Here is a 57671-nt window from a genome sequence, read left to right on the forward strand (position 1 = left end):
GAGACGGATATTTACCTCAGGCGCAAGGCCGAGTGCAAATACCGTCCAGCACCATCATGCCGCAGAACTCACTGAATCAGCTTCCAGTTTTTGTAGAAAACTCGACGCAGGGTAAAGACCATCCCGGCAAACCCTGCGATCACGGCATTAAGCACCAAAGGCAGGGCGGTCGGTCGCACGATGTCGATAAACAGGCAGTAACGCTTTGCGTCATTCTTGTTGAAAGACGCATGCATCAAGGTGTCATCGAAGATAAACAGCGGGTCGTCGTGCCAGTAATGCTTGTGCGTGCCGACCTGGATGTAGACGCCTTCGTGATGGGGCGCCGGGGCCATGTTGTAGAGCACGCGGAACATCATGCGCAGGGGGCCGAAGTGAAACGAGGTCGAACGGTTTTCGTTGAATACCGACACGCCGATCGTCTTCACGAACGGCAGCTTTTCGCGCAATTTGGGAATGTCCAGAGCGGTTTCGATGGGCCTGCCATACCACTGGAAAAACAACATGCCGCGCTTTTTCTCGGCCATGCGCTCATCCAGGTAGCCGATGATCTCGTCCTTGTGGGCCATGGCCTCATCGATCACCCGTTGCAGTTCTTCACGCCAGGCCACCGGCAGGTCGGGCATTGTGTAGACGTGGCGGTTACGCGAACTCAGCAGGTCGAACAGGGTATTGAACGGTGCCAGCAGCCACGTGTTGCGGCCACTGCCGATAAAGTATTTCTTGATGGTAGGCGCGTCATACAGGCCATTGCGCAGGAAGTCGTAGATCCCGCAGACCACGACCAGGCCGAGAAACACCAGGGTGGTCTCGGGGAATACATCAATGATCAGCAGCACGCCAAAGACCCAGGCGACCGATACCGCTTTTTTACGCAAGGCAGGCCTGTTCATGCAACTCACTCCAGCAGGACGCCATTCGACAGGTCCGGATCCGTGGCCGCGAGTGGTGGGTTTTGAAACATATTGAAACAACTACGTCATGGTAAGGCGTAAGCCGCTGGAAAGGCGTTTTAAATAGCGTGAAATTGTGAAGACGCTGCACAGGTTCCAACGCCGGTTGCACAGCGTGGATCGGATTTTGTAATCGGAAGATTTGCGACTATCGTGACGCTTCGGTTTTTTGGACGTCATAGACCGGTACGATTGAAGTTGAATGGCCACCACTGGCCTTCGGCACCTTGGAAGAGGCAGAAATTTTATGATCATCAAACCGCGGGTTCGTGGCTTTATCTGTGTGACCGCTCACCCTGTTGGCTGTGAAGCGAATGTCAAGCAACAGATCGACTACGTGACTGAGCACGGCGCCATCGAAGGCGGCCCAAAAAAGGTGCTGGTCCTCGGCGCTTCCACTGGCTACGGCCTGGCCGCGCGCATCAGTGCTGCCTTTGGCTGCGGCGCCGACACCCTGGGCGTGTTTTTTGAGAAAGAAGGCGAAGAAGGCAAGCTGAGCTCCGCCGGCTGGTACAACAGCGCCGCGTTCGAGAAGTTTGCCGTCGAAAAAGGTCTGTACGCCAAGAGCATCAACGGCGACGCGTTCTCCGACGAGATCAAGCGCCTGACCATCGACACCATCAGGAAAGACCTGGGCAAGATCGACCTGGTCGTCTACAGCCTGGCCGCGCCGCGCCGTACCGACCCGCAAGGCGTAGTGCATACCTCCACCCTCAAGCCGATCGGCAAGGCCGTGACCTTGCGCGGTATCAACACCGACAAAGGCGTTGTCGTCGATACCACGCTTGAGCCCGCGACCCAGGAAGAAATCGACGGCACCGTGAAAGTCATGGGTGGCGAAGACTGGCAGCTGTGGATCGACGCCCTGCGTGACGCCGACGTGCTGGCCGAAGGCGCCAAGACCACCGCGTTCACCTACCTCGGTGAAAAGCTGACCCAGGATATCTACTGGAACGGCTCCATCGGCGAAGCCAAGAAAGACCTCGACAAAAAAGTCCTGACCCTGCGCGACAACCTGGCCGCACTCAAGGGCGACGCCCGTGTGTCGGTGCTCAAGGCGGTGGTGACCCAAGCCAGTTCGGCCATCCCGATCATGCCGTTGTACCTCTCGCTGTTGTTCAAAGTGATGAAAGAGCAGGGCACTCACGAAGGTTGCATCGAACAGGTCTACGGCCTGTTCAAGGACAGCCTGTACGGCGCCCAGCCGAAACTCGACGCCGACGGCCGCCTGCGTGCCGACCTGGCCGAGCTGGAACCCAAGGTCCAGGACGCCGTCGCTGCCCTGTGGAACCAGGTCACTGATGACAACGTCAACGAGATCAGCGATTTCGCCGGCTACAAGGCTGAATTCCTGCGTTTGTTCGGCTTTGAGGTCGATGGCGTGGACTACGAGGCTGATGTGAACCCGACCGTCAAGATCAACGGTCTGGTCCAGGCGTAATTGGCGTAATTGGTATGACGGACAGCGACCTCGGTACAGGGTTACCAGGCCGCTGTCTGTTTTTACGCTGATTTAAGCAAAACGATTTCTTGCCCGGATGAAGTCTGACCGCCTGACTTCGACCACTTCTTTCTCCCAGAGTGGATTCAACGGCACGTGATAGCCGCTATCCTTGGCGGTCTTGATCAATTCCATCATTTCCCTGCTGTTGTTGATAATGCTGATTTCATCGAATCTGCCTAGTTTTGTCGGCAGGAAAAAAGTTGTCGGGTAGTTAGCGGCCACATCCGTCACAGGGTTGCCTGAGTCCGCACTGTGATGGACCACCCGCTCTCCGTCGCGGACCAGCTTTTGATTGATGATGCCGATCATCTGCTTCAGGCGTGGGCTTATATTGCCGAGGTGGGGATCTTCCTTGCTGTAGAAGCGAGCGGCGCTCGCAAAGTCGGCGCTGAGTTCTTCCGGAACCTGCTTGTAGCGCTCCATTCGTTGCTTGAACACGCTGTGGGCGACATCGGGTACAGGGAGGTTATCCTGTGAGCCAAAGTCACTCAGGTGAGGGGCGATCATGTGCAGGTCATAATCGGCGGTCAAGGCTTTGCCCTCTGGCTGCTTCGCCAGCACTTCAAGCGGTTTGCCTTGATGGGTGATGAGATAGCTATCGCTGCCGGGCGAGATGGGGTGGGCTTCGAATGTGTAAGACTGTTGGCTGGGCCCGCGCGCGTTTAATCGCAGGGTGCCGTCGCGGCCTGCCTGTTGGGTGATGTGGCCGAGCGCCGTCAGTTCGTCAATGCGACTCTTGGAGAGTTTCAGGGGAATCGGGACCGCATGGCCGCCCTGGAGGCAACCCACGATCTGCGCGTTGGCGTTAGCGATTTTTTCCGGTGTTTTCTGCACAAACTGTTCAAGTTTGCTGAAGGCCTGATCTGTACAGATCAGGCCGGCCTGCGGTCCCCAGTTGGCACTTTTGCCTTTGATATGAAAGTCCTTGGTGGGGTGCCCGGCCGCTATCAGCCCCGTGGCCACGGATTCGACCGGGCGTATGCCAATGATGGAATTAGTGGCTGCCGCTATGCCCTGCAAAGGGGCTAGGTGGCTCGCGACTATTCCGGTTTTGCCTCTGACCTGATCGAGCAGAGCGTGCGGGAGCCTGTCGGTGTCTTGCGCGACGCCAGTCTGTTGGAGGGGCTGATTAGGTTGCAACGCCTCCAGGCTGGGTACGAAGGGTAATGTAACGGGGGACGTCATGTCTTTCATTGGAATGCCTCTACGTCAGGTTTGTGGCCGCGATGGCTGATTCCCTTCAGTACAGATCTCCTTGTGGTGCAAAGCTGACACTAAAGGATGTCGCCCTCCGATGTAGCTGGGGAGGGCAATTTTCAGAACGGTCCTACCCCCCGCTGCCTACTGCTATCGGCCGCAGGCATGCCAGACTGCCTTCGCCATGTTGCGCAAACGGAGGAACCCATGACAATCCATGCAGTTGTTTTTGATTTCGGCGGTGTCCTGTTCGACTGGAGCCCGCACCACCTTTACCGCAAGCTGATTGCCGATGATCACGAACGGCAATGGTTTCTCGATAACATCTGTACCCAGGCCTGGAACACCGAGCAGGATGCCGGTCGCTCCCTGGCTGAAGGCACGCGCAGTCTCATCGAGCAGCATCCGCAGCATGCGCATTTGATCCAGGCCTATTACGACCGCTGGCATGAGATGCTGCCTGGCCCGCTGTCGGACGGCGTGGCGATTCTCGAGGCGTTGCATCAGGCCGACGTGCCGTTGTTCGGGCTTACCAACTGGTCGGCTGAGACGTTCCCCTATGCGCGGGCCAATTACCCGTTCCTGCAGTGCTTTCGCGATATCGTGGTGTCGGGTGAGTTGAAGCTCATCAAACCTGATGCGGCTATTTATCACGCGAGCCTGCGCCAGGTGCGTGCCCATCTGCCGGATATCCAGCCCGAAGAAGTGGTGTTTATCGATGATGTCGCCAGCAATATCGAAGCGGCCATGGCGCTCGGTTGGCAGGGCATACACCATGTGTCGGCGCAGCGCACGGCGGCGCGCTTGCGTGAGCTGGGCGTAGGTTTCTAGCGGGCCCATTTTTCCATGGCGAAATTCACGAACGCGCGCAGCTTGGGCAGGCGATAACGGTCCTGGCCGTAGAGCAGGTGCATGGGGCGGCTGGGCAGTCGATACTGGGTCAACAAGGCCACCAGCTTGCCGCTCTCCAGGTCCGGTTGCACCAGGGCGTCGGCCAGCATGATGATGCCCATGCCGTTCACCGCCGCCTGGCGCAAGCCTTGCGAGCTGTTGATGGTCAATGAGCCGCAGACCTGCACCTCCCGCTCGCCGTCATCACTGGTCATGCGCCACAGTTTTTCAGTGTCGCGCCAATTGTCATTCGCCGGGTAGGCGAACGCCAGGCAGTCGTGTTGCTGCAGGTCATCGGGCGTTGAAGGCGTGCCGCGTCGCGCCAGGTAGGCAGGTGAGGCGCAGAGGGTGAGGGTGTAGTCCTGCATCGGCCTGGCGATCAGGCTGGACGTTTCCAGTTCGCCAAGCCGGATCGCCACGTCGAAGCCGCTGTCGACCAAGTCCATGCGCTCGTTGCTCAACACCACGTACAGGTTGATCAGCGGGTAGCGCCGGGAAAATTCGCTCAAGGCCGGGGTAAGGCGTTCGGTGCCGAACACCGGGGGTGCGGTGATGCGCAGGGTGCCTTTGGGCACGTCACTCTTGGCCTGTTCGGCCAATTGCTCGGAGTCGGCCACCAGCCCCAGCACTTCCAGGCAGCGCTGGTAATACTGGCCGCCAAATTCCGTGAGGCTTTGCTTGCGCGTGGTGCGCTTGAGCAGGCTGACGCCCAGGCGCTGCTCCAGGGCGCGCAGGTGGTTGCCGACCATAGTGGTCGACATGCCGCACGCGTGTGACGCCGCCGTCATGCTGCCGGTCTCGACCACCTTTACGTACACCGACATCGCCTGGAACAGATCCATTATCAAGCCTTGATTTAAAGTCATCGCAGGAATGCCGAGTTTATCCAGCTTGGGTGGTTAACGATACTGCAGCCATCACAACGAAGCACTGGAGCCTCTGCCATGACCGCCGCCTGCCTGATGACCACTTATCAACCTTTGGCCCTGAGTTTTACCCGCGGCCTGGGCACACGCCTGTGGGACCAGCAAGGCCGTGAATACCTGGATGCGGTGGCCGGCGTGGCGGTGACCAATGTCGGTCACTCCCACCCCCGGCTGGTGGCGGCGATCAGCGAACAGGCCGGGCTGTTGCTGCACACCTCCAACCTCTACAGCATCGACTGGCAACAACGGCTGGCCCAGCGCCTTGCCCGGCTGTCTGGCCTGGATCGCGCCTTCTTCAATAATTCCGGCGCCGAAGCCAACGAAACCGCGCTGAAACTGGCGCGGTTGCATGGCTGGAAAAAAGGCATCGAGGCGCCGCTGGTGGTGGTGATGGAAAACGCCTTCCATGGCCGCACGCTCGGTACCATGGCCGCGAGCGATGGGCCATCGGTGCGCTTGGGCTTCCAGCGCTTACCGGGGGATTTTCTCAAGGTCGCCTTTGGTGATATGGCGGCGATAGAGGCAATGACCAAGGCGTTCGGCACGCGCATCGCGGCGGTTCTGCTGGAGCCGATCCAGGGTGAAAGCGGCGTGTTGCCGGCACCGCAGGGCTACCTGAAAGCGTTGCGTGATCACTGCACGCGGCATGGCTGGCTGATGATGCTCGATGAAATCCAGACTGGCATCGGTCGCACCGGCAGCTGGTTTGCCTTCCAGCACGAAGGCATCGTGCCGGACGTGATGACCCTGGCCAAGGGCCTCGGCAATGGTGTACCGATCGGCGCCTGCCTGGCGCGGTCCGCGGTGGCCCAGTTGTTCACGCCGGGCAGTCACGGCAGCACCTTTGGCGGTAACCCACTGGCCTGCCGAGTCGGTTGCACGGTGCTGGACATTATTGAAGAACAAGGCTTGCTGCAGAACGCCGCGCAACAGGGTGAGCGTTTGCTCGCGCGGTTGCGGGTGGAGCTGAGCGAGCATCCTCAGGTACTGGCGATTCGGGGGCAGGGGTTGATGATCGGGATCGAGCTGGCCAGCCCTTACCGCGACCTGGCCCAGCGCGCCGCGCAGGAGCACGCCCTGCTGATCAACGTGACGCGGGGCAAGGTCATTCGGCTGCTGCCACCGTTGACCCTGGATGCCAATGAAGTCGAGATGATCGTGCGGGGTATTACCCGCCTGCTGAATTGAAATGCCATCAACCATGTAGGAGCGGGCTTGCTCGCGAATGCGGTGTGTCAGTCACCAGATATTTCGACTGATACACCGCATTCGCGAGCAAGCCCCACATTCGATCTATGTGATTTTTAGAGATCTGGTCCATTCAACCACTCCTGATTCATGGTTTCGGTATCCCCCAGGTACTCCAGCAACCACGCCATGGCCGGCGACAGCTTGCTCTGCGCCCAAGCCACGCACGACGGGCTGGCCGGGAAGGGGCGCGACAGTTGCAGCGCCACCAGCTCACCGCGCTCGATCCACGGCAACACCTGGTGCGCCGGCGCCATGCCGACACACAGTCCGTCACGCAGGCAGTCAAGCGCGGACGCCCAATTCGGCACCACCAGCCGCCGCTGGTTATCCAGGGTCCAGGTGTCGCGCTTGGGCAAGTTGCGCGAGGTATCCGTCATGCACAGCGAGGCGAAGGGGCGCAATTGGTCGTCACTCAGCAACCCGTCGATACTGGCTAGCGGATGCCGCGCACTGACCACGCACAGCCAGTTCAGCAAGCCCATGTCGCGGAAGGTAAAGCGGCTGGCGACCGGCACCGCGCTGGTGGCGCCGATCACGATGTCGGTGCGTTCATCGGCCAAGGCATCCCACACACCGTTGTACACCTCGTACTCCAGCAGCAGCTCGACTTCGGGAAACTGCCGATAGAAATCCAGCACCAGCTGCCGGCAACGTTGAGGTTTGACGATAGAATCCACCGCGACCTTCAACTGGCCACTCCAGCCATTGGCCACCTGCTGGCACAAGCGCCGGGTGCCGAGCATCTTTTTCATCACGCCGCGGGCTTCGTCGATAAACAGACGGCCGGCAGGCGTCAGCTCCACGTCACGATGCCGTCGTACGAACAGCGGCACCGCCAGCCATTCTTCAAGCTGACGCACGGTGTAGCTGATGGCCGACGGCACGCGATGCAGCTCCTGGGCAGCGGCGCTGAAGCTGCCGTGGCGCGCCACGGCGTCGACCACATCCAGGGAATATTCGGACCACATGAGGCATGCCTTCAAATTTCTTGATAGAAGTGTCCAATTATTATCGCTTCACAGCAAAACTGTCAGCTTCATAATGGCCGCCAGTCAGCAAATAGTTTGATGGCAGGATTAACAAGGCTTCAATGAAAAATTCTTTTGGTTTCACTTGGTATCTGGCGGGGCTGAGCATGCTCGGTTATCTCGCCATGGATATGTACTTGCCGGCGTTCGGCGCCATGGGCGAAAAGTTGCAGGTTGGCGCCGGCGCGGTGGGCGCCAGCTTGAGTATTTTCCTTGCCGGTTTTGCGCTCGGGCAATTGTTGTGGGGGCCGTTGTCCGACCGCCTGGGACGCAAGCCGATCCTGCTCGCCGGCCTTGGCCTGTTTGTGCTGGGTTGCGCGGGGATGTTCTGGGTCGAGACCGCGCCGCAACTGCTGGCATTGCGTTTTGTCCAGGCGATTGGTGTGTGTTCCGCCGCCGTGAGTTGGCAGGCCTTGGTGATCGACCGCTACCCGGCCGACAAGGCACACCGCGTGTTCGCCAGCATCATGCCGCTGATGTCGCTGTCGCCGGCCCTGGCGCCGCTGTTGGGGGCCATGGTGCTGAATCACTTTGGCTGGCAGGCGATCTTCGGCGTCTTGCTCGGGGTATCGCTGCTGTTGCTGCTGCCGACAGCCTTCCTGCGCACCCCGCCGAAACGCCGGGCAGAGGAAGGCGAACCTTCGCGCCTGGGTTATGGACAATTGCTGACGTCTCGCGTGTTCACCGGCAACGTGATGATCTTCGCCGCGTGCTCGGCCAGTTTCTTCGCCTGGCTGACCGCTTCGCCCTTCATCCTGGGCGACATGGGCTACAGCCCGAATGACATCGGCCTGAGCTATGTGCTGCCGACCCTGGCGTTCCTGGTGGGCGGCTACAGTTGCCGAAGCGCCCTGCAGCACTGCCAGGGCAAGACGCTGCTGCCGTGGTTGCTGCTGGCGTACTGCATCAGCATGCTGGCGTTGTACCTGGTCGCGACCTTGACCGTGCCGACGCTGACCACCCTGCTGATTCCGTTCTGCCTGATGGCGCTGGTCAACGGTGCCAGTTACCCCATCGTCGTGGCGAATGCACTGATGCCATTTGCCGAAAATTCCGGCAAGGCGGCGGCGCTGCAGAACACGTTGCAACTGGGGCTGTGCTTTCTCAGCAGCTTGTTGGTGTCGTCGATGATCGAGCAGCCGCTGCTGATCACTGTGATCGTGATGCTGGCGACCGCGCCCGTGGCGGTGTTCGGCTATTGGCTGGCGCGGCCAAAAACCGGTCGTTCGGAGCTGGTGCGCACTTGAAGTGATAATCGCAAAATGTGGGAGCGGGCTTGCTCGCGAATGCGGTGTGTCAGTCACCAGATATTTCGACTGATACACCGCATTCGCGAGCAAGTCGAATCGTCGCACCGCCGCTCCCACAGTTAAGACGGTTCCGTCAGCTACTACTAAAAGGTGATTTCCATATTCACCGTCGGTGTGGATGTACGGCTGCCCCGGCCGCCGTCCACGCCGAACTTGTTGTGCCAGTACTCATAACCCACGCCCAGGTACAGGTTCGGCTTCACGCTTTTACCCGGCCGTACCGCCACCATCAGCGCCGTGCGCATCAGCGCTTCCGGCGCGGTATCGCGGCCGTGGTAGTCATCGCCTTTGTCCCCGACGTAGTTGATGAACCCCTGGAATTTCGCCGCATGGTTGGCGACTTCGAACGGGCGCATCCAGGTCAGGTTGAGCATGTAAGTGTCGTCGAAGGTGTGGTTCGTCTCCTGCGCGCCAGGGATACCGGTGTGGTTCCTTTCCTTGTAGTACATCAGGCTCAGGTCCAGCACGCCGACGGTGTTGAACTTCAAGGTCGGGCCGATCACCAGCGCGCGCTTTTTCGCTGAAGCGAAGTTGTTGTTGCGGTTGGCGTCAAACCCCAGGGTGAGCGCGTAATCCTTGACCAGGCCGCTGCCCGGCGGCACATCGAACACCCGCGATGCATACAACTGGTGGCGATACACCGCGTAGACCTCGCTCCCGCCCCGGTCAGTGCCTTTGCGCGGGTCGCGGCTGTCGGACAGGAACACATCGAGGTTGAGGAAATTGCTGCCATACCGGTAGCCGCTGGCGTGGGTAAAACTGTAGATGCGCTTGCTGAATGCGTCGGGGTTATTCGGATTGGTGAACTGCTGTCCGTAGCGAAAACCTACGCTGTTGTTCATCCACTCCACCGCGACGGCCTCCCCACCGCCGAGCAAGGTGAGTGCAACGGTGGCTCCCTGTAGTGCCTTTTTCATTGTTCTGGTCCTTTGGCGTTCTGGCTCATTACGGCCGAATTGTTTTTGTAACGCCGATGGAGGGTATCTTGTTCGATAGATTGTATACAACTCTATGGACATCCAGTCCTAACATTGCATACAGTGGCCGCACAACAAAAACAGAGAACCCCTCACCATGACTAACCCGAAGGCGTCACCGCAGCGGCCAGAAGATGAGAATCTCGGCGTCGCCGCCAACATGGCTTACGGCCTGCAACATGTACTCACCATGTACGGCGGCATCGTCGCGGTACCGTTGATCGTCGGTCAGGCGGCCGGGTTGTCGCCGGCGGACATCGGCCTGTTGATCGCCGCGTCGTTGTTTGCCGGTGGCCTGGCCACGCTGTTGCAGACCCTCGGCCTGCCGTTCTTTGGCTGTCAGTTGCCGTTGGTGCAGGGCGTGTCGTTTGCCGGTGTGGCAACCATGGTGGCGATTGTCGGCAGTGATGGCGCCGGCGGCGTGCCGGCGATTCTCGGGGCGGTGATGGCCGCGTCGTTCATCGGGTTGCTGATAACCCCGGTATTTTCACGAATTACTAAGTTCTTCCCACCGCTGGTGACGGGTATCGTGATCACCACCATCGGCCTGACCCTGATGCCGGTCGCGGCGCGCTGGGCCATGGGCGGCAACAGCCGCGCCGCGGATTTCGGCAGTATGTCCAATATCGGCCTGGCGGCGTTGACCCTGGTGCTGGTGCTGCTGCTGAGCAAGATCGGCAGCGCGACCATCTCGCGCCTGTCGATCCTGCTGGCGATGGTGATCGGCACGCTGATTGCGGTGTTCCTCGGCATGGCGGACTTCTCCGGCGTGACCCAAGGGCCGATGTTCGGTTTCCCGACCCCGTTCCATTTCGGCATGCCCACATTTCATCTGGCCGCGATCATTTCCATGTGCATCGTGGTGATGGTGACCTTGGTCGAGACCTCGGCCGATATTCTGGCGGTGGGTGAAATCATCGACACCAAGGTCGATTCCAAACGCCTGGGGAATGGCCTGCGCGCCGACATGCTGTCGAGCATGTTTGCGCCGATCTTCGGTTCGTTCACCCAGAGCGCGTTTGCGCAGAACGTCGGCCTGGTGGCGGTCACCGGGGTGAAGAGCCGCTTTGTGGTGGCCACGGGCGGGCTGTTCCTGGTGATCCTCGGCTTGTTGCCGTTCATGGGGCGAGTGATCGCGGCCGTGCCCACCTCGGTACTGGGCGGCGCCGGGATCGTACTGTTCGGCACCGTGGCGGCCAGCGGTATCCGCACGCTGTCGAAGGTGGATTACCGTAACAACATGAACCTGATCATTGTCGCCACTTCCATCGGTTTCGGCATGATCCCGATCGCCGCGCCGAGCTTCTACGATCAATTCCCGAGCTGGTTCGCGACCATCTTCCACTCGGGGATCAGTTCGTCGGCGATCATGGCGATCCTGCTGAACCTGGCGTTCAACCACTTCACCGCCGGCAACTCGGACCAGCAGTCGGTGTTCGTGGCCGGGACGGAGCGCAGTTTGTGCTTCCACGACGTGGCGGCGCTGCGTGATGGCGATTACTTCAGGGGCGGCAAGTTGTTTGATGCCGAAGGCAAGGAGATTCCGGTGTTGGCGGATGTAGCCAAGAAGACGACTAGGCCTGAAACCAACGCGGTTTAAAAATGTGGGAGCGGGCTTGCTCGCGAATGCGGTGGTTCAGTTAAAAAGTCTGTGACTGACACACCGCATTCGCGAGCAAGCCCGCTCCCACATTTAGATCTCAGCCGGCCTTTAGGGCGGTGTACGAAGCTGAACACACCTCATCCAGAAACTTCACCACCGTCCCCATGCACGCCTGGCGTTCTTCCACATGGGGCATGTGGCTGGAGTCTTCAAACAGCGCCCAGCGCACATCGGCGATTTCATCCAGGAACGGCTTGACCACCAACGGCGTGGCCTCGTCGTGCCGGCCGGAAATGACCAGGGTCGGCACCTTGATCGCCGACAACCGGCCCGTCGATTTCCAGTCCTTCAAGCTGCCGATCACGTGGAACTCGGTGGGCCCGCTCATGGCGTGGTACACCGTCGGGTCCGAATCGACCTGGGCGAATGTGCGCGCGACCTCTTCCGGCCACGGGTTGACCCGGCACACGTGATGGTCATAGAACACCCGCGAGGCGGCGAGGTAGTCCGGATCTTGGTATGTGCCGGCGGCTTCGTGCTTGAGCAGGGTTTCATGCACACCCTGGGGCAACAATTTGCGCAGACGCTCAGCTTCACTGACCCAGGTGCGCATGCAGGTCGGCGAATTGGCCGGGATGAAGGCACGCAGGCCTTTGGGCTGCAGCATGGCGTGCTCACTGCCGAGCATGCCGCCCCAGGACTGGCCGAGGATCGCGTAGTTGTCGCTGATCTGCAGGTGGTCCAGCAGGTTGTCCAATTCGGCGAGGAACAGCCCCACGGTCCAGAAGGATGGGTCTTTTTCCGGCAAGTGGGTCGAGCGGCCGTTGCCGATCTGGTCGTAATGGATCACGGCGTGGCCGCTGGCGGCGACATCCTTGAACGCATCAACATAATCATGGGTGCAGCCGGGGCCGCCGTGGATAACCACCAGGGGCGTGCGACCGCTGCAGAGGTCGCCGGTGACGCGGTACCAGGTTTGGTAGGCGCCAAACGCCGCATACCCTTCGCGGATTTTTTCGATGAATTCCATTTCGTGCCCTGCTCTGAAAAAAGGATCAGGCACACGATAATGCGTGGCAGACATTCAGGTAACTAGCAAAACAGCTAGGTTTTGCCGCCGGGTCAGTCTTCAAGCAGGCGGTAATGCGTGGCGCGCACCACGGCCTGCACGCGATTCCTGGCCCCCAGCTTGTGCATCGCCGAGGCCAGGTGCAGGGTGACCACCGCCAGTGAGCGGCTCAATTGCGTGGCGATTTCAGCGGCGGTCAGGCCGTCGGCGGCCCATTTGAGGCACTCGCGCTCGCGTTTGGTCAGGTGGATATGCGGGTAGGTGCGCAGCTCTTTGCTGAACAGCGGGTAGGCCGCTTCCTGCAAGGCATGGGAAATCAGGCTGAAATCCGACAGGGTGTGCTGCGCATCCTGCAATACGTTGCCGGCCTTGCCGGTACGCAGGCCGGTCAGCGAGGCGAAGCCGCCACGGGGCAGGTGGATCGGCACGCTGACGCCGCAGGTCAATTGCTGGTCGTGCAGGTAGGAAGAGACCGGCGCGTGGCAGGGGTCGATGATCCGCTGCAAAGGCGTGTCGACCTTGACGTCATAGGACCACACAAACGGCGACACCGAACTCAGGGCCAGATGTTGCACCGGATCGATCTGGTAGAACCCCTTGCTGCACCACAAGGCGTGCCAGTCTGGCGGGGTGTTGCGCAGTTCGAGCACCGAAGGGGTGATCAACGCACCATCCTGGTCAATGGGCACCGGGCTGTAGTCATACACCAGTGCATCGAAGCCCAACTGCTGGGCGAGGATAAACGTATTGTCCATCTGCTCGTCCAGGCTCCTGCCCGGCATCAGACGGTGGTTTAAGGCAGTCAGCTTGGCCAGCATCCGTTCTGCTCCCGAATTCATTTGAATCTCGACTTGCTGCAAGTAGAATGCCACGCCCCGGCGAAGGACTGCCAGGCCAAACCTATAAGAAATGCTAGGTTATGGACGCGCGGCATCCTCGGTAGTGTTGGCCTGATAAACGGCCGCTACCTGCCAGGCCGACACTACACAAGGAATGTATGCATGTGGCGTGAAATTGCCCCCGACCAGCAGTACAGCGTGCAAGTCGATGGCCATGAGCTCGTGGTCTACAGCTTTGGCCAGGGCGATGAGGTGCTGCTGTGCCTCAACGGCGGGCCTGGCCTGCCGTGTGACTACTTGCGCGACGCCCATGGCTGGCTCAAAGACCATAACCTGCGAGTGGTTGCATTCGACCAGCTTGGCACGGGCGCTTCAGCCAGACCCACCGACGTTTCGTTGTGGGAAATCGGCCGTTATGTCGAAGAAGTCGAAACCGTGCGCCAGGCGCTCGGCCTGGGGCGTGTGCATTTGCTCGGGCATTCCTGGGGCGGCTGGCTCGGGATCGAATACGCCATCCACTACCCCGATGCGCTGAAAAGCCTGATCCTGGCAAACACCGTCGGCGATATTCCGCACCTGTCCCGGGAACTGGAGCGCCTGCGCGGCGCCCTCGGCAGCGAAACCGTGGCGATGATGCAGCGCCACGAAGCCATGGGCACCCTCGACCATCCGCAATACCAGGCCGCAATCACCTTGCTCAACTATCGCCACGTGTGCCGCCTCGACGAATGGCCCGAGCCGGTCAAGCGTTCCCTGGGCGACTGGAACATGGGCCCCTACGAAACCATGCAGGGGCCCAACGAATTTCTCTACATCGGCAACCTCAAGGATTGGAACCGCCTCGACGAGATGGCAGCGTTCAAGATGCCGATCCTGATCACCACCGGCCAGCACGACGAACTCACCCCGGCCTGCGCCCTGCGCATGAAGCTTTCGGCCACACATGCTGAACTGCATGTATTTCCCAACAGCAGCCATATGCCTTTTTACGAGGAACCCCAGGCGTATTTCCCGGTGTTGTTGGACTTCCTCGCGCGTCATCGAGGCTGACGAATGAACCTGGCGCGCTATCGTTTTGTGCTGTCCCGGCCGCTGCAATTGCTGCCGGTGCTGCTTGGCATCAGCCTGATCACCTTTGTGCTGGTGCGCTCGATTCCCGGCGACCCGGCCCGGGCGCTGCTCGGCTCGCGCAGCACGCCGGATGCCTTGCTGAAGATCCGCGCCCAGTACGGCCTCGACCAGCCGTTGTGGCTGCAATATTTTTACTTCCTGAAAAACCTGCTCAAGGGCGACCTGGGCCAATCGCTGCTATACAAGGTCGACGCCCTCAAGCTGATCGTCACCCGCATCGAGCCCACCCTGGTACTGGTGCTGGGCAGCGGGGTGCTGGCGCTGCTGATCGCGGTGCCGCTGGCGACCGTGGCCGCGCGCAACAAGGGCGGTTGGGCGGATAACCTGATCCGCGTGTTCACCACGGTCGGTCTGGGCATGCCGGCGTTCTGGCTGGGCCTGATGCTGATCCTGTTGCTGAGCGTGCAGTGGGGGCTGTTTCCGGTTTCCGGTTACGGCCGCACCTGGCTGGACAAGGCGCACCATATGGTGCTGCCGTGCCTGACCATTGCCCTGGCGCTGTCGGCGGTGCTGGTGCGCAACCTGCGCGCGAGCATGTTGATGGAATTGCAGGCCGACCACGTCACCGCCGCCCGCGCGCGTGGGCTGTCGGAAGCCGCGGTGTTTCGCCGTCATGTATTGCCCAATTCATTGGTGCCGGCGGTCAACCTGCTGGCGGTGAATATCGGCTGGCTGATCAGCGGCACGGTGGTGATCGAAAGCCTGTTCGCCATTCCCGGCATCGGCCAACTGCTGGTGCGCGGCATTTTTACCCGCGACTACATGGTGGTGCAGGGCGTGGCCATGGTGCTGGCCTGCGCGACGGTGGTGGTCAACTTTATCGCCGACGTGGTGACGGTGGCCCTTGACCCGCGAGTGAAGATGCAATGAGCAGCCGTCCGATGATTGCCCCGTGGCGCTTGCGCCTGCGCTTCGGTTTTCGCAACGGCCGCCTGACCGCTGCGTGGGGTCTATTGATCTTGCTGGCGTGGTTGGCGCTTGCCGTGTTTGCGCCGTGGATCGCGCCCTATGACCCGATTGCGCAAAACACCGACGCCAGTTTGCTTGGCCCAGGCCTTGCCCATCCATTTGGCACGGACAATTACGGCAGAGACATCCTTTCGAGGGTGATTTGGGGCGCGCGCATCGACCTGCAACTGGCCATCGTCGGGGTCATTTTTCCGTTCATGATCGGCACCTTTATCGGCGCGGTGTCCGGGTATATCGGCGGGCGTTTCGACAGTGTCTGCATGCGCGTCATCGATGTGATCCTGGCGTTCCCGTTCCTGGTGCTGATGCTGGCGATCATGGCGATCCTCGGGCCTGGCTTGCAGAGTTTCTATATCGCCATGGCGCTGGTGGGCTGGGTGTCGTACGCGCGGCTGATCCGCTCGCAGATCCTGGTGCTCAAGGAAAGCGATTTTGCCCTGGCCGCCAAGAGCCTGGGGTTTGGCCACGGGCGTATTCTCTTCCGGCACCTGCTGCCCAATGCGATGTTCGGCTCGATTGTGTTTTCCATGTCTGACGCGGTGCTGGTGCTGCTCAATGGTGCCGCCGTGAGCTACCTGGGCCTGGGCGTGCAACCGCCGACCGCCGAATGGGGAACGATGGTCGCCGAAGGGCAAGCGTTTATCACCACCGCCTGGTGGATCTGCACCTTTCCCGGCTTGGCCATCGTGACCCTGGCCATGGGGTTCAGCCTGCTGGCCGACGGTGTGGCCCAAGTATTGGGGGATCGCTCATGAGCCTGCTGCAAGTACGTGACCTCAGCGTGATCGCCAACAACGCCGGGCGTGATCTCACGCTGGTGGACCGCGTGTCCTTCGACCTGGCCGAAGGCGAAATCCTCGGGTTGGTGGGGGAAAGCGGCTCCGGCAAGACCATGGCCTGTCGCGGCCTGATGCGCCTGCTGCCATCGGCCAACTTGCGCGTGCAAGGCGGCGCGGTTCGGCTGGCCGGCCAGGACTTGCTGCAACTCGATGAAGCCGGCATGCGCGCCGTGCGCGGCGGGCAATTGGGCATGATCTTCCAGAACCCCAGCAGTCATCTCGGCCCGCTGATGCGCATCGGCGAGCAGATCGCCGAGGGCATTCGCCTGCACCAGGGCGCGTCGAAAAAAGACGCGCGGTTGCAGGCCATCGACGTACTGCGCCAGGTTGGCATTCCCGATCCCCAGGCGCGGGTCGACAACTACCCCCACGAGTTTTCCGGGGGCATGCGCCAACGCGCGATGATCGCCGTGGCCCTGGGCTGCAACCCCAAGGTGTTGATTGCCGACGAGCCGACCACGGCCCTGGATGTGACAGTACAGGCGCAAATCCTGCGGCTGTTGCTGGAGCTGCGTGATCGACGCGGCCTGTCGATCATCATGATTACCCACGACCTCGGCGTGGTCGCGCAAACCTGCGATGCCATCGCCGTGATGTATGCCGGGCGCCTGTGCGAGCACGGCAGCAAATATGAGCTGCTGGCCCATCCGCAGCATCCCTACACCGCGGGCCTGATCGATTGCCAGCCCGCCCACAGCAGCGGTCACGCGCTGTTGCGCACCATCCCCGGGCAACCGCCGTTGCTGGACGCGCTGCCCAGCGGCTGCCGGTTCAACCCGCGTTGCCCACAGGTTGGCGCCTTGTGCACCGAAGCGCTGCCGCAAGGCTCGCGGGTCGCCTGTCATTACCCTTTGGGAGCGCAGCCATGAGCCTGTTGCAGATCAAGGACCTCGAAGTGAAGTTTGCCGCGTCCGGCAGCGGCGTGTTCGGCTTGAACAAGCAGTGGGTGAGGGCGGTGAACGGCGTGTCCCTGGACCTGGCGGCGGGTGAAACCCTGGGGTTGGTCGGTGAGTCCGGCAGTGGCAAGAGCACCCTGGGCCGGGCGGTCTTGCACCTCAACCCGATCAGCGCCGGCCAAGTGTTGTTCGATGGCGTCGACATGGCGCACGGCAGCGCCATCGACATCACCCGATTGCGCCATGAAACCGCAATGATTTTCCAGGACCCTTATGCCGCGCTGAACCCGCGCCAGACCATCGGCGAAACCCTTGCCGAAGTGCTGCGCGTGCAGCGCAAGGTCGCGCCCGCGCAGATTCCCGCCCGGGTCAACGAATTGCTCGACCTGGTCGGCCTGCGCCCCGAACTGGCCAGCCGTAAACCCGGCTCCCTCAGCGGCGGCCAGTGCCAGCGCGTCGGCATCGCCCGGGCACTGGCGGTGGAGCCACGGCTGATCATCGCCGATGAGTGCGTGGCGGCGCTGGACGTGTCGATCCAGGGCCAGATCATCAACCTGCTGCTGGAACTGCAACAGCGCATGAACCTGGCGATCCTGTTTATCGCCCATGACCTGGCCATCGTACGCAGGCTGTGCGACCGCGTGGCGGTGATGTACCTGGGCAAGATCGTCGAGGAGGGGCCGGTGGAAGCGGTCTTCACCGCGCCGCGCCATCCCTACACGGCGGCGTTGATCCAGGCGATCCCCGAGATCGATCCGCATCGGCCGTTGCCTACGCAGCCCTTGCCCGGCGAGCCACCGAGCCCGCTGAATTTACCTACGGGCTGCGCCTTTCACCCGCGTTGCCGGCACGCCCGCGCAATGTGTTCCGTGGTATTGCCGCCGACCCATTTCCTGCACGAGCATCGATACAGTTGCGTGCTTGAAGAACCTTTGCTTTGACCCTCTGCCATTCATTAACAAGGAGTTGTGATATGCAATCGCGCCACTTGAAGTTGCTCGCCGCCGCTACGTTGACCGCCTGGTCCCTGACCGCCGGTTTTGCCCAGGCCGCTGGTGTCCTCACCATCGGCTGCCGTGAAGACAGCACCACGTTCGACCCGATCAAAAGCGCGCAGAACCGCGACACCTGGGTGTTCGCCAACGTCTACGACACCCTGGTGCGCGTGGACAACCTGGGGACCAAGATGGAACCGGGCCTGGCCGAAAGCTGGGACATTTCCAAGGACGGCCTGACGTACACCTTCAAGCTGCGTGATGCCAAGTTCTCCGACGGTTCGCCGATCACCGCTGAAGACGCGGCGTTCAGCCTGTTGCGCATCCGCGACAACAAGGCCTCGCTGTGGGCCGACCCGTTCAACCTGATCAACACCGCCAAGGCATCGGACCCGAAGACCCTGGTGGTCACGCTGAAGACCCCGGCCGTCGCCTTCCTCTCGCAACTGGCGTCGCCGACGGTATCGATCCTTTCGGAAAAAGCCATGACCAAGATGGGCGAAGACGCCTACTCGGAAAACCCGGTGACCTCCGGCGCGTTTACCGTGGACGAATGGCGCAAGGGCGATCGCGTCATCCTCAAGAAGAACCCGAACTTCTGGCAGGCCAAGCAGGTGAGCCTGGATGGCGTGGAGTGGGTGTCGGTCACCGATGACAATACGCGCATGCGCATGGTGCAGAACAACGAGCTGGACACCGCAATCTTCGTACCTTTCTCGCGGGTTGAAGAGCTGAAGAAAGACAAGAACGTGGTGATCCACGCCGACCCGTCCACCCGTGAAGATCACCTGCTGATCAACCACGCACACGGGCTGCTGGCCAAGCCGGAAGTTCGCCAGGCGCTGGACATGGCCATCGATAAACAATCGCTGGTCAAGACCGCCACTTACGGCCAGGGCACCGTGGCGTATTCCTACATCCCGAAAGGCTCGCTGTACCACTACGCCAACAACCTGCAACGCCCGTATGACCCGACCGCCGCCAAGAAGCTGCTCGAGCAGGCCGGCGCCAAGGACTTGAAACTCAACTACGTGGTCAACGCCGGCAACGAGGCCGACGAGCAGATCGCGGTGATCATCAAGGACCAACTGGCCAAGGTCGGCGTGACCGCCAACCTGCAAAAGGTCGACCCGACCCAGAGCTGGCAGATGCTGGTGGACGGTGAGTACGATATTTCGGTGATGTACTGGACCAACGACATCCTCGACCCGGACCAGAAGACCACCTTCGTGCTGGGCCACGACACCAACCAGAACTACATGACCCGTTACAAGAACGACAAGGTCAAGGACCTGGTGGCCGCCGCGCGGGTCGAGGCCGACCCGGCCAAGCGTGAGCAAATGTATGTCGAGCTGCAGAAACTGGCGAAACAGGACGTGAACTGGATCGACTTGTATTACAGCCCGTACATCAACATCTCACGCAAGAATGTGAGCAACTTCCTGCAAAACCCGCTGGGGCGTTTCACCCTTGAGGAAGTGGTGAAAAACTAACATTTCAAATCAAATGTGGGAGCTGGCTCGCGAAGGCGGTGTGTAGTGAGCGGGCTTGCCCCGCGTTGGGCTGCGAAGCAGCCCCAAACCAGGCGACTCGGTTCCGCCCGGAGGTTGGCGGTGTCTTTATTGGGGCCGCTTCGCAGCCCAGCGCGGGGCAAGCCCGCTCACTACACTATCGCAGGCAAGCCAGCTCCCACATTTTTGGTTCTGCGGTGTATCAGGGGTTACTGCGCATCAAACGCCTGCCCATTGATGCCGGCGCTGTCCGGCCCCATCAGGTACAAATACACCGGCATGATTTCCTCCGGTGCCGGCCGTTCCATCGGGTTTTCCCCCGGATACGCCTGGGCCCGCATGCTGGTGCGTGTGCCGCCGGGGTTGATGCTGTTGGCGCGTACCGCCGCCACGTCTTCGAGCTCATCGGCGAGAGTCTGCATCAGGCCTTCAGTGGCAAACTTCGACACCCCATAAGCCCCCCAATACGCCCGGCCCTTGCGTCCGACGCTGCTGGAGGTGAACACCACCGACGCATCCTGTGACAGCTTGAGCAGCGGCAGCAAGGTGCTGGTCAGCATGAACATCGCGTTGACGTTCACGTGCATCACACGCATGAAGTTTTCGCCGGACAACTGCTCGATCGGTGTGCGTGGGCCGATGATCGAGGCGTTGTGCAACAGGCCGTCGAGGTGGCCGAATTCTTTCTCGATCATCGCCGCCAGCTCATCGTATTGATGGGGCAGGGCGGTCTCCAGGTTGAACGGAATCACCACCGGTTGCGGCTGGCCCGCGGCTTCGATCTGGTCATACACCTGGGCCAGGTTGGCTTCGGTCTTGCCCAGCAACAGCAACGTCGCGCCATGGGCGGCGTAGGTTTTCGCCGCCGCCGCGCCAATCCCGCGCCCGGCGCCGGTCACCAGGATCACCCGGCCTTTGAGCAGATCTGGAGGTGCGCAGTAATCAAACATAAATAGCCTCGACAAAAATTCAGGTAGCCAGCACCAAACTTGATACCAGTGAAGATCCCCTGTGGGAGCGGGCTTGCTCGCGAAAGCGGTGTGTCAGTTAACACATGTATTGACTGACCCAGCGCATTCGCGAGCAAATCGAATCGTCGCACCGCCGCTCCCACATTTTGATCTTCATTGATCAGTGAGGGCGGTGGCCCATCAGCAACTGCACAGCGCGTTATCCAGCACCTTGCGCAATTCCAGCGGGTGATCCACCACCACATCGGCGCCCCAGTGACGCGGGTTGTCGTCCGGGTGGATATAGCCGTAAGTCACCGCCGCCGTGCGCGTCCCGGCGTCGCGGCCGGACTCGATATCACGCAAATCATCGCCCACGAACAGTACGCTGGCCGGGTCCAGGCCGAGCAGCTTGCACGCCAGGATCATCGGCTCCGGGTCCGGTTTGCTGTTTTTCACATGGTCCGGGCAGATCAGCACGGCGGAGCGCTTGGCCAAGCCCAGTTGCTGCATGATCGGTTCGGCAAACCGCAGCGGCTTGTTGGTGACCACGCCCCAGATCAGGTTGGCTTTCTCGATGTCTTCGAGCAGTTCGGCCATCCCGCCGAAGAGCCGGCTGTGGACCGCGCAGCCCTTGAGGTAGCGCTCGAGGAATTCCTGGCGCAGTTCTTCAAAACCTGGGGATTCAGGGTCCATCGAGAAAGTCACCGCAACCATCGCCCGCGCACCGCCGGAGATTTCATCGCGGATGTGCTGGTCGTTGACCGGCGGCAGGCCGCGATCGGCGCGCATCGCCTGGCAGATGGCAATAAAGTCCGGCGCGGTGTCCAGCAGGGTACCGTCCATGTCGAAGATAACCGCTCGCAACTTCACAGGCTTATTCCTCGCGCAGGGTCTGGATCATGTAGTTGACGTCAACGTCGCTGGCCAGCTTGTAGTGCTTGGTCAGCGGGTTGTAGGTCAAGCCGATGATGTCCTTGACGGTCAGCCCGGCCTGGCGGCTCCAGGCGCCCAGTTCGGACGGGCGGATGAATTTCTTGAAGTCATGGGTGCCGCGCGGCAGCAGCTTCATGATGTATTCAGCGCCGATGATCGCGAACAGGTAGGCCTTGGGGTTGCGGTTGATAGTGGAGAAGAACACCTGGCCGCCCGGCTTGACCATTTGGAAGCACGCACGGATCACCGAAGACGGGTCCGGCACGTGTTCCAGCATCTCAAGGCAGGTGACCACGTCGAACTGCGCGGGCATCTCTTCAGCCAGGGCTTCGGCGGTGATCTGGCGGTATTCCACGCTCACGCCGGATTCCAGCTGGTGCAAGCGAGCCACGGCCAACGGGGCTTCGCCCATGTCGATGCCCATCACGGTGGCGCCGCGCAGGGCCATGGCTTCGCTGAGGATGCCGCCGCCGCACCCCACGTCCAGCACGTTCTTGCCGGCCAGGTTGACGCGTTCGTCAATCCAGTTCACCCGCAGCGGGTTGATGTCGTGCAGGGGCTTGAACTCGCTTTCGCGGTCCCACCAGCGGTGGGCCAGGGCTTCGAACTTGGCGATTTCGGCGTGGTCGACGTTGCTCATGGTGAATCCTCTAAAGCTGAAAAATCGGTTTATTCGCTGTGCCCGCTGATGCGTTGTCCCCAGGCGATGGCCGTGGCGGTCAACTGTGCTTCATCCATGCGGGTCAATCGTCGGTCGTCGAGCAACTGCTTGCCGGCAACCCAAAGGTGTTTCACGCAATCGCGACCGGTGGCATAGATAAGCTGCGAAACCGGATCATAGATCGGTTGCTGCGCCAGCCCCGACAGGTCGAAGGCGACGATATCCGCGGCCTTGCCGACTTCCAGCGAGCCGATCTCGCCTTCCAGGCCCATGGCCCGCGCGCCATTGAGCGTCGCCATGCGCAGCGCGCGATGGGCGTCCAGCGCCGTGGCCGAGCCTGCAACGGCCTTGGCCAGCATCGCGGCGGTACGGGTTTCGCCCAGCAGGTCGAGGTCGTTGTTGCTGGCGGCGCCATCGGTGCCTATAGCCACATTGACGCCAGCCTGCCACAGGCGTTCAACCGGGCAGAAGCCGCTGGCCAATTTAAGGTTCGATTCCGGGCAGTGGATGACGCTGGTATTGCTTTCTACCAGCAAAGCCAGGTCATCCTCGCTGATTTGGGTCATATGAACGGCCTGGAAGCGCGGGCCCAGCAGGCCCAGGCGTCCCAGGCGCGCCAGTGGGCGCTCGCCGGTCTGCTCGACGGCTTGCTGCACTTCGAAGGCGGTTTCATGCACGTGCATATGGATCGCGGCGTCCAGCTCTTCGGCGATCACCCGGATTTTCTCCAGGTTGGCGTCGCATACCGTGTAGGGCGCGTGGGGGCCGAAGGTGATCTTGATGCGCGAGTGGTGCTTGAGGTCGCCGAACAGCTCGATGCCTTGGCGGATCGCCTCATCGGTGCTGCCGGCGCCGGGAATCGGGAAGTCGAGGATCGGAATCGCGATCTGCGCGCGCATACCGCTGTTGTGCACGCAGTCGCTGGCGACCTTGGGGTAGAAGTACATGTCCGAAAAGCAGCTGATGCCGCCCTTGAGCTGTTCGGCGATGGCCAGGTCGGTGCCGTCGCGCACGAAGGCTTCATCGACCCATTTGGCCTCGGCGGGCCAGATGTGTTTTTCCAGCCAAGTCATCAGCGGCAAATCGTCGGCCAGGCCGCGAAACAGGCTCATCGCCGCGTGCCCGTGGGCGTTGACCAGGCCGGGGCTGAGCAGCATGCCGGGCAGTTCGCGCACCTCAACCGCCGCAAGCTTCAAGGCCGCGGCTCGTGGCCCGATAAAGGCGATGCGCCCATCGCGGATGCCCAGGCCATGTTCCTTGAGCACCACGCCGGCAGGTTCGACAGGTACCAGCCAGGTTGGCAGCAACAATAAGTCGAGCGGGGCGGCAGTGGCAGTCATCGCGGGCTTCTTCCCAGGCAGCTATAAAAGAAGAGCGAAGTATACCCGAGCGTCCTGGCTGGCGGATCGCTATAATCGGCGGCTTTGTTCTTGAGTGCGGAGTAACGGATGCGCGATCGACTGTTGGCAGCGGAGAAAGTGAAAGCCATCGATTGGCGTGATGGCGCGCTGTACCTGCTCGATCAGCGTGCCTTGCCGTCCCGGGAGAGCTGGGTGGCCTGCGTGACGGTCGACGAGGTGGCTGCGGCAATCCGTTCGATGGTGGTGCGCGGTGCGCCGGCCATTGGCATCAGCGCTGCGTATGGCCTGGTGCTGGCCGCTCGCGAACGCATTGCCGAAGGCGGTGACTGGCAGGCTGCGTGGGAAGAAGACTACGCATTGCTGGCCGATACACGACCGACCGCGTCGAACCTGTTCTGGGCATTGAGGCGCATGCGCGACCGCCTGGACCGCGTCAAGAAACACGCCGATCCGCTGGCGGTGCTGGAAGCCGAGGCGATTGCGATCCACGAGAGTGACCGCGAAGCCAACCTCACCATGGCCCAGTTGGGTGTCGAGCTGATCCGCAAGCACCAGGGCAATGCCCAGGCGATTCTCACCCACGGCAATGCAGGCGCCCTGGCGACCGGCGGTGTCGGCACGGCGCTCGGGGTGATCCGCGCGGCCTACCTGGAGGGCATGGTCGAACAGGTGTACGCCAATGAAACCCGGCCCTGGCTGCAAGGCTCGCGCCTGACCGCCTGGGAGCTGGCGGGCGATGGCATCCCGGTGACGGTGAATGCCGACTCGGCCGGTGCGCATATCCTCAAGACCAAGGGCGTGACCTGGGTGATCGTCGGTGCCGACTGCATTGCCGCCAATGGCGATGTGATCGGCAAGATCGGCACCTATCAACTGGCGGTGTGCGCCATGCACCACGGCGTGCGGTTCATGGTGGTGGCGCCGAGTTCGACCCTGGACCTGATGATGGTCACTGGCGATGATGTTGCCCTGGAAGAGCGCGATGCCGGCGAGCTGCTGGAAGTCGCCGGCCAGCGTTTTGCGGCGGATGTGAGCGCCTACAACCCGGTATTCGACGTGACGCCGGCGGATCTGATCGATGTAATCGTGACGGAGAAGGGCGTTGTCGAACGGCCGGATACGGCCAAGTTGGCCAAGTTGATGTGCCGTAAGCGGTTGCATTGAGATCCCTGGCGCCTGTCAGATAGCATTCGCGAGCAAGCCCGCTCCCACATTTTGAATGGGTTCACAAATCCAAATGTGGGAGCGGGCTTGCTCGCGAATGGTCCTATAAGTCAATAAATCTCTCTGATTTGCCCTCCAAAAACAGCACCACCCCACCTCTGAGCCCCTCTCGTCCCTCTCAAGCCTGTCACCGGTCAAATTACTAGCCTCCATGCGCATCAGGGGGATAGGTGCGTGGCGGCGATTGTGATAACATCCGGCGGTTTCCAGGGCCGCCCCGAGGGGTGGCCTATAACGTGCAGATCCGTGTCATAACTCGTTGATTTGTCGTAAGTCGTTGTCCAGGCACTCTGCCGGCAGCGGCGAGCTTCGTTCGTCCCGAATGGATGTGACGAGGTTTCACCCGAAAAAGGAATCAGGCTTCTCATGGGCGAACTGGCCAAAGAAATCCTCCCGGTCAATATCGAAGACGAGCTGAAACAGTCCTACCTCGACTACGCGATGAGCGTCATCGTCGGTCGGGCACTGCCTGATGCGCGCGACGGCTTGAAGCCCGTGCACCGGCGTGTGCTGTTCGCGATGAGCGAGCTGGGTAACGACTGGAACAAGCCGTACAAGAAATCTGCCCGTGTTGTCGGTGACGTGATCGGTAAGTATCACCCTCACGGCGACACTGCGGTGTACGACACCATCGTTCGGATGGCCCAGCCGTTTTCCCTGCGCTACCTGCTGGTAGACGGCCAGGGCAACTTCGGTTCGGTCGACGGCGACAACGCCGCGGCCATGCGATACACCGAAGTGCGCATGACCAAGCTGGCGCACGAGTTGCTGGCCGACCTGCACAAAGAAACCGTGGACTGGGTGCCGAACTACGACGGCACCGAAATGATCCCGGCCGTCATGCCCACCCGTATTCCCAACCTGCTGGTCAACGGTTCCAGCGGTATCGCCGTGGGCATGGCGACCAACATCCCGCCGCACAACCTCGGTGAAGTCATCGACGGTTGCCTGGCCCTCATCGACAACCCCGAGCTGACCGTCGATGAGCTGATGCAATACATTCCCGGCCCGGACTTCCCGACCGCCGCGATCATCAACGGCCGCGCCGGCATCATCGAAGCCTACCGTACCGGTCGCGGCCGCATCTACATGCGCGCCCGCTCGATGATCGAAGACATCGACAAGGTCGGTGGCCGCCAGCAGATCGTCATCACCGAGCTTCCGTACCAGCTGAACAAGGCGCGTCTGATCGAGAAGATCGCCGAGCTGGTTAAAGAGAAGAAGCTCGAAGGCATCACCGAACTGCGCGACGAGTCCGACAAAGACGGTATGCGCGTGGTGATCGAGCTGCGTCGTGGCGAAGTGCCCGAGGTGATCCTCAACAACCTCTACGCCCAAACCCAGCTGCAAAGCGTGTTTGGTATCAACGTGGTTGCACTGATCGATGGCCGCCCACGCATCCTGAACCTCAAGGATCTGCTCGAAGCCTTCGTGCGTCACCGCCGCGAAGTGGTCACCCGCCGTACCGTGTTCGAACTGCGCAAGGCCCGCGAGCGCGGCCACATCCTGGAAGGTCAGGCGGTGGCGCTGTCGAACATCGACCCGGTGATCGCCCTGATCAAGGCTTCGCCGACGCCGTCGGAAGCTAAAGAAGCGCTGATCAAGATGCCGTGGGAATCCAGCGCCGTAGTGGCGATGGTTGAACGCGCCGGCGCCGATTCCTGCCGCCCCGAGACCCTGGACCCGCAATACGGCCTGCGTGACGGCAAGTATTTCCTGTCGCCGGAACAGGCCCAGGCCATCCTGGAACTGCGCCTGCACCGCCTGACCGGTCTGGAGCACGAGAAGCTGCTGGCCGAGTACCAGGAGATCCTCAACCAGATCGGCGAGCTGATCCGCATCCTCAACAGCGCCGTGCGCCTGATGGAAGTGATCCGCGAAGAACTGGAAGTGATCCGCGCCGAATACGGCGATGTGCGCCGCACCGAAATCCTCGATGCGCGCCTCGACCTGACCCTGGGCGACATGATCCCGGAAGAAGAGCGCGTGGTGACCATCTCCCACGGTGGCTACGCCAAGACCCAGCCGCTGGCGGCGTACCAGGCCCAGCGCCGTGGTGGTAAAGGTAAATCGGCTACCGGCGTGAAGGACGAGGACTACATCGCTCACCTGCTGGTCGCCAACAGCCACACCACGCTGCTGCTGTTCTCCAGCAAGGGCAAGGTGTACTGGCTCAAGACCTACGAAATTCCGGAAGCGTCCCGCGCCGCCCGTGGTCGCCCACTGGTCAACCTGCTGCCGCTGGACAGTGATGAATACATCACCACCATGCTGCCGGTCGAGGAATACACCGAAGGTCACTTCATCTTCATGGCCACCGCCAAGGGCACTGTGAAGAAGACCCCGCTGGAATCCTTCAGTCGTCAACGCAGCGTGGGCCTGATCGCCCTGGAGCTGGATGAAGGCGACGTACTGATCTCCGCCGCGATCACCGACGGCGAGCGTGAAGTCATGCTGTTCTCCGACGGCGGCAAGGTCACGCGCTTCAAGGAGTCCGACGTTCGCGCCATGGGTCGTACCGCTCGCGGTGTGCGCGGCATGCGCCTGCCGGAAGGGCAGAAGCTGATTTCGATGCTGATCCCGGAAGAAGGCAGCCAGATCCTCACCGCTTCCGAGCGTGGTTATGGCAAGCGCACGGCCATCAGCGAGTTCCCGGAGTACAAGCGTGGCGGCCAGGGCGTGATCGCCATGGTCAGCAACGACCGCAACGGCCGTCTGGTCGGCGCGGTCCAGGTGCTCGACGGCGAGGAAATCATGCTGATTTCCGACCAGGGCACCCTGGTGCGTACCCGTGTCGCCGAAGTGTCGAGCCTGGGCCGTAACACCCAGGGCGTAACCTTGATCAAGCTGGCCAAGGACGAAAAACTGGTGGGCCTGGAGCGTGTGCAGGAACCATCGGAAGTCGAAGGCGAAGAGCTCGAAGGTGAAGACTTTGAAGGCGAGGTGATCGCAACCGGCGATGACAACGTCGACGAGCCAACCCTCGATGCAGCCGCAGACGAAGAAGAACCGCAGGAATAAGCGGACACACAGGGGGCGGATGAAGATTCGCCCCCTTGTTGTTTGTCCGGACGGAAATATCGACAGCGATGGAGATTCCCATGTGGGAGCGGGCTTGCTCGCGAAAGCGGAGTGTCAGTCAATACACATTCGACTGACCCACCGCCTTCGAGCAAGTCGAATCGTCGCACCGCCGCTCCCACACTGAATCGGGTGTCGGCTGATATATTTGTTTGCGTGACTACCACCAAATCAAAGTGAGATTGGATGTGAGCAAGAGAGCCTATAACTTCTGTGCCGGTCCCGCGGCGCTTCCTGAAGCAGTCCTGCAGCGCGCGCAGGGTGAACTCCTCGACTGGCATGGAAAAGGCCTCTCCGTGATGGAAATGAGCCATCGCAGTGATGAGTTCGTGTCCATCGCCACCAAGGCCGAGCAGGACCTGCGCGACTTGCTGGGCATCCCGTCCAACTACAAAGTGCTGTTCCTGCAGGGCGGCGCCAGCCAGCAGTTCGCGCAGATTGCGCTGAACCTGCTGCCCGAAGGCGGCACGGCCGACTACATCGATACCGGTATCTGGGGGCAGAAGGCTATAGAAGAGGCCTCGCGTTACGGCCATATCAATGTGGCGGGCACCGCCAAGCCTTACGACTACTTCGCGATTCCCGGCCAGAACGAGTGGAAGCTGTCCAAGGACGCGGCCTACGTGCACTACGTCGCGAACGAAACCATCGGCGGCCTGCAATTCGACTGGGTGCCGCAAGTGGGCGACGTCCCGCTGGTGTGCGACATGTCTTCGGACATTCTTTCGCGCCCGATCGACGTGTCCAAATACGGCATGATCTACGCCGGCGCACAGAAGAACATCGGCCCGAGCGGCATCCTGGTCAACATCATCCGTGAAGACCTGCTCGGCCGCGCGCGTTCGCTGTGCCCGACCATGCTCAACTACAAGGTCGCGGCCGATAACGGCTCGATGTACAACACCCCGCCGGCGTTCGCCTGGTACCTGTCCGGCCTGGTGTTCGAATGGCTGAAAGAGCAGGGCGGTGTCGCCGCCATGGGCAAGCTCAACGAAGTGAAGAAGCGCACCCTGTACGACTTCATCGACGCCAGCGGCCTGTACAGCAACCCGATCAACCTCAGCGACCGCTCGTGGATGAACGTGCCGTTCCGCCTGGCGGACGACCGTCTCGACAAGCCGTTCCTGGCCGGCGCCGACGAGCGCGGCCTGCTGAACCTCAAGGGTCACCGTTCGGTCGGTGGCATGCGCGCCTCCATCTACAACGCTGTCGACATCCACGCCATCAACGCGTTGGTGGCTTACATGGCAGAGTTCGAAAAGGAACACGGCTAATGTCCGAGCAAGAACTCAAGGCCCTGCGTGTACGCATTGACAGCCTGGATGAGAAAGTCCTGGAGCTGATCAGTGAGCGCGCGCGGTGCGCCCAGGAAGTGGCACGCGTGAAAATGGCTTCCCTGGCCGAAGGCGAAGTGCCGGTGTTCTACCGTCCCGAGCGTGAAGCCCAGGTGCTCAAGCGCGTGATGGAGCGCAACAAGGGCCCGCTGGGCAACGAAGAAATGGCGCGGTTGTTCCGTGAAATCATGTCTTCGTGCCTCGCGCTGGAGCAGCCGCTGAAAGTGGCGTACCTCGGCCCGGAAGGCACCTTCACTCAAGCGGCGGCCATGAAGCACTTCGGCCACGCGGTGATCAGCAAGCCGATGGCCGCCATCGACGAAGTCTTTCGTGAAGTGGCGGCCGGCGCGGTGAATTTTGGCGTGGTGCCGGTGGAAAACTCCACCGAAGGCGCGGTCAACCACACGCTGGACAGCTTCCTGGAACACGACATGGTGATCTGCGGTGAAGTCGAGCTGCGTATTCACCACCACCTGCTGGTGGGCGAGAACACCAAGACCGACAGCATCAGCCGCATCTACTCTCACGCGCAGTCACTGGCCCAGTGCCGCAAGTGGCTGGACGCGCATTACCCGAATGTCGAGCGCGTGGCGGTGTCCAGCAACGCCGAGGCGGCCAAGCGGGTCAAGGGTGAGTGGAACTCGGCGGCGATCGCCGGGGACATGGCGGCGGGCCTGTATGGCCTGACGCGCCTGGCGGAAAAAATCGAGGACCGCCCGGACAACTCCACGCGCTTTTTGATGATCGGCAGCCAGGAAGTGCCGCCGACCGGCGACGACAAGACCTCGATCATCGTCTCCATGAGCAACAAGCCCGGCGCGCTGCATGAGCTGCTGGTGCCGTTCCACGACAACGGGATTGACCTGACGCGCATCGAGACCCGTCCTTCGCGCAGCGGTAAATGGACCTACGTGTTCTTTATCGACTTCATCGGCCATCACCGCGACCCGCTGGTCAAGGGCGTGCTCGAGAAAATCAGTCAGGAAGCCGTGGCACTCAAGGTGCTGGGCTCTTACCCGAAAGCGGTTTTGTGAGGCTTTAACATGAGTGGCAACTTCCTCGCCCTGGCGCAGCCGGGCGTGCAACAACTGTCGCCTTACGTTCCGGGCAAGCCCGTGGACGAGCTGGCGCGTGAGTTGAATCTGGACCCGGCGAAGATCGTCAAGCTGGCGAGTAACGAGAACCCGCTGGGCCCGAGCCCTAAAGTACTGGCGGCCATTCATGCAGAGCTGGCCGAACTGACGCGCTACCCTGATGGCAACGGGTTTGCCCTCAAGTCGCTGTTGGCGCAAAAGTGCCGGGTCGAGCTGAACCAGGTGACCCTGGGCAACGGTTCCAACGACATCCTCGAGCTGGTCGGCCGTGCTTACCTGGCGCCGGGCTTGAACGCGGTGTTCAGCGAGCACGCGTTTGCGGTCTATCCGATCGTGACTCAGGCCGTCGGTGCCGATGCGCGGGTCATTCCCGCGAAGGACTGGGGCCACGACCTGCCGGCGATGCTGGCGGCCATCGACGCACAGACCCGCGTGGTGTTCATCGCCAATCCGAACAACCCGACCGGAACCTGGTTCGACGCGCAGGCGCTGGATGACTTCCTGCAGGACGTGCCGGAGCACGTGCTGGTGGTGCTGGACGAAGCCTACATCGAGTACGCCGAAGGCAGCGACCTGCCGGACGGCCTGGATTTCCTGGCGGCGTACCCGAACCTGCTGGTCTCGCGCACCTTCTCCAAGGCTTACGGCCTGGCGTCGCTGCGGGTCGGCTACGGCCTGTCCACCGCCATCGTCGCCGATGTGCTGAACCGCGTGCGCCAACCGTTCAACGTCAACAGCCTCGCCCTGGCGGCGGCCTGTGCGGCGGTGAAGGACGCCGAGTACCTGGAAGAAGGCCGGCGCATCAACGAAAGCGGCATGCTGCAGTTGCAGGAAGGCTTCCGTGCGTTGGGCCTGGGCTGGATTCCGTCCAAGGGCAACTTCATCTGCGTCGACCTGGGCCAGGTGGCCGCCCCGGTATTCCAGGGGCTGCTGCGCGAAGGCGTGATCGTGCGCCCGGTGGCCAACTACGGCATGCCGAATCACCTGCGCATCACCATCGGCCTGCCGGGTGAAAACAGCCGCTTCCTGGAGGCGCTGGCCAAGGTTCTGGCTCGTGGTTGATGTCACTGCATTGCAACCTGCTGTGCCTATGATCGGTCGCCTGGTGGTGGTCGGCCTGGGGTTGATCGGCGGCTCCTTCGCCAAAGGCCTGCGTGAGAGCGGGCTGTGCGGCGAAGTGGTCGGCGTGGACCTGGACCCGCGCTCGCGCGCGCTGGCGGTTGAGCTGGGCGTGGTGGACCGCTGTGAAGCGGACCTGGCGCTCGCGTGCCAGGGCGCCGACGTGATCCAGCTTGCCGTGCCGATCCTGGCCATGGAGAAATTGCTCGCCGTACTGGCCGGCATGGATTTGGGCCAGGCGATCCTCACGGACGTCGGCAGTGCCAAGGGCAATGTGGTGCGTGCGGCGCAACAGGCCTTTGGCGGCATGCCGGCGCGGTTCGTGCCGGGCCATCCGATTGCCGGTTCCGAGCAGAGCGGGGTGGAGGCGTCCAATGCGCAGCTGTTCCGTCGGCACAAGGTCATCCTCACGCCGCTGGCGCAAACCGACCCGGCTGCGCTGGCGGTGGTGGATCGCCTGTGGCGTGAGCTGGGCGCGGATGTCGAACATATGCAGGTCGAGCGTCACGACGAAGTGCTGGCGGCGACCAGCCACCTGCCGCATTTGCTGGCGTTTGGCCTGGTGGATTCGTTGGCCAAACGCAACGAGAACCTTGAGATTTTCCGTTATGCCGCCGGTGGCTTCCGCGATTTCACGCGGATCGCCGGCAGCGACCCGGTGATGTGGCACGACATCTTCCTCGCCAATCGCGAAGCGGTGTTGCGCACCCTGGACACCTTTCGCAGCGACCTCGACGCCTTGCGCGACGCGGTCGATGCCGGAGATGGCCATCAATTATTGGGCGTGTTCACCCGAGCGCGGGTGGCGCGTGAACATTTCAGCAAGATCCTGGCACGCCGGGCCTATATGGAAACCGCTGTGAACGCCGATGACCTGACCTTCCTCGCCAACCCGGGCGGCCCCTTGAGCGGGCGCATCCGGGTGCCGGGCGACAAGTCGATCTCCCATCGGTCGATCATGCTCGGTTCGCTGGCCGACGGCGTGACCGAAGTCGAAGGTTTCCTTGAAGGCGAAGACGCCTTGGCCACCTTGCAGGCGTTCCGCGACATGGGCGTGGTGATCGAAGGCCCGCACCATGGGCGCGTGACCATCCATGGCGTAGGGTTGTATGGCTTGAAGGCGGCGCCGGGGCCGATCTACCTGGGTAATTCCGGCACCTCCATGCGCTTGCTGTCCGGCCTGCTGGCGGCGCAGGGTTTCGATAGCGTGTTGACCGGCGATGCCTCCTTGTCCAAGCGCCCGATGAATCGCGTGGCCAAGCCGCTGCGGGACATGGGCGCGGTGATCGAGACCGGGCCGGACGGGCGCCCGCCGCTGACCATCCGCGGTGGCCAGTCGTTGAAAGGCCTGGCTTACGCGATGCCGATGGCCAGTGCCCAGGTCAAATCCAGCCTGTTGCTGGCGGGGCTCTACGCGGAAGGCAAGACATCGGTGACCGAGCCTGCACCAACCCGCGACCATACCGAGCGCATGTTGCGCGGCTTCGGCTACCCGGTGGCGGTGGAGGGCGCGACGGCTTCGCTGGAGTCGGGCCATGCATTGACGGCGACCCATATAGAAGTGCCGGGGGATATTTCCTCGGCGGCGTTCTTCCTGGTGGCGGCTTCGATTGCCGAGGGTTCCGAGCTGTTGCTGGAGCATGTGGGCGTCAACCCGACACGAACCGGGGTGATCGACATCCTGCGGCTGATGGGCGCGGATATCACCCTGCAAAACCCACGCGAAGTCGGCGGCGAGCCCGTGGCAGACCTGCGCGTGCGGGCGGCGGCGTTGAAGGGTATCGAGATACCCGAGGCCCTGGTGCCGCTGGCCATCGATGAGTTCCCGGTGCTGTTCGTCGCGGCGGCCTGTGCCGAAGGCCGAACCGTATTGCGCGGGGCTCAAGAGCTGCGCGTGAAGGAATCCGACCGTATCCAGGTGATGGCCGATGGTCTGCTGGCATTGGGGGTCAAGTGTGAACCGACGCCCGATGGGATTATCATTGACGGCGGCCTGATGGGCGGTGGTGACGTGCATGCCCAGGGTGATCACCGCATCGCCATGGCCTTCAGCGTGGCTTCCCTGCGGGCAGCGGCGCCGATTCGTATCCATGACTGTGCCAATGTTGCTACGTCTTTTCCGAACTTTCTTACACTGTGTGCCCAAGTCGGCATCCGTGTTGCCCAAGAGGCTCAATTGTGAATATCAAAGCACCGGTGATTACCATCGACGGGCCAAGCGGCTCGGGCAAAGGCACGATTGCCGGCATCCTGGCCAAGCGCCTGGGCTGGTGCCTGCTGGATTCCGGCGCGCTGTACCGTTTGCTGGCGTTTGCGGCGCGTAACCACGGCGTCGACCTGACCAACGAAGAATCCCTGAAGCTGCTGGCGGCGCACCTCGACGTGCAGTTCGTTGGCGCGACGGAAGGTCATCCCCAGCGCATCATCTTGGAAGGCGACGATGTGACCGATGACCTGCGCAACGAGCAGGTCGGCTCCTGGGCCTCCCAGGTCGCCGCGCTGCCGGCGGTGCGCGATGCCTTGCTGCAACGCCAGCGCGCATTTCAGGAGCCGCCGGGCCTGGTGGCCGATGGCCGCGACATGGGCACCGTGGTGTTTCCCGAGGCGCCGCTGAAGATTTTCCTCACCGCCAGCGCCGAGGAGCGGGCGCGCCGCCGTTACTTGCAGTTGAAGGGCAAAGTCGATGGTGTTAGTCTGTCGAGTCTGCTAGATGAGATCCGTGCACGCGATGAGCGTGATACCCAGCGCGCAGTAGCCCCGCTCAAGCCGGCGGCTGATGCCATACAGCTGGATTCCACGGAGTTGTCCATCGAGCAGGTGCTGGAACGCATCATGAGCGAGATCGCCATTCGCGATATCGCCGGGTGACCAAGAAGGCCGCAGGGGACCAGTCATAGTCCTGTGGCGCTTCTTTTAATTGAAACTGACCCACACCGTCTGGGGTGTGGAGATGGGCGTATTCTCCGCCCTTATCAACAGGAATTAAAATGAGCGAAAGCTTTGCGGAACTCTTTGAAGAAAGCCTAAAAACCCTGAACCTTCAGGCAGGCTCCATCATCACCGGTGTTATCGTTGATATCGATTACCAAGCTCGCTGGGTAACCGTTCACGCTGGTCTGAAGTCTGAAGCTCTGATCCCGCTGGAACAGTTCTACAACGATGCTGGTGATCTGACAATCAATGTCGGTGACGAAGTTCACGTTGCTCTGGACTCGGTTGAAGACGGTTTCGGTGAAACCAAGCTGTCCCGTGAAAAAGCCAAGCGCGCTGAATGCTGGATTGTTCTCGAAGCAGCCTTCGCAGCTGAAGAAGTGGTCAAGGGCGTTATCAACGGTAAGGTTAAAGGCGGCTTCACTGTCGACGTTAACGGCATCCGTGCGTTCCTGCCAGGTTCTTTGGTCGACGTTCGTCCTGTGCGCGACACCACGCACCTGGAAGGCAAGGAACTCGAATTCAAGGTCATCAAGCTCGACCAGAAGCGCAACAACGTTGTCGTTTCCCGTCGCAGCGTCCTGGAAGCAGAGAACTCCGCCGAGCGTGAAGCTCTGCTGGAATCCCTGCAGGAAGGCCAACAAGTCAAAGGTATCGTCAAGAACCTCACCGATTACGGCGCATTCGTCGATCTGGGTGGCGTCGATGGCCTGCTGCACATTACCGACATGGCTTGGAAGCGTATCAAGCATCCTTCCGAAATCGTCAACGTTGGCGACGAGATCGATGTCAAGGTTCTGAAATACGATCGCGAACGCAACCGTGTTTCCTTGGGCCTGAAGCAACTGGGTGAAGATCCATGGGTCGCTATCAAAGCCCGTTACCCAGAAAGCACCCGCGTGACCGCGCGTGTTACCAACCTGACCGACTACGGCTGCTTCGCTGAGCTGGAAGAAGGCGTTGAAGGCCTTGTACACGTTTCCGAAATGGACTGGACCAACAAGAACATCCACCCTTCGAAAGTCGTACAAGTCGGCGACGAAGTGGAAGTCATGGTTCTGGACATCGACGAAGAGCGTCGTCGTATCTCCCTGGGCATCAAGCAGTGCAAATCTAACCCATGGGAAGATTTCTCTGGCCAGTTCAACAAGGGCGATAAGATCTCCGGCACCATCAAGTCGATCACCGATTTCGGTATCTTCATTGGTCTGGACGGCGGCATCGACGGCCTGGTTCACCTGTCCGACATCTCCTGGAACGAAGTGGGCGAAGAAGCTGTTCGTCGTTTCAAGAAGGGCGACGAGCTGGACACCGTTATCCTGTCGGTTGACCCAGAGCGCGAGCGTATCTCCCTGGGTATCAAGCAACTGGAAAGCGACCCGTTCTCTGAATACGTTCAGGACAACGACAAAGGCGCAATCGTTAAGGGTATCGTGAAAGAAGTTGACGCTAAAGGCGCCATCATCACTCTGGCCGACGATATCGAAGCGACTCTGAAAGCCTCCGAAATCAGCCGTGATCGCGTTGAAGACGCGCGTAACGTACTGAAAGAAGGCCAGGAAGTAGAAGCCAAGATCATCAGCGTTGACCGCAAGAGCCGTGTAATCCAGCTCTCCATCAAGTCGAAAGACGATGCTGAAGAGAAAGAAGCCATCCAAAGCTTGAAAGACAAGCCTTCGGATAGCATCGCTGCTGGTCCTACCACTCTGGGCGACCTGTTGCGTGCACAAATGGAAAAACAGAACTAAGTTCTGTCAGACCATAAAAAAAGGGCGACTTCGGTCGCCCTTTTTTGCGCCTGAAATTCGTTGAATCAACCTCAAGAACCAAGACGTACAGCTCAGTGTCAGAACTGACTATAGTTTCAAGAAAGACGGTTCCCGTGCTGTCGCTTCAATAAGGAATTGAATGAACAGGCTTATCCTAATACTCGCAGTGCTAGTGCTTGCAGGCTGCTCCACCATCAGCGCCAAGACCCACGCCAAACGCGGCGCCAGCGGCATCGAGATCGACTGCTCGGGCCTGGGCAACAAATGGGAGAAGTGCGAGAAGCGCGCCGCCCGCGAGTGCAAGATGCAGGGCTACAAGGTCATCACCCGATCCAGCGACGCCAAGGACGAAGAGGGCGACTATCTCTTTGGCTGGAATCCGGCAGGTGCTGTGACCCGCACCATGTTGGTGATCTGTAATTGAGGGGCGAATGCGCTTACGGCACGTCGCCAGTTATCCCGCATATTAGTTGTCGCGTGGGCTGTTCAAATTCATCAAGTCATGCTAAAACCTTCGAAGCGCTTTTCCTAGCTGCTTGAAAAAGAAGGGAAAAATATGACGAAGTCGGAGTTGATCGAACGAATTGTCACCCATCAAGGGCTGCTCTCATCCAAGGATGTGGAGCTGGCTATCAAGACCATGCTTGAACAAATGTCCCAGTGCCTGGCGACTGGGGATCGGATTGAGATTCGTGGGTTTGGGAGTTTTTCGTTGCACTATCGTGCGCCACGTGTTGGTCGTAACCCAAAAACAGGTCAATCCGTCAGCCTTGACGGCAAGTTTGTTCCTCATTTCAAGCCGGGGAAGGAGTTGCGCGATCGGGTGAACGAAGATGAGGAAGAGGTGATTTGAGTTTTTTTTGAGGGAAAGATGATGCTTAGATTTAGGTGCGTTCTGCTTTCGTTGGTTATCGTCGTTGTGGTTCTAGCGATTATGGTGTTTGTGTTGGAAAATCGGCAGAGCGTAGTATTCTCGTTCTTAGGGACGTCAGGGCCTGAAATGCCCGCGTCAGTATTTGTGACACTGTCCCTAATTATTGGTTTTCTTATTGGGCCGATGTTCAGTGCGTTAATGAAGATAATACGTCGCTCCTGATACCCGTAGAGGTCTTTTGGGAGAGAAGCTTGCAAGGCGTCACGACATCTGTACGACGATATTCTCGTTGAAATATTCTTCTTTGATGGCAGTGGCTGTTCCTAAACAATGCGGCCGTGAGTGTTTACTATCAATGTCTTAAGCTCCAAAGCCGCTTTTGGGTTCATAGACTTTTTATAATGTTTAGATGCCCTTTTATAACCTTCCCTCGCTGAAGAAATCTCTTCGGTCACGGTCCGCTGACCACCGTCACACATCGTGTTTCGAGTTTTGAGATTGCTCTAACTGTTTAGACAAAATTTGGGGTCGACCCAACAGTGCAGCGATCATCTTAAGCCGAAAGGTGAAACGCTCGTGCTCGTCAATCCGCCGTTAAAAGCGTAGTTATCCATGATGTAGGTGCACCGGCGTGCACCCATTATTGATAGGCTGCGGCCTAGATTCTCCGGCGTGCAGGCATATCGCCTATCAGGAGAATCGGATTACGTCAGGACCCTTTCGCGGCCGCTACCTCACCTAGTTCATGGGCACACGTGATAATTTGGATGTTAGAGGAGTCACCGTTGGTTTGGAATCACGCAGAGGAGGGTGATGAAAAACCGTTCAAAAGGGGTCGCCTAAAGCGTGGTTTTGGCTTGCCCGCCACTTTCGTGGTCTAATAACGAATATTTCCAGGCGGGCTGGTGCTCTGCTGATAGCTCGACGTAAAAAATGCTCTTGAGAGGGGGTATAAATGAGTTTAGTAGATTTAGTAGACTTGCAAGTGCTGGGCGACGAGCGTGGGCAACTGGTTGTGTTAGAAGCACAAAAAAATGTACCGTTTGACATCAAGCGGGTTTACTTTCTTATGGGAACGGCGCCAAGCGTGTCCCGCGGCTACCACGCACATAAAGCTCTTCAGCAAACGGCTATCTGTGTGTCAGGTCAATGCCGTATGTTAATGGACGACGGGTTGAACAGCGAACAGGTGATACTGAACAGTTCATGCAAGGCTATATTTATCGATAAAATGATATGGCATGAAATGCATGACTTCACGTCAGATTGTGTCCTTCTTGTCTTGGCTAGCGATTATTATGATGAACAAGATTATATTCGGAATTACTCCGAATTCTTAGAGCTTACAAAAAGGGCGTAGACAAATGACTTCGTACAGATAGCCAGAAATGGTATGGATAATAGCCCTGTTAGGCAGCTTTGCGTTGTTCCTGAAGTAATGGCAATCAACAAAAACTGTCGCTACGCTTTTACCTATGTCAGCGCTGGTGGCTTGAATATCAAAGTGCTTGTGTAGGTGTAACTAATTAAGCTCCTGGATTTCCGTGGTAGTAGGCGGTCCAGCTAGAATAATCTGGTATATATCTGATGATTAAATTTCTCGATTTAAAAGCAATTAACTACGACGTGCGAGATGAGCTGTTGGAAGCATGTGCGAGGGTAATTGACTCAGGCTGGTACATTGCGGGTTCTGAGCTAATAAGCTTTGAAAAAGCTTTTGCGGAGTATTGTGGTACTAAGTATTGCATTGGTGTCGCCAATGGTTTAGATGCATTAAGTCTGACGCTGCGTGCCTGGAAGGAAATGGGTAGGCTTAAGAGCGGGGACGAGGTAATCGTTCCTGCTAATACCTATATTGCTAGCATCTTGGCTATTACGGAAAACGATCTCGTTCCCGTGTTAGTTGAGCCGGATGCTATAACTTACAACATAAATATCGACAATATAGAACAAGCGATTACCCCGAGAACAAAGGTTATATTACCTGTTCACCTGTACGGTTTGCTTGCCGATATGCCCGCCGTAATTTCAGTTGCCAAAAGATATAAACTTTTGGTGTTGGAGGACTCTGCACAAGCGCATGGTGCAAGTCATAATGGTAAAAAAGCAGGTGCTTGGGGCGATGCTTCCGGCTTCAGTTTCTATCCAGGCAAAAATCTGGGCGCGCTCGGCGATGGCGGAGCGATCACGACCAACGACGATGAACTTGCTGAAGTATTGCGTGCGCTGCGAAACTACGGGTCGCACGAAAAATACCAGAACCTATATCGCGGAGTTAACAGTCGTCTGGACGAGTTACAGGCGGCAATTTTGCTTGTGAAGTTGAAGTATCTTGAAAAACAGGTATGCCTGCGCCGTGAAGTCGCGCAAATTTATATACAGGGAATTAAGAATGCTGAAATTACGCTTCCGTTAGATAGAGATGCTAACGTTGAAGCCTTGGAAGGACATGTCTGGCATCTTTTTGTAATTCGTACACGTCATCGTGAAGCGCTGCAAAAGCATCTCGAAAAGCACGGCATTCAGACACTCATCCATTATCCAATCCCTGTCCATAAACAAAAAGCGTATTCAGCTTGGTCAGGAATGGCGTTGCCCGTCACAGAGGCTATACATAATGAAGTGTTGAGTTTGCCGTTGGGGCCGACTATGACCAGAGAAGAGGCACTGAAGGTGGTTTCGGCATGTAATAACTTTAGTAGTATCGGCGCTTCCTAATGACATTGATAAAGACGGGGATCCTGAACGGGATTGCAGTTGCAATAAAAATGCTCACGCTTTTGGGTATCAACAAAGTGCTTGCTGTATATGTCGGGCCATCTGGGTACGCAGCGCTTGGACAGTTTCAGAACGCAGTGCAAATGATAACTGCATTTGCTGGTGGGGCGATTAATACAGGAGTTACGAAATATACAGCTGAGTATCGAGAGGACCTTATAGCGCAGCGCAGGCTATGGGGCACGGCCGGCACAATAGCTCTATGCGGTTCGTTGCTCGCTGCGTTGGTTATTGCAATATCCAATGAGGCATTGGCTGACTGGTTCTTGAATGATCGAAAGTTGGGCGGGGTGTTTTTATGGTTTTCCGTATCATTGGTGTTTTTCTCTTTTAATACTCTCTTTATGGCGGTAATTAACGGGAAAAAAGAAATAGTAACATATGTGCTCGCCAATATATCTGGAAGCATTTTTTCACTAGTGGTTACTTCAGTGATGACTGCTAGTTTCGGTCTGTACGGTGCCTTGATTGCACTTGCTGTTTATCAATCCTTCGCTTTTTTTGTTACGCTTTATTTGTGTTGTAAAACGCCATGGTTTAAATGCTCTTATTTCTTTTCAGGTATCGATAAGTCGATAGCTTTTAACTTGATAAAATACGTAGCAATGGCATTGACATCGGCTGCCTGCGTTCCCGTTAGCCATATTTTGGTACGTGATTATCTTGGTGAGACTTTCGGCTGGCAGGCCGCCGGTTATTGGGAAGCAATGTGGCGGCTAAGTGCCGCTTACCTAATGCTCATAACGACCACGTTGAGTGTTTACTATCTCCCTAGGTTATCTGAACTGCAGGAGGCGTCTGAGATAAAGAGCGAAATCGTACAAGGGTACCGAATTATATTACCAATTGCGGCTATATGTGCGTTAATTATTTACTTACTAAGGGATTTTATCATTGCAACCCTTTTTACCACTGACTTCGCGCCAATGCGTGATTTGTTCGCGTGGCAAATGTTTGGCGATACGCTAAAGATAGGAGGGTGGATATTGGCTTATTTGATGCTTGGTAAGGCCATGATGAGGCTCTTTATTTTTTCTGAAGTGTTTTTTGCGGCAAGTTTTGTGTTTTTTACTTGGGTATTGACAAAGCTATATGGCCTCCAAGGAGTTGCTATAGCGCATGCGGTAAACTATCTTATTTATTGGTTGGTGATGGCGTTTTTTATATGGCGGAAGCTGTTGGATCAACAGTCGTGCGACAAAGATGAATCGATAGACTTTAAGTAATTTAACTTGGATTGGTGATATTTTGTTGAAAAGAACGATATTGATTTTAACCCAAGGACGGTTCGGAGGAACCGACTTATTACTTGCACGGCTTAATGACTGGCTGATATTAAACGGGTGTGAAGTTGAAATCGCCGCCACGTATGATGAGCCGAGACTGAAAACTTACGACGTTGTGTTTCTTCCCACATCTGAAGTAAGTAGGATTTGGTTATTTAAAGCCCGTAATATAAGATTTAAACACATCTGTGTTTGGTGCATGGGATATGCCGCGTTCCGAGGTGCTTATTTGTCCATTAGTGACGAAGAATATTCCCTACGTATTGAATCTAAGGGAACGCTTAAACGCAAACTGATTGAAATTTTGAAGGGCAGAGCCCAGGGCTCGTTAGCGGCGTTCCTAGATAGCCGTTCCGTGATATTTACCGATGAGGTCGGAGCCCATGCCGATATTGGCAATATATGTTTCGATGGTTTAGTGTCCGACTTGATATGTCCAATTGTAATAGATAAACAACTTGCAACGCCATTTGATTACACTGCGCCATCAAAAATTCTGCGTCTAGGATGGGTCGGGCGAATCGATATGGACTTCAAGTTCCTCGCTCTAGAACAGGTGATCCTTGACGTTCGGTCCCTACGATCAGGTCTTTTGAAACGCTATGAAAAAATTGTTTTTCATATCGTAGGGGAGGGAGACGCGATGAACGCTCTAAGGGAACTTATATCGTCTGATCTGGATCTGGAATACGCGCTTGTTCCCATGATTAAAAAGGAAGATCTCAGTCACTTCATCCGTGAAAATATCGATTTGATGTTTGCAATGGGCACTTCTTCGCTGGACTCTGCCAAAAATAAAGTGCCTACCATAGTCGTACCCCCAAAGGCGAGTAGAGGTGAGAGCCAAGTTCCTCAGTACAGATGGGTCTCAGAGTCTTTAGGGTACTCATTGGGAGAGTTGAGCTATGCTGGTATAAAGCCGCCGCAAAAAACAAGCAGTATGCAAACCTTGGTTGAGCATTTTCTGGAATCTGCAAGTGACATTTCTACACGGGGATATGAATACACGAAGGCTTTTGATGCAAATCTTGTATTTACAAAGCTTAATAGCATAGCAGGCAAGAGCTCGCCTTCGCACAAAGTTTATGCTAGATCATTCGAGCTGTACTTGCTGAACAAATTAAAAAAGCTTGTCAAAATGGTTTTGAGGTGAAAGTTATGTTTTATGTCAGACGAAGTGAGCTTCTATTTGGTGTTTTGTTGATGCTCAACTTTGTATTGGCTATATTTGTCATGGGAACAATGAGCGTCAGTGGAGGGGGCGCTGGGGATATTTTGTATAAAATATTCTTAATCTCCATGACGGTTCTTTTAGGGCGCTTTTGCTTAGAGGGACGTTACAAAAGCCCATTGAGCATTCCATCACTTGTTTCTATTTCTGTGTTCTTTTTTATGTGGGCACGGCCATTTCTCACGCTATTTTTCAATAAGGAAGTCGTTGAGGCTGGAATTGTCTTGGGTGAAAATTCCATTCGCCAAACCGTGGTAAATTTGGCCCTTGGTTTCATATTCATAGCTACAGGCTATCTCCTTAGTGGCCGATTCAGTTCCGTAATTGTTGCTCGTTTCGCGACGCTCTCTACTTTCTCATTATCTCGCCTCGCGAACGGGGTCATTATATTTCTTGGCCTGAGCAGTGGTGTCTTTTTTTTGGTGAAGTCTTTTATTGTGGCCCAAAAATATATTGGAGGGAATTATTTTGAAGCATTAGAAAATCCAGAGTTTCATGCGCACATCTTCACTTTCTTTATTGCAAAAAATCTACTTTTACTTTGGGGTATTCTGGGGAAGCACTCCAATCGACTAATGATTATTTCGATTATCTGGATGGTTTTCTCGATTGGATTTTTATTTATTGGTCTCCGAGGTTATTTTTTCGTATACCTATTTTTGTTTATATTTGTTTATGGGCTGGAAAAACGAATAAGCTACGGTTTTCTTATTTTGCTAGGAGTAGGGTCGCTTTTTTTTGCAAATATTCTTCTTGAGTACCGATTAGGATTTCAAGTCTCAACCGGCGTGTTGGAAAAAATATCCCAAACGCTGCACGGACAAGGAGCTTCATTCGAAGTTTTATACGGAGCAGTGAATTTTTCTAACGAACTAGAACGTTGTCTGAATTCTACCACTAGAGAATTTGGCGTATGCGTGGACCAAGTACGGTATATAAATTTCGCTAGTGGCGGGTTTTCGACGAGTTTTTTTGCGGAGGCTTACTATCGTGGATGGGTATTCTATATGTTCTGGTGTTTGCTTTTTGGGTGCTTCGTTCGAATTCTTGATGGCATAGTTTTTATATATAAAGAAGGTCAATTGGCATACAAAAATCAAGGATTTGCGATTTTTCTTATTTTGTCGGTTTTACCTACACTTGTGTATTTCTCTCGCTCAGATATGTATGGCGTTTCGATGAAATTTTTGCAGGTTGGGATGGTAGTGTTTGTTCTGTCAGTGCTGACAGAGCATATCAAGAGATATCGTGGAGTGCCTAGATGACTACAAATAAAAGCGTTATGCTGCAAGGTGGGTTAGGCAACCAACTATTTCAATTGGCATGGGCGAAATACGCAGAGTCCGTGCTGGATCAAAGCGTCACCTGCGACAGTAAGGTTCTACTTGCTAAAAGCATTCATGGAGGCATACGTCTTTCTGATCTTATTGATTTCGATCATTTGCAATTTTCTAGGAGGTGTATATTTTTCGAGCAGAGTTATTTGGCGAAAGCTGCTCGTTTAATTTCCAGGAAAATGGGGCTTCGCAAGCTTGGCGGCTATCTGCTCTACGATTTTGATGCGGAAACGAAGTTCAGTGATGCTCTTGAAGCTGTCAATTGCAGGTTTCATTTCGGGTATTTTCAGTACGTTCAGAGCGCACTATTTGTTAGGAATCAGCTACGTTCGTTGATTTTCGATAAAAATGCGCATTTGATTGCTAAGGGGCAAAAGCTATATTCCCATAGTGTGGGGGTTCACGTCCGTCGAGGCGACTTTTTATTATCAACAGACCCTCGCCACAAAGTAATGGATGAAAGTTATTATTTGGCCGCAATACGGCATTTTAAAGATCGCGAATTTGTAATCTTTACTGATGACAAAGCATGGTGCGAAAAAGTTTTTGACGGTCAGAATTTCAAAATCTGCGGATTATTAAGCGCAGATGTGAAACCGGCTATCGCAGATTTTTTAAGCTTGGTTTGCTGTAAGGACTATATAATTGGTAATAGCACTTTCGCTTGGTGGGCCGCCTTTTTGAGCTTCACTAGTAAGCCTGTAGTTTACATGCCTCGATTAAATATTTCCTTTTTGCTAGAGGAAAGCAATCAGCTTATCGGTTGGGATTATATAATGGGTGATTGATTCTATTGTCAATGCTAGGGGCCCAGCCGGGGACTTGAATGATTCTACGTTGTCTATTGATAATTAGAGCTGTGGAGCGATAGCTATGAGTTTGTCAAGCCCTAAATTTCTATACATACATTAATGTGTAATGAAAGCGTACAGGTGCAAAAATATCGTACTAGAAAAGTGGTAGTATAATTATGCAAGCTATATGTGTAGCAGGAAAAAACGAAATAGCCATCGAAGGTTTGAGGTATGTTGTTGATATTTATCCCGATAGTAATATATTTTTTATACCCAATAAAAATGATCTTGGTGTGGACACTTGGCAGCCATCATTCAAGAAATATGCATTAGGGAGAGGTATTAAGCAAGTAAACCTGGAAGATCTCTACGAGATTGAAAATTTAGTGTTTTTGTCTCTAGAGTTCGACAGAATCATAAGCCCAAAAAAATTCCGTGGCGCTCAGCTTTTTAATGTGCATTTCTCACTACTTCCCAAATATAAAGGCATGTACACTTCTGCATTACCGTTGTTGCATGGTGAAGTGACCAGTGGAGTCACGCTGCATTTTATCGATGCGGGTATTGATACTGGTGACATTATTGCCCAGATCGAATTTGATATAGATCCTGGAGATAATGCTCGGGATTTATATTTCAGATATCTTGCCAACTCAAAAAAATTGCTGCGAAGCCACATTGATTCGATTTTGTCTGGCGAGTTTTCATCCATCGCGCAAGAGAGTATGGGGGCTTCATATTATTCGAAGTCATCAATTAATTACTCATCTCTGTCAATTGACTTCAATAAATGCGCTTTCGAAATTTCTAATCAATTTAGGGCGTTCACGTTCAGGGAATACCAGGTGCCGCGTTTCGAAGGATGGCAAATAATTGGGACTGAGATCTTATTGGATAAGAGCCACTTGAAGCCAGGGGCAATTGTATCTGAAGATAGCGGAAGTTTTGTTATCTCGACCGTAGACTATGATCTGAAGTTAAAAAAAGATTATTATCCCATTCTTTGGGTTGCCTCCGAATCTGGTGACGTGCTGGCGCTTGAGTTGGCGTTGAAGTTTGTTGATGACATTAATGCTAGAAATGAAAACGGGTGGAGCGCGCTTATTCTTGCGTCGTATCACGGACAAATCGCTCTGATAGATACTCTTTTGAATTGTGGGGCAAGTATGTCTGTCGTGGGCTATAACGGTACAACCCCATTAATGTACGCGTTTAGTTACTATGAAAGGCATGGGGATGAACGGGCTTTCAAGATGCTTCTGAGTCGCGGGGCCGACGTATCGGCTGTTGATAACGCTGGAAAATCTCTGAGAGACTATATGATCGAAAGGAATTGTCTTGGGCTTATTCAGTACGCATAACTGAGTAATAAGTAAGTGATTGGCGACAATTCGGACTTGCGCTCGCTTTCCGATATAACGCGATAACGTTGCAGCCTGGAGTGGAGCGATCGGTGTGCATGGCACGTGCGCGTCGTAAATTTCGCGATGCGCAGAAAGTGCAGCCCAGAGGCAACGCAAGCCGTGCCGATATTGCGCCGACGTTGATCAATAAGCGGTACGGCATCGAGCGTGACCTCAAGGGCCTCAGCGATGAGCAGTGATTTATTTGTCGTCAGGAAATGAGTCTGCTGTAAGCGCTCCATGAACCCCACCTTCAAAGCGCTTAGCTGATCTCGGATGCTGTGCTCCCGATTCTCTCAGGAGCCAGCCCGCCATGATGCGACCCGATGCCAAAGTCGAAAAAGTCTATCTCTACCCCAAACCCGTGGACTTTCGAAAATCCATTGATGGCCTTGCTGCGCTGGTCGAGCTGGATATCAAAGTCGCGGTATTCGACCCTGTGCTTTTCGTCTTCCTCAACAAGCCACGCAACCGCGTGAAGATTTTGTATTGGGAACGCAACGGCTTCTGCCTTTGGCTCAAGCGCCTCGAATCCGAGCGATTCAAAACATCGCCCGATGCCACGGACGAGGCGATTATCCTGACCGTCCAGGAACTCAACTGGTTGCTGGACGGTTTCGACCTCTGGCGCAATCGTCCTCATCAGGTTTTGACGCCTCGATACGTGGCCTGATTCGGTATAATCCGGGCATGATTTCCGTGCCCGAAAACCTCCCCGACGATCCTGAATTGCTCAAGCAGCTGCTTGCGAAGATGCAGTCCAGAGTCGGTTTCCTCGAAGAAGAAAATGCGCTGTTGCGTCAGCGCCTGTTCGGACGCAAGTCCGAGCAAACGGCTGATCCGGCAACGCCGCAGTTGGCCCTGTTCAATGAGGCGGAAAGCGTCATCGAACCCATTGATGAAGCCGCGGAAGAAGAGGCTGTTGCGCCGACCCAGCGGCGTGGCAAGCGCAAGCCGCTACCGGCCGATCTCCCTCGCATCGAAGTCATCCACGAGCTTTCCGAGCATGAACTGCCCTGTGCCTGCGGCTGTCGCAAACACGCCATCGGCGAGGAGGTCAGCGAGCAGCTTGAAATCGTGCCGATGCAAATCCGCGTGATCAAACACGTTCGTAAGGTCTACGGTTGCCGTGCCTGTGAAATGGCACCGGTTACTGCGGACAAGCCCGCTCAGTTGATTGAAAAAAGTATGGCCAGCCCAAGCGTGCTGGCGATGCTGCTGACCACCAAATACGTGGACGGTTTACCGCTTCACCGTTTCGAAAAAGTGCTGGGCCGCCATGGCATCGATATCCCGCGCCAGACCTTGGCCCGCTGGGTTATCCAGTGCGGCGAACACTTGCAACCACTGTTGAATTTAATGCGCGACCGGTTGCTGGAAAGCCGCATCATCCACTGCGATGAAACCCGGGTACAGGTGTTGAAAGAGCCTGATCGGGAGCCAAGCAGTCAGTCTTGGATGTGGGTGCAAACCGGCGGCCCACCCGACAAACCAGTGATCCTTTTCGACTACTCCACCAGCCGGGCTCAGGAGGTGCCGACGCGTCTGCTTGATGGTTATCGCGGCTACGTGATGACCGATGATTATGCCGGTTACAACGCGCTGGGCGCTCAGGTCGAAGTGGAGCGTTTAGGCTGCTGGGCACATGCGCGGCGCAAATTCATCGATGCTCAAAAAGTACAGCCCAAAGGCAAGACGGGGCGCGCTGATATCGCGCTGAACCTGATCAACAAGCTTTACGGTATCGAACGCGACTTCAAGACCAGCGGCGATGCGGAACGCAAAGTTGGCCGGCACGAACACAGCCTGCCGGTGCTGGCTCAGTTGAAAAGCTGGATCGAAAAGACGCAGCCCCATGTCACCGCTCAGAACGCGCTGGGAAAAGCCATCACCTACCTGGCCAATAACTGGAGCAAACTTGAGCGGTATGTCGAGGAAGGCTACTTGCCGATCGACAACAACTCAGCCGAACGAGCCATCAGGCCCTTCGTGATCGGAAGGAAGAACTGGTTGTTCAGCGACACGCCCAAAGGCGCGACGGCCAGCGCTCAACTTTACAGCTTGGTTGAGACCGCCAAAGCCAACGGCCAAGAGCCCTATGCGTGGCTGCCACTGGCATCTTCGATTGAGGATTACGAAGCTTTACTACCCTGGAACTGCTCGCCGGTATCGCATAGCTAAACGCGCTATCCACCATGGCTGGTGGGGTTTATGGTGAGCTTAAAGATACGAGCGGAGCAACGATCATGGAATACGACGATAAATTGATTGAAGAAGCCATGCTTGCCCTGTTGGCAACCTTCAGTTTTGATGACGGCAATGCTTGGAAAGGGTTCGACTTCGAGACCATGAATCGATTGCATGAACAGGGTTTAATCAGTAATCCGGTGAACAAGAACAAATCGATTTGGTTGACGGCTGAAGGGCTGGAGCGAGGTCGGCAGATAGCCGACCGGTTGTTTGGGGTAAGAACTCAAGCAGAGCATGTATCCGACTCGGATACCTGACTTCATACCCCGGCCATACGGTAGGTGGGGTTTATGGATCGCTTACAGTCTGCTAATCCTGACCCAGTTGAAAGGCCGGCTGGATAGAACGCAATCCCAAGCGACACCCCAAAGTGTGCTGGAGAGGGCGGCGAATTATCTGACCAATAACTGAAGCCGGTTGGAGCGCTACGTGGAGTCTGGTTTTTTACCGATCGGCATCAATGCGGCGAAACGCGCGCTAAGCCGTTCGAAATCGGGCGCAAGGCGTGGCTGTTCAGTGACACGCTCAAACGGCCGCCGCCAGCGCTCAGATAACAGTTTGGTTGAGACCGGCAAGGCCAACGACCAAGAGTCCTATACGTGGCCTAGCCAGGTAGTGGAAAGACTGCCGCAAGCGCAGTCGGATGATGATTACGGGCCTTACTGCCGTGCAACTGCTTTCCAGGAGATGCCTAGGTAAACGATCACCTAGTGTTGAGGTAGGTAGTTCGTGGATCGATTATCGACAGAGGACTACAACTGTTACTTGAAAACTACCACCATACTCGCATAATGGGTCAGTTATGTAGTGTCGCTTCCTCTTTACACGGTTCACAAATTTTGCTGATGAGTGGCATTTGGCACGTGCCCTGCAGGTTCCCAGCTAGCAAGCTGTTCGGTTTCGTATGCGGCGTCATTAGCCTCCTCGAAGGTAATCAAAGGACGATATCAATGTTTGTTCCAATTATTATGGCGGGTGGTTCGGGCACTCGCTTGTGGCCTTTGTCTCGTCAGCTTCACCCGAAACAGTTTATTCCGCTGGTAGATACCCAATTTTCGATGCTGCAAGTCACAATCAACCGCTTGGCTGGCCTTACCCATGCTCCGCCACAGCTGATTTGCAATGAGGAGCATCGCTTTTTGGCGGCGGAGCAGTTGCGACTGCTTGGTCTTGAAGATACTAATATTCTGCTCGAGCCAATGGGCCGGAACACGGCTCCCGCGATTGCTCTGGCGGCGCTTCAAGCGACTGCCGAAGGCGCCGACCCTTTGATGCTGGTTTTGGCAGCTGATCATCTCATCCAAAATACCGAAGCATTCCACGACGCTATACGGACTGCAATGGTATTGGCCGAAGCGGGTAAATTGATTTCATTCGGTATCACACCCACAAGGCCTGAGACCGGCTATGGATATTTGCGGCAGGGGCCTTCAGTCGGAAACGGAGGGTTCGAGGTAATTCGTTTTGTTGAAAAGCCAGACGCAGATACTGCTCAAGTTTACCTTGCGGACGGCGATTATTACTGGAACAGCGGCATGTTCATGTTCAAGGCAAGCCGTTATTTGGAGGAACTGGAGGTCTTTGAGCCCGATATTCTCTTCTGGTGTCGTGAGGCACTGGCGAAAGGCTCTCGTGACATGCATTTTACTCGGATTGACCGCGAAGCATTTTCGCAGTGCCCTGATAACTCGATTGACTATGCGGTTATGGAGAAAACTCAGCAAGCTGTCATGATCCCACTGGATGCTAACTGGAGTGACATCGGTTCATGGGCTGCGTTGTGGGAGGTGGGTACGCGCTCCGAAGATGGCAATTTGTTTACGGGTGATGTCATTTCGATAGATACTTCAAATAGTTATGTTTTTTCGGAAAGTCGCTTGGTTTCTACAGTTGGTATCAATGATCTCGTCGTCGTCGAAACCAAAGATGCAGTACTAGTGGCTCATAAGGATCATATTCAAGACGTAAAAAAAATAGTTGAAAAGCTTAAGGCGGACGGGAGGAACGAGCATATAGCTCATCGCGAGGTTTACAGGCCTTGGGGTGTATATGAAGCTATTGATAGTGGCCTGCGTTATCAAGTAAAAAGAATAACTGTTAAACCAGGGCACAAACTATCAGTGCAAATGCATCATCACCGTGCTGAGCATTGGATCGTCGTCAGTGGTACTGCGAAAGTTACAAACGGGGAGAAGACCTACCTTGTGACCGAAAATCAATCTACCTATATCCCGATAGGTGGGGTCCATGCGCTGGAAAATCCTGGCGTCATACCGCTGGAACTTATTGAGGTACAGTCGGGGTCTTATCTTGGAGAAGATGATATTGTCCGATTTTCAGACAATTACGGTCGATGCTGAAATGGCAACGTCTGACGATGCTCAGCGGCCGTATTTCAGTGTTGTAATGTGTTGTAATCGTGATGAAGGATATATTCATCAAGCGATTCAAAGCGTTTTGGCGCAAAGTTTTAGTTTGTTTGAGTTTGTTATCGTCTTAAATGCGTGCACAGATGAGCTATATGCTTCTGTTGCTGCGATAACAGACCCTAGGATTGTACTGCTCCGCACAGAGATAGGTCAGTTGGCGTTTAATTTGAACTTAGGCGTAAATAGTGCAAAGGGTGAGTACATCGTAAGATTTGATAGTGATGATATCTGTCATGTTGACAGGCTAGCCGAGTCTTATAATCTAATTCGGACCGACCCGGCTATCGACATTGTCGCTGGATCATGCCGGATAATTGATGCTGCCGGCACAGTCATTGGTGCTCGAGCGCTACGAGAGCAAAATTGGCGCTCCAGAATCATTTACTCAAATCCTTTCGTTCATCCGGCGATCGCAATCAGGAGAGATCTGATCTTGCGCGCGCGAGGTTACTCGGGCGGGTTCCAGAGTGAAGATTATGATCTTTGGATACGATTGGCGAAGCGTACAGATGTGAAATGTATATTTACATCATTTCCGATGATTGATTACAGAGTCTCCGACTTTCAATCGAAAGGTAGCCGTCAAGCCTATGCAGAAGTGGCATCATATTTTTTGAGAGAGTTCCTGATTAAGCCTGGCTTTAGAAGGTTTTTTAGCGTGCTTTTGTCGATATCTAAAGTTTTTTTTAAATCAAAAAAATAGTTTCGGGCATGAGGTGGGATCTTGAAAACGGTTTTAGTTACCGGAGGTGCTGGTTACATTGGTTCTCATACACTTGTTGAATGTCTTCAAGTGGGATATCAAGTGGTAGTGCTTGATGATCTTAGTAATAGTTCCAGCGAAGTGATGCTCAGAGTCAAAGATATCACCGGTCATAGCCCCATTTTTTTTGAGGGAAACGTCTGCGATACAGAGTTGCTCACTCGAATATTTAAAACATATTCGATAGATATTGTGATTCACTTTGCAGGTGCTAAAGCTGTAGGTGAAAGTGTTGAAAAGCCCTTAAAGTATTATGCTAATAATGTACTTGCTTCGATTGTGTTGTGTCAGGTCATGGCTAGTATGAATGTTTATAATTTGGTATTCAGCTCCTCTGCGACGGTGTATGGCGACTGCGGTGAAATGCCACTCAGGGAAGACTCACTCGTTGCTACACCTATCAATCCTTATGGGCGCTCCAAGTTGATGGTTGAGCAAATATTGCTTGATTTGGCTCATTCCGATCCTCGATGGTCTATTGCTATTCTGCGGTACTTTAATCCGGTAGGTGCACACCCAAGTGGACTAATAGGAGAGCATCCCAAGGGCGCGCCTAATAACTTGTTTCCTTACATCAGTCAAGTTGCTGTTGGTCTACGACCCTCCGTGTTTGTCTTTGGTGATGACTACGCGACCTCCGATGGCACTGGCGTCAGAGACTATATCCACGTGGTGGATCTGGCCAAGGGACATTTGGCAGCGTTAGATTATCTTGATATTCATAGCGGGTGCTTTTTGTGGAATTTGGGTACGGGAAAAGGCTACTCGGTCCTAGAGGTAATCAGGGCCTTCTCTACGGTTAGCAAAGTAGATATACCAGTTCAATACCTTAAGCGCCGCCCTGGTGATTTAGCTAAGTGTTGGTCTGATCCATCTAAAGCAAAGCGAGACTTGGGCTGGGTTGCATCATTAGATTTGAATGCAATGGTTATCGATTCCTGGCGTTGGCAGACCCTGAATCCTCACGGTTATGATGGGGAGGAAGAGAGTTGAGAATTCTGTACGTTATCACCCGTTCTGATGTCATTGGAGGGGCGAGCGTCCATCTTCTTGATCTCGCAGTAGGCGTTCAAGATGCGGGGCATGAAGTACTCATTGTCGTAGGCGGTAACGGTGTTTTCGTCGATAAGGCCAGGGAGAGAGGACTTACATGCATCTCCGCGAGACATCTGGTTCGCCCATTGAACGCTATCAACGATTTTCGATTTTATCTTGAACTCAGACGCATTGTGTTGGCATGGAAACCGGATCTTATTCATGCACATTCTTCAAAGGCCGGAATTGTGGGGCGTCTGGTTGCAAAAATGATGTCCGTTCCGTGTGTTTTTACAGCGCACGGTTGGGCTTTTACCGAGGGTGTATCTTCGTTTCGGCGCATTTTGTATCGTTGGATCGAGAAGACTGTAGCGAACCTTACGAGTAAGATTATCACTGTCTCCGATTACGATCGTTCTTTGGCGCTGCGGTTGGGCGTGGGCGATGCCGATCTGATTGTCACGATTCATAATGGAATGCCTTCGGTGAAGGAACCATGTTTTGTCGCAGAAGCATCCAATGTAACACGTCTCATAATGGTCGCTAGATTTGATGCGCCAAAAGACCATTTGTTTTTAGTCCGCGCCTTAGCGTCCTTAGCTAACAGCGATTGGACGATGGAGTTCGTGGGGGGCGGCCCTACTATGCCGCAGGTTAAACGTCTAGTCGCCGAACTCAACTTGCAGGATAAAATCTTCTTCCCAGGGCCCTGTTCTGATGTCTCTGAGCGATTATCCAAAGCTGATATTTTTTGCCTTATTTCAAACTGGGAAGGACTTCCATTAACTGTATTGGAAGCGATGCGTTCTGGCTTGCCGGTGATCGCGTCGCGCGTAGGTGGCGTGCCAGAGGCGGTGACACAACATGAAACTGGAATATTGGTGGACAAGCATGATCATGAAGGTTTGGTATCCGCATTGGGTACTTTAATTGGCTCGCGGGATTTATGTTCGCGGATGGGCATGATGGGTAAGTCAAGATTTTTTAGTGATTTTACTTTTGACCTGATGCTTCAGCGGACACTCAACGTTTATTCAGACGTAACCAAGGTGTAATATGCGTGTTCTAGTAACCGGAGCCACCGGATTTGTTGGGCGCGGTTTAATTCGTTCGTGCACAGATGTTGGTTGTATTGATGTAGTCGCTGCGTTGCGACACCCTCAGAGCTATAACGAGCCTCACGTTGAGGTTGTAGTGATTGGTGATATCAGCGGAACGGGGGACTTCACGCGTGCGCTTGAGAGCGTGGATGTAGTCGTCCACTTGGCCGGTCGTGCGCATGTCACAGGCGAAGCACTTGCGGATGCGCTTGCGAAGTTTAGAGCCGTAAATGTTAAGGGCACTACCGCGCTTGCGAAGCAAGCACGTGATGCTGGAGTGACGCGATTCATCCTGGTTAGCTCGATCGGGGTCAACGGTGCTCAAACCATCAATAAACCATTTACGGAGGATTCCATTCCCGCACCTCATGCAGATTACGCCGTTTCCAAGCTTGAGGCCGAGCTGGCGCTACGTCAGATAGCCGATGGCTCTACGATGGAGTGGGTAATTGTTCGGCCTCCACTCGTCTATGGCGCCCAGGCTCCTGGTAATTTCGGACGACTACTTAAATTGGTGTCATCCGGCTTGCCTTTGCCAGTTGCCTCGGTAGAAAACTCAAGAAGCATGATCTCGTTGGAGAACCTGGCGCATTTCTTGCGCCAATGTATTACTCAGCCAGCCGCTGCGAATCAACTTTTTCTGATTTCTGATGGTATTACGCTGTCCACTCCGGAGATCATTGCACAATTGGCTTTGGGGATGGGAGTGAAGCCTCGTTTGCTTCCTTGTCCGCCGGTCCTGTTGCGATGGGGGGCGAGCCTGATTGGTAGGCAGGGTATGTATAAACAGTTATGCGAGTCTCTGATTATTGATTCAAGCAAGGCCTATTCTTTGCTGGAATGGGTTCCGCCGCTACGTCCAGAGCTTACCCTGCAAAATTGTGGTCGCGAATTCTTGGCATTAAGGTCATGATGCAAATTAACTTTCATAGCTCCAAGGACGTGTCTTTTCTATGAGTGTGTGGTTTTTATTTCCTCTTGCTGTTCTTTTGTCCGCGTTTTTGACGGGTAGTATTCGTCGATACGCCATTAGTCGAAGTCTAATCGACGTCCCTAACTCGCGTAGTTCGCATTCGGTTCCTACGCCTAGAGGCGGTGGAGTCGCGATAGTACTGATTTTTTTACTATTCTTGCCTTTCGTCGGTATGACAAGGGGTACGGAATGGCCCATGATCTGGTCCATGCTCGGAACCGGAATGGGCGTCGCAGCATTAGGCTTTCTTGATGATCATGGTCATATTGCAGCTCGCTGGCGTCTGCTTGGTCATTTCCTCTGTGCCGCATGGTCATTATATTGGCTGGGAGGATTGCCTCCACTTCAGTACTGGGGAGGACTAATTGATCTGCAATGGTTTGGCGTATTTGTGTCTGCCCTGTACCTCGTATGGCTGCTGAATCTATATAATTTTATGGATGGTATAGATGGACTCGCAAGTGTGGAGGCTATCTGTACTTGTGTTGGGGTCTGTATTATTTACTGGTTGACCGGCTTTGGAGAGCTGATCGGGCCACCTTTACTCTTGGCAATGGCCGTGAGTGGATTCCTTATCTGGAATTTTCCGCCGGCACGCATTTTCATGGGCGATGCTGGTAGTGGGTTTCTGGGTGTGATGATGGGGGTGTTCTCCCTTTATGCTGCTTGGAAAAGTCCAGTTTTTTTGTGGGTATGGTTGGTTCTTTTAGGCGTCTTTATAGTCGATGCAACCTTCACCCTATTCTCTCGCCTGTTCCAAGGGCATCGGGTGTATGAAGCTCATCGAAGCCATGCTTACCAGCACGCCGCACGTAAGGCCGGTAATCATTTGTCGGTGACTGGAGCTGTCGCCGCTATCAATATATTTTGGCTATTCCCAGTAGCTATTTGTATATCTATTCTCGGACTAAATGGCCTTCTAGGGGTCGTTGTTGCTTATCTACCATTGGTACTCTTAGCTTATAAATATCGCGCAGGTACGGATGGTTAGATATGTTCATGGGTGTTACCATTTTTCGGATGATCACCGTTATCGGTTTAACGAAATCAATGGGCTGTTGCGTCAACGACAAAGCTTCGTAAGGTGCTGAAAATCATGGATAAAATTAGGGCATTTTTGCTGAGCCTACCGCGTAGGCAAAAGCGCATCCTCCAAGTTGCTGCTGATATTTTGCTGGTTTGGATCGCGCTGTGGATGGCTTTTTTGGTGCGATTGGGCCTGGATGAGTTGGTTAACCCCTTTACTACACACTTTTGGTTATTTTTGACTGCGCCCGCTGTGGCTATACCGCTCTTTATACGCTTTGGAATGTACCGCGCCGTTATGCGCTATTTTGGAAATGACGCGCTCATTGCAATCATCAAGGCAGTCAGTTTGTCATCTTTGATTCTCGGCGTTGTAGTCTATTGGTATAGTAATCATCAAAACGTGGTTCCTCGATCTATAATTTTTAACTATTGGTGGCTTAGTTTGGTTCTGGTAGGTGGGCTACGGCTTGCAATGCGCCAGTATTTCCTTGGTGATTGGTTTACTGCGGCGCAGCATATGCCCTTTGCTAGTCGCGAAGATGGCTTGCCCAGAGTTGCTATCTATGGTGCGGGCGCTGCTGGTAATCAGTTGGTTGCCGCATTACGTATGGGGCGTGTCATGCGTCCGGTTGCTTTCATCGACGACGATACCAGTATTTCCGACCGAGTGATTGCCGGGCTGCAGGTATATAAGCCCAAACATATCCAACGCATGATCGACGCGACAGGTGCCCAGGAAATTCTACTCGCAATTCCCTCCTCAAATCGAGGTCGCCGAAGGGAAATTTTGAGCTTTCTCGAGGGCTTTCCTTTACATGTTCGGAGTGTGCCTGGTTTTATGGACCTCGCCAGTGGGCGTGTGAAAGTAGACGACATCCAAGAAGTCGATATCGCGGATTTGCTTGGACGGGATGCTGTTCCTGCTCAAGCAGAATTATTGGAGCGCTGCATTACAGGACATTGTGTCTTGGTTACGGGTGCAGGCGGCTCGATCGGCTCTGAACTTTGCCGGCAGATACTAAGTTTAAACCCAACAACGTTATTGCTGTTCGAGCACAGTGAATTCAATCTATATAGTATTCTTTCTGAGCTAGAGTTGCGAGTTACCAAAGAGTCTTTGCCTGTCAATCTGCTTCCAATATTGGGCTCTGTACGAAATGAAAAAAAGTTAGTAGACGTTATGAGAACTTGGCGCGTTGACACGGTCTATCATGCTGCGGCATACAAACATGTGCCAATGGTCGAACATAACATTGCAGAAGGCGTATTAAATAATGTGATTGGAACGCTTAACACTGCTCAGGCCGCGTTACGCGTGGGGGTGGCTAATTTTGTACTCATCTCCACTGACAAAGCGGTTCGCCCCACTAACGTGATGGGAAGCACAAAACGCTTAGCCGAGTTGACGCTGCAAGCTCTCAGCCAGGAGTTGGCTCCCGTATTGTTTGGGGAAAAGTCCAACATCTCGCGCGTCAATAAAACGCGCTTCACGATGGTTCGCTTTGGAAACGTTCTTGGTTCGTCTGGTTCGGTTATTCCATTATTTTATAAGCAAATAAAATCGGGAGGACCACTCACCGTCACTCACCCTAAAATTACGCGTTACTTCATGACGATTCCCGAAGCGGCTCAGTTGGTCATCCAGGCAGGTTCATTGGGACAAGGTGGGGATGTTTTTGTTTTAGATATGGGAGACCCCGTAAAAATAATCGAGCTGGCCGAGAAGATGATTCATCTTTCTGGTTTGAGTGTTCGTTCCGAGAAAAAGCCGCACGGAGATATTTCAATTGAGTTTTCCGGTTTGCGACCTGGTGAAAAACTCTACGAAGAGTTGCTAATTGGTGACAACGTCGTCGCGACGCAGCATCCAATGATTATGAGAGCCAATGAAGACTATCTATCTTGGGAGTTGCTTAAAGTTAAGCTTGAAGAGTTGGTTGTGGCAGTGGATAAAGATGACTATACCCGTGTGCGACAGCTACTACGCGAAACAGTTAGTGGCTATACTCCTGATGGTGAAATAGTAGATTGGATATATCA

Annotated in this window: 50 protein-coding genes and 2 pseudogenes (1 of these 52 only partly in view); 41 read left to right on the forward strand and 11 right to left on the reverse strand. The window is 56.0% G+C overall.

Annotation, left to right across the window (positions count from 1 at the left end):
• Positions 1-68 precede the first annotated feature (68 nt).
• Positions 69-893: an aspartyl/asparaginyl beta-hydroxylase domain-containing protein gene (locus H0Z09_RS19200; RefSeq protein ID WP_186692530.1), complete on the reverse strand. Its 825-nt coding sequence runs from the start codon at positions 891-893 to the stop codon at positions 69-71.
• A gap of 307 nt (positions 894-1200) precedes the next feature.
• Between H0Z09_RS19200 and fabV the strand changes: the two genes are divergently transcribed.
• The gene (gene fabV, locus H0Z09_RS19205) at positions 1201-2394 is read left to right on the forward strand and encodes an enoyl-ACP reductase FabV (protein WP_186692532.1); all 1194 of its coding nucleotides are present in this window, start codon (positions 1201-1203) and stop codon (positions 2392-2394) included.
• Between the two features lie 72 nt (positions 2395-2466).
• On the opposite strand, the gene H0Z09_RS19210 is transcribed toward fabV, so the two are convergent.
• On the reverse strand, positions 2467-3651 hold the full coding sequence (locus H0Z09_RS19210) for an anthrax toxin-like adenylyl cyclase domain-containing protein (protein WP_083735259.1): 1185 nt from the start codon (positions 3649-3651) through the stop codon (positions 2467-2469).
• Positions 3652-3861: 210 nt separating this feature from the next.
• On the opposite strand from H0Z09_RS19210, the gene H0Z09_RS19215 reads away from it, so the two are divergent.
• Positions 3862-4485, forward strand: coding sequence for an HAD family phosphatase (locus tag H0Z09_RS19215; RefSeq protein WP_186692534.1), 624 nt, complete (start codon positions 3862-3864; stop codon positions 4483-4485).
• On the opposite strand, the gene H0Z09_RS19220 is transcribed toward H0Z09_RS19215, so the two are convergent.
• Complete coding sequence (locus H0Z09_RS19220) at positions 4482-5387, reverse strand: LysR family transcriptional regulator (RefSeq protein ID WP_186692544.1); 906 nt, start codon at positions 5385-5387, stop codon at positions 4482-4484. The genes H0Z09_RS19215 and H0Z09_RS19220 overlap by 4 nt on opposite strands.
• Before the next feature lie 102 nt (positions 5388-5489).
• On the opposite strand from H0Z09_RS19220, the gene H0Z09_RS19225 reads away from it, so the two are divergent.
• The gene (locus H0Z09_RS19225) at positions 5490-6659 is read left to right on the forward strand and encodes an aspartate aminotransferase family protein (protein WP_186692547.1); all 1170 of its coding nucleotides are present in this window, start codon (positions 5490-5492) and stop codon (positions 6657-6659) included.
• A gap of 116 nt (positions 6660-6775) precedes the next feature.
• On the opposite strand, the gene punR is transcribed toward H0Z09_RS19225, so the two are convergent.
• Positions 6776-7690: a DNA-binding transcriptional activator PunR gene (punR, locus tag H0Z09_RS19230; RefSeq protein WP_186692549.1), complete on the reverse strand. Its 915-nt coding sequence runs from the start codon at positions 7688-7690 to the stop codon at positions 6776-6778.
• Positions 7691-7812: 122 nt separating this feature from the next.
• On the opposite strand from punR, the gene punC reads away from it, so the two are divergent.
• Positions 7813-8997, forward strand: coding sequence for a purine nucleoside transporter PunC (gene punC, locus H0Z09_RS19235; protein WP_186692551.1), 1185 nt, complete (start codon positions 7813-7815; stop codon positions 8995-8997).
• 146 nt (positions 8998-9143) lie between these two features.
• Here punC and H0Z09_RS19240 read toward each other — a convergent pair whose 3' ends face one another.
• Positions 9144-9977 (reverse strand): nucleoside-binding protein, encoded by an 834-nt coding sequence (locus H0Z09_RS19240; RefSeq protein WP_186692553.1) that lies wholly within the window; start codon positions 9975-9977, stop codon positions 9144-9146.
• A 157-nt stretch (positions 9978-10134) separates the two neighbouring features.
• Here H0Z09_RS19240 and H0Z09_RS19245 point away from each other — a divergent pair, with 157 nt between their 5' ends.
• Positions 10135-11637 carry a nucleobase:cation symporter-2 family protein gene (locus H0Z09_RS19245; RefSeq protein WP_186692555.1) on the forward strand — a complete coding sequence of 501 codons (1503 nt, stop codon included), beginning with the start codon at positions 10135-10137 and terminating at the stop codon, positions 11635-11637.
• A 100-nt stretch (positions 11638-11737) separates the two neighbouring features.
• Here H0Z09_RS19245 and H0Z09_RS19250 read toward each other — a convergent pair whose 3' ends face one another.
• Both H0Z09_RS19250 and H0Z09_RS19255 read right to left on the reverse strand, forming a co-directional pair.
• Positions 11738-12670 carry a proline iminopeptidase-family hydrolase gene (locus tag H0Z09_RS19250; RefSeq protein WP_186692557.1) on the reverse strand — a complete coding sequence of 311 codons (933 nt, stop codon included), beginning with the start codon at positions 12668-12670 and terminating at the stop codon, positions 11738-11740.
• Between the two features lie 92 nt (positions 12671-12762).
• On the reverse strand, positions 12763-13527 hold the full coding sequence (locus H0Z09_RS19255) for a LuxR family transcriptional regulator (RefSeq protein ID WP_186692559.1): 765 nt from the start codon (positions 13525-13527) through the stop codon (positions 12763-12765).
• Positions 13528-13710: 183 nt separating this feature from the next.
• Here H0Z09_RS19255 and H0Z09_RS19260 point away from each other — a divergent pair, with 183 nt between their 5' ends.
• Genes H0Z09_RS19260 through H0Z09_RS19285 form a run of 6 tightly spaced genes read left to right on the forward strand, consistent with a single transcriptional unit; the run spans position 13711 to position 19871 of the window.
• The gene (locus H0Z09_RS19260) at positions 13711-14598 is read left to right on the forward strand and encodes a proline iminopeptidase-family hydrolase (RefSeq protein WP_076950337.1); all 888 of its coding nucleotides are present in this window, start codon (positions 13711-13713) and stop codon (positions 14596-14598) included.
• A gap of 3 nt (positions 14599-14601) precedes the next feature.
• Entirely contained in the window at positions 14602-15549 is a 948-nt protein-coding gene (locus H0Z09_RS19265; RefSeq protein ID WP_186692561.1) for an ABC transporter permease, read from the forward strand.
• The gene (locus H0Z09_RS19270) at positions 15546-16403 is read left to right on the forward strand and encodes an ABC transporter permease (RefSeq protein ID WP_186692563.1); all 858 of its coding nucleotides are present in this window, start codon (positions 15546-15548) and stop codon (positions 16401-16403) included. Before H0Z09_RS19265 ends, H0Z09_RS19270 begins: the two co-directional genes overlap by 4 nt.
• Positions 16400-17356, forward strand: a complete 957-nt coding sequence (locus H0Z09_RS19275) for an ABC transporter ATP-binding protein (RefSeq protein ID WP_186692566.1) — start codon at positions 16400-16402, stop codon at positions 17354-17356. Before H0Z09_RS19270 ends, H0Z09_RS19275 begins: the two co-directional genes overlap by 4 nt.
• Complete coding sequence (locus H0Z09_RS19280) at positions 17353-18324, forward strand: ABC transporter ATP-binding protein (protein ID WP_186692568.1); 972 nt, start codon at positions 17353-17355, stop codon at positions 18322-18324. The genes H0Z09_RS19275 and H0Z09_RS19280 overlap by 4 nt, the downstream gene beginning before the upstream one ends.
• A 32-nt stretch (positions 18325-18356) precedes the next feature.
• A complete protein-coding gene (locus H0Z09_RS19285) occupies positions 18357-19871 on the forward strand; it encodes an ABC transporter substrate-binding protein (RefSeq protein WP_186692570.1) in 1515 nt (504 codons plus the stop codon).
• 227 nt (positions 19872-20098) lie between these two features.
• On the opposite strand, the gene H0Z09_RS19290 is transcribed toward H0Z09_RS19285, so the two are convergent.
• The 4 genes from H0Z09_RS19290 to H0Z09_RS19305 all read right to left on the reverse strand — a co-directional run bounded on the left by H0Z09_RS19290 (position 20099) and on the right by H0Z09_RS19305 (position 23776).
• A complete protein-coding gene (locus H0Z09_RS19290) occupies positions 20099-20839 on the reverse strand; it encodes a YciK family oxidoreductase (protein WP_186692572.1) in 741 nt (246 codons plus the stop codon).
• 201 nt (positions 20840-21040) lie between these two features.
• On the reverse strand, positions 21041-21712 hold the full coding sequence (mupP, locus tag H0Z09_RS19295; RefSeq protein ID WP_186692576.1) for an N-acetylmuramic acid 6-phosphate phosphatase MupP: 672 nt from the start codon (positions 21710-21712) through the stop codon (positions 21041-21043).
• Between the two features lie 4 nt (positions 21713-21716).
• A complete protein-coding gene (gene ubiG, locus H0Z09_RS19300; RefSeq protein ID WP_186692584.1) occupies positions 21717-22415 on the reverse strand; it encodes a bifunctional 2-polyprenyl-6-hydroxyphenol methylase/3-demethylubiquinol 3-O-methyltransferase UbiG in 699 nt (232 codons plus the stop codon).
• 29 nt (positions 22416-22444) lie between these two features.
• Complete coding sequence (locus H0Z09_RS19305; RefSeq protein WP_186692587.1) at positions 22445-23776, reverse strand: TRZ/ATZ family hydrolase; 1332 nt, start codon at positions 23774-23776, stop codon at positions 22445-22447.
• Between the two features lie 108 nt (positions 23777-23884).
• Between H0Z09_RS19305 and mtnA the strand changes: the two genes are divergently transcribed.
• The 30 genes and pseudogenes from mtnA to H0Z09_RS19450 all read left to right on the forward strand — a co-directional run.
• Positions 23885-24961, forward strand: a complete 1077-nt coding sequence (gene mtnA / locus H0Z09_RS19310; protein ID WP_186692590.1) for an S-methyl-5-thioribose-1-phosphate isomerase — start codon at positions 23885-23887, stop codon at positions 24959-24961.
• Between the two features lie 426 nt (positions 24962-25387).
• The gene (gene gyrA, locus H0Z09_RS19315) at positions 25388-28042 is read left to right on the forward strand and encodes a DNA gyrase subunit A (protein WP_186692592.1); all 2655 of its coding nucleotides are present in this window, start codon (positions 25388-25390) and stop codon (positions 28040-28042) included.
• Between the two features lie 248 nt (positions 28043-28290).
• Entirely contained in the window at positions 28291-29376 is a 1086-nt protein-coding gene (gene serC / locus H0Z09_RS19320) for a 3-phosphoserine/phosphohydroxythreonine transaminase (protein WP_186692594.1), read from the forward strand.
• Positions 29376-30470: a prephenate dehydratase gene (gene pheA, locus H0Z09_RS19325; RefSeq protein ID WP_003172650.1), complete on the forward strand. Its 1095-nt coding sequence runs from the start codon at positions 29376-29378 to the stop codon at positions 30468-30470. The genes serC and pheA overlap by 1 nt, the downstream gene beginning before the upstream one ends.
• A gap of 9 nt (positions 30471-30479) precedes the next feature.
• Positions 30480-31592: a histidinol-phosphate transaminase gene (hisC, locus tag H0Z09_RS19330; RefSeq protein WP_186692596.1), complete on the forward strand. Its 1113-nt coding sequence runs from the start codon at positions 30480-30482 to the stop codon at positions 31590-31592.
• Between the two features lie 28 nt (positions 31593-31620).
• Entirely contained in the window at positions 31621-33831 is a 2211-nt protein-coding gene (locus H0Z09_RS19335) for a bifunctional prephenate dehydrogenase/3-phosphoshikimate 1-carboxyvinyltransferase (protein ID WP_238340280.1), read from the forward strand.
• Positions 33828-34517: a (d)CMP kinase gene (gene cmk, locus H0Z09_RS19340; RefSeq protein WP_012722932.1), complete on the forward strand. Its 690-nt coding sequence runs from the start codon at positions 33828-33830 to the stop codon at positions 34515-34517. The genes H0Z09_RS19335 and cmk overlap by 4 nt, the downstream gene beginning before the upstream one ends.
• A gap of 119 nt (positions 34518-34636) precedes the next feature.
• Complete coding sequence (gene rpsA / locus H0Z09_RS19345; RefSeq protein WP_012722933.1) at positions 34637-36328, forward strand: 30S ribosomal protein S1; 1692 nt, start codon at positions 34637-34639, stop codon at positions 36326-36328.
• 160 nt (positions 36329-36488) lie between these two features.
• Complete coding sequence (locus H0Z09_RS19350) at positions 36489-36773, forward strand: hypothetical protein (protein ID WP_186692601.1); 285 nt, start codon at positions 36489-36491, stop codon at positions 36771-36773.
• Positions 36774-36905: 132 nt separating this feature from the next.
• The gene (gene ihfB / locus H0Z09_RS19355) at positions 36906-37202 is read left to right on the forward strand and encodes an integration host factor subunit beta (protein WP_186692603.1); all 297 of its coding nucleotides are present in this window, start codon (positions 36906-36908) and stop codon (positions 37200-37202) included.
• An 81-nt stretch (positions 37203-37283) separates the two neighbouring features.
• Entirely contained in the window at positions 37284-37445 is a 162-nt protein-coding gene (locus H0Z09_RS27510) for a LapA family protein (protein WP_273017468.1), read from the forward strand.
• Between the two features lie 733 nt (positions 37446-38178).
• Positions 38179-38583 carry an FdtA/QdtA family cupin domain-containing protein gene (locus tag H0Z09_RS19365; protein WP_186692605.1) on the forward strand — a complete coding sequence of 135 codons (405 nt, stop codon included), beginning with the start codon at positions 38179-38181 and terminating at the stop codon, positions 38581-38583.
• A gap of 227 nt (positions 38584-38810) precedes the next feature.
• Complete coding sequence (locus tag H0Z09_RS19370; protein ID WP_186692608.1) at positions 38811-39941, forward strand: DegT/DnrJ/EryC1/StrS family aminotransferase; 1131 nt, start codon at positions 38811-38813, stop codon at positions 39939-39941.
• Positions 39941-41227 (forward strand): O-antigen translocase, encoded by a 1287-nt coding sequence (locus tag H0Z09_RS19375; protein WP_186692610.1) that lies wholly within the window; start codon positions 39941-39943, stop codon positions 41225-41227. Before H0Z09_RS19370 ends, H0Z09_RS19375 begins: the two co-directional genes overlap by 1 nt.
• 40 nt (positions 41228-41267) lie before the next feature.
• On the forward strand, positions 41268-42440 hold the full coding sequence (locus tag H0Z09_RS19380) for a hypothetical protein (RefSeq protein ID WP_186692612.1): 1173 nt from the start codon (positions 41268-41270) through the stop codon (positions 42438-42440).
• 5 nt (positions 42441-42445) lie between these two features.
• A complete protein-coding gene (locus H0Z09_RS19385; RefSeq protein ID WP_186692614.1) occupies positions 42446-43783 on the forward strand; it encodes a hypothetical protein in 1338 nt (445 codons plus the stop codon).
• A complete protein-coding gene (locus tag H0Z09_RS19390; protein ID WP_186692616.1) occupies positions 43780-44643 on the forward strand; it encodes an alpha-1,2-fucosyltransferase in 864 nt (287 codons plus the stop codon). The genes H0Z09_RS19385 and H0Z09_RS19390 overlap by 4 nt, the downstream gene beginning before the upstream one ends.
• Positions 44644-44825: 182 nt before the next feature.
• The gene (locus tag H0Z09_RS19395; protein WP_186692618.1) at positions 44826-46010 is read left to right on the forward strand and encodes a formyltransferase family protein; all 1185 of its coding nucleotides are present in this window, start codon (positions 44826-44828) and stop codon (positions 46008-46010) included.
• A gap of 53 nt (positions 46011-46063) precedes the next feature.
• A pseudogene (locus tag H0Z09_RS19400) lies at positions 46064-46249 on the forward strand (transposase); the annotation flags it as partial.
• A gap of 116 nt (positions 46250-46365) precedes the next feature.
• A complete protein-coding gene (gene tnpB, locus H0Z09_RS19405) occupies positions 46366-46725 on the forward strand; it encodes an IS66 family insertion sequence element accessory protein TnpB (protein ID WP_029614001.1) in 360 nt (119 codons plus the stop codon).
• Positions 46726-46742: 17 nt separating this feature from the next.
• Positions 46743-48233, forward strand: coding sequence for an IS66 family transposase (locus H0Z09_RS19410; protein WP_186692627.1), 1491 nt, complete (start codon positions 46743-46745; stop codon positions 48231-48233).
• Positions 48234-48298: 65 nt separating this feature from the next.
• Positions 48299-48559 carry a DUF6429 family protein gene (locus H0Z09_RS19415; protein WP_186692629.1) on the forward strand — a complete coding sequence of 87 codons (261 nt, stop codon included), beginning with the start codon at positions 48299-48301 and terminating at the stop codon, positions 48557-48559.
• A gap of 36 nt (positions 48560-48595) precedes the next feature.
• Positions 48596-49001, forward strand: a pseudogene (locus tag H0Z09_RS27400) (transposase); the annotation flags it as partial.
• A 251-nt stretch (positions 49002-49252) separates the two neighbouring features.
• Positions 49253-50662 carry a mannose-1-phosphate guanylyltransferase/mannose-6-phosphate isomerase gene (locus H0Z09_RS19420; protein ID WP_186692638.1) on the forward strand — a complete coding sequence of 470 codons (1410 nt, stop codon included), beginning with the start codon at positions 49253-49255 and terminating at the stop codon, positions 50660-50662.
• Positions 50628-51434: a glycosyltransferase gene (locus tag H0Z09_RS19425; RefSeq protein ID WP_186692640.1), complete on the forward strand. Its 807-nt coding sequence runs from the start codon at positions 50628-50630 to the stop codon at positions 51432-51434. Before H0Z09_RS19420 ends, H0Z09_RS19425 begins: the two co-directional genes overlap by 35 nt.
• Positions 51435-51452: 18 nt before the next feature.
• Entirely contained in the window at positions 51453-52487 is a 1035-nt protein-coding gene (galE, locus tag H0Z09_RS19430; protein ID WP_186692691.1) for a UDP-glucose 4-epimerase GalE, read from the forward strand.
• Entirely contained in the window at positions 52484-53584 is a 1101-nt protein-coding gene (locus tag H0Z09_RS19435; protein WP_186692643.1) for a glycosyltransferase family 4 protein, read from the forward strand. The genes galE and H0Z09_RS19435 overlap by 4 nt, the downstream gene beginning before the upstream one ends.
• Position 53585: 1 nt before the next feature.
• Positions 53586-54542 carry an NAD-dependent epimerase/dehydratase family protein gene (locus H0Z09_RS19440; protein ID WP_186692645.1) on the forward strand — a complete coding sequence of 319 codons (957 nt, stop codon included), beginning with the start codon at positions 53586-53588 and terminating at the stop codon, positions 54540-54542.
• Positions 54543-54582: 40 nt separating this feature from the next.
• Positions 54583-55593: a glycosyltransferase family 4 protein gene (locus tag H0Z09_RS19445; protein WP_186692648.1), complete on the forward strand. Its 1011-nt coding sequence runs from the start codon at positions 54583-54585 to the stop codon at positions 55591-55593.
• Between the two features lie 102 nt (positions 55594-55695).
• A protein-coding gene (locus H0Z09_RS19450) for a polysaccharide biosynthesis protein (protein WP_186692694.1) crosses the window boundary here: on the forward strand, positions 55696-57671 show its 5' portion. It continues 22 nt past the right edge of the window; only the first 1976 of its 1998 coding nucleotides appear in the window; the start codon lies at positions 55696-55698; its stop codon lies beyond the right edge, outside the window.

The sequence above is a fragment of the Pseudomonas sp. SWRI18 genome (assembly GCF_014268345.1).
In the GTDB taxonomy this organism is placed as follows: Bacteria; Pseudomonadota; Gammaproteobacteria; order Pseudomonadales; family Pseudomonadaceae; genus Aquipseudomonas; species Aquipseudomonas cedrina.

Excerpts from the sequence above, each read along its gene's own strand:
- H0Z09_RS27510 (WP_273017468.1), top strand. The coding sequence starts at position 37,284 with ATGGTGTTTGTGTTGGAAAATCGGCAGAGCGTAGTATTCTCGTTCTTA.
- H0Z09_RS19255 (WP_186692559.1), bottom strand. The coding sequence starts at position 13,527 with ATGCTGGCCAAGCTGACTGCCTTAAACCACCGTCTGATGCCGGGCAGG.
- H0Z09_RS19350 (WP_186692601.1), top strand. The coding sequence starts at position 36,489 with ATGAACAGGCTTATCCTAATACTCGCAGTGCTAGTGCTTGCAGGCTGC.
- H0Z09_RS19290 (WP_186692572.1), bottom strand. The coding sequence starts at position 20,839 with ATGTTTGATTACTGCGCACCTCCAGATCTGCTCAAAGGCCGGGTGATC.
- H0Z09_RS19420 (WP_186692638.1), top strand. The coding sequence starts at position 49,253 with ATGTTTGTTCCAATTATTATGGCGGGTGGTTCGGGCACTCGCTTGTGG.
- H0Z09_RS19370 (WP_186692608.1), top strand. The coding sequence starts at position 38,811 with ATGATTAAATTTCTCGATTTAAAAGCAATTAACTACGACGTGCGAGAT.
- ihfB (WP_186692603.1), top strand. The coding sequence starts at position 36,906 with ATGACGAAGTCGGAGTTGATCGAACGAATTGTCACCCATCAAGGGCTG.
- H0Z09_RS19395 (WP_186692618.1), top strand. The coding sequence starts at position 44,826 with ATGCAAGCTATATGTGTAGCAGGAAAAAACGAAATAGCCATCGAAGGT.
- H0Z09_RS19260 (WP_076950337.1), top strand. The coding sequence starts at position 13,711 with ATGTGGCGTGAAATTGCCCCCGACCAGCAGTACAGCGTGCAAGTCGAT.
- H0Z09_RS19265 (WP_186692561.1), top strand. The coding sequence starts at position 14,602 with ATGAACCTGGCGCGCTATCGTTTTGTGCTGTCCCGGCCGCTGCAATTG.
- H0Z09_RS19220 (WP_186692544.1), bottom strand. The coding sequence starts at position 5,387 with ATGGATCTGTTCCAGGCGATGTCGGTGTACGTAAAGGTGGTCGAGACC.
- H0Z09_RS19335 (WP_238340280.1), top strand. The coding sequence starts at position 31,621 with ATGATCGGTCGCCTGGTGGTGGTCGGCCTGGGGTTGATCGGCGGCTCC.
- H0Z09_RS19200 (WP_186692530.1), bottom strand. The coding sequence starts at position 893 with ATGAACAGGCCTGCCTTGCGTAAAAAAGCGGTATCGGTCGCCTGGGTC.
- H0Z09_RS19270 (WP_186692563.1), top strand. The coding sequence starts at position 15,546 with ATGAGCAGCCGTCCGATGATTGCCCCGTGGCGCTTGCGCCTGCGCTTC.
- H0Z09_RS19410 (WP_186692627.1), top strand. The coding sequence starts at position 46,743 with ATGATTTCCGTGCCCGAAAACCTCCCCGACGATCCTGAATTGCTCAAG.
- rpsA (WP_012722933.1), top strand. The coding sequence starts at position 34,637 with ATGAGCGAAAGCTTTGCGGAACTCTTTGAAGAAAGCCTAAAAACCCTG.
- H0Z09_RS19375 (WP_186692610.1), top strand. The coding sequence starts at position 39,941 with ATGACATTGATAAAGACGGGGATCCTGAACGGGATTGCAGTTGCAATA.
- H0Z09_RS19385 (WP_186692614.1), top strand. The coding sequence starts at position 42,446 with ATGTTTTATGTCAGACGAAGTGAGCTTCTATTTGGTGTTTTGTTGATG.
- tnpB (WP_029614001.1), top strand. The coding sequence starts at position 46,366 with ATGATGCGACCCGATGCCAAAGTCGAAAAAGTCTATCTCTACCCCAAA.
- ubiG (WP_186692584.1), bottom strand. The coding sequence starts at position 22,415 with ATGAGCAACGTCGACCACGCCGAAATCGCCAAGTTCGAAGCCCTGGCC.
- punR (WP_186692549.1), bottom strand. The coding sequence starts at position 7,690 with ATGTGGTCCGAATATTCCCTGGATGTGGTCGACGCCGTGGCGCGCCAC.
- H0Z09_RS19275 (WP_186692566.1), top strand. The coding sequence starts at position 16,400 with ATGAGCCTGCTGCAAGTACGTGACCTCAGCGTGATCGCCAACAACGCC.
- H0Z09_RS19240 (WP_186692553.1), bottom strand. The coding sequence starts at position 9,977 with ATGAAAAAGGCACTACAGGGAGCCACCGTTGCACTCACCTTGCTCGGC.
- punC (WP_186692551.1), top strand. The coding sequence starts at position 7,813 with ATGAAAAATTCTTTTGGTTTCACTTGGTATCTGGCGGGGCTGAGCATG.
- H0Z09_RS19225 (WP_186692547.1), top strand. The coding sequence starts at position 5,490 with ATGACCGCCGCCTGCCTGATGACCACTTATCAACCTTTGGCCCTGAGT.
- H0Z09_RS19365 (WP_186692605.1), top strand. The coding sequence starts at position 38,179 with ATGAGTTTAGTAGATTTAGTAGACTTGCAAGTGCTGGGCGACGAGCGT.
- H0Z09_RS19280 (WP_186692568.1), top strand. The coding sequence starts at position 17,353 with ATGAGCCTGTTGCAGATCAAGGACCTCGAAGTGAAGTTTGCCGCGTCC.
- H0Z09_RS19305 (WP_186692587.1), bottom strand. The coding sequence starts at position 23,776 with ATGACTGCCACTGCCGCCCCGCTCGACTTATTGTTGCTGCCAACCTGG.
- H0Z09_RS19390 (WP_186692616.1), top strand. The coding sequence starts at position 43,780 with ATGACTACAAATAAAAGCGTTATGCTGCAAGGTGGGTTAGGCAACCAA.
- fabV (WP_186692532.1), top strand. The coding sequence starts at position 1,201 with ATGATCATCAAACCGCGGGTTCGTGGCTTTATCTGTGTGACCGCTCAC.
- H0Z09_RS19210 (WP_083735259.1), bottom strand. The coding sequence starts at position 3,651 with ATGAAAGACATGACGTCCCCCGTTACATTACCCTTCGTACCCAGCCTG.
- H0Z09_RS19245 (WP_186692555.1), top strand. The coding sequence starts at position 10,135 with ATGACTAACCCGAAGGCGTCACCGCAGCGGCCAGAAGATGAGAATCTC.
- H0Z09_RS19215 (WP_186692534.1), top strand. The coding sequence starts at position 3,862 with ATGACAATCCATGCAGTTGTTTTTGATTTCGGCGGTGTCCTGTTCGAC.
- gyrA (WP_186692592.1), top strand. The coding sequence starts at position 25,388 with ATGGGCGAACTGGCCAAAGAAATCCTCCCGGTCAATATCGAAGACGAG.
- H0Z09_RS19445 (WP_186692648.1), top strand. The coding sequence starts at position 54,583 with ATGAGTGTGTGGTTTTTATTTCCTCTTGCTGTTCTTTTGTCCGCGTTT.
- H0Z09_RS19415 (WP_186692629.1), top strand. The coding sequence starts at position 48,299 with ATGGAATACGACGATAAATTGATTGAAGAAGCCATGCTTGCCCTGTTG.
- hisC (WP_186692596.1), top strand. The coding sequence starts at position 30,480 with ATGAGTGGCAACTTCCTCGCCCTGGCGCAGCCGGGCGTGCAACAACTG.
- H0Z09_RS19285 (WP_186692570.1), top strand. The coding sequence starts at position 18,357 with ATGCAATCGCGCCACTTGAAGTTGCTCGCCGCCGCTACGTTGACCGCC.
- pheA (WP_003172650.1), top strand. The coding sequence starts at position 29,376 with ATGTCCGAGCAAGAACTCAAGGCCCTGCGTGTACGCATTGACAGCCTG.
- H0Z09_RS19250 (WP_186692557.1), bottom strand. The coding sequence starts at position 12,670 with ATGGAATTCATCGAAAAAATCCGCGAAGGGTATGCGGCGTTTGGCGCC.
- mtnA (WP_186692590.1), top strand. The coding sequence starts at position 23,885 with ATGCGCGATCGACTGTTGGCAGCGGAGAAAGTGAAAGCCATCGATTGG.
- H0Z09_RS19440 (WP_186692645.1), top strand. The coding sequence starts at position 53,586 with ATGCGTGTTCTAGTAACCGGAGCCACCGGATTTGTTGGGCGCGGTTTA.